Genomic DNA, 57,671 nt, shown 5'->3' on the forward strand with positions numbered 1-57,671 from the left:
ATGAGTGGTGAGAAGCGTGGGGGGCGCCGATCTGTTTTTGCTCTTCTGTGGGAGTGAGCCTGCTCGCTCCCGCAAGGAATCAATCTTTGACCCGATGGATCAATTCGCCACCCGAACCCCACCCAAACTCCCGCTCAGTTCATATGCCGCCAATTCCGCCTGATGCGCCGCCAGCAATTCCGGCAACGATCCGCGCAAATACTCGACCCAGGTCTTGATCTTCGCATCCAGGTACTGGCGCGACGGGTAGATCGCATACAGGTTCAGTTCCTGCGAGCGGTAGTTGGGCATCACGCGCACCAGTGTGCCGTTGCGCAGGCCTTCTATTGCGGCGTACAGCGGCAGGACGCCAACACCCATGCCGCTGATGATCGCGGATTTCATCGCGTCGGCGGAGTTCACCAGGAACGGTGAGCTGTTGATGGTGACCATTTCCTGGCCGTCAGGACCGTCGAAGGCCCATTTCTCCAGCGGAATCACCGGGCTGACCAGGCGCAGACAGGCGTGGTTGAGCAGGTCGCTGGGTTTTTGTGCGCAGCCGTTGGCTTTGACGTAGGCCGGAGAGGCGCAAACGATGCTGTAGGTGATGCCCAGGCGCTGGGAGACGAAACCCGAGTCCGGCAGTTCGCGGGCGAGCACGATGGACACGTCGTAGCCTTCGTCGAGCAGGTCCGGCACGCGGTTGGCCATGGTCAGGTCGAAGGTCACGTCCGGGTGGGTCTTGCGGTAGCGGGCGATGGCGTCGATCACGAAGTGCTGGCCGATGCCGGTCATGGTGTGCACTTTCAGTTGCCCGGCCGGGCGCGCGTGGGCGTCGCTGGCCTCGGCTTCGGCTTCTTCGACGTAGGCCAGGATCTGTTCGCAGCGCAACAGGTAACGCTTGCCGGCTTCGGTCAGGGCGATGCGGCGGGTCGTTCGGTTGAGCAGGCGGGTTTGCAGGTGGGCTTCCAGGTTGGAGACCGCGCGCGAGACGTTGGCCGTGGTGGTGTCCAGTTGCACGGCGGCGGCGGTGAAGCTGCCGGCTTCGGCCACGTAACTGAAGGCGCGCATGTTTTGCAAAGTGTCCATGGGGTGCTCTCTCGTCGAATGACAAATTGTGACACGAAGTTTCTGTTTATTTACAGGCGACTAAAGATCGACTTACGGATTATCTCGTTAACGGTAACAAAGATTCACAGGAATCCCAGCTTATCGCCATTCAGGCCGCCCCATAGAATTGCGCAACTCGCAAAACTCCCCACCTCAGGAAATCGCAGCAGTGCCGCGTCGCATCAGCAGAGCGCTTCAGCCGCTCAGTGTTTTGGCTTTAACCCTGGCAATCAGCGGCTGCATCGGAACCGGAGGTATTGCCCCACAAGGCAAGGCGCTGGAGACCAATTCACTGGCCACCGACGAAGCGATCCAGAGCGCCGCGCAGGATGCGCACTGGCCCACCGCGCAATGGTGGCAAGCCTATGGCGACCCGCAACTGAATCGCTGGATCGACCTCGCCCTGCAAGGCAGCCCGACCCTGGCCATGGCCGCCGCCCGGGTGCGTCAGGCCCGGTCCGTGGCCGGCGTGGCCGAAGCGGCCGAGTCGCTGCAGATCAATGGCGAGTCCACCCTCAAGCGTCACAACTGGCCTACCGACCAGTTCTATGGCCCCGGCGAGCTGGCCAACAGCATCACCTGGGACAATAACGCGGCGCTGGGTTTCAGCTATGCCCTCGACCTTTGGGGCCGCGAAAGCAATGCCACCGAGCGTGCCGTGGACATGGCGCACATGAGCGTCGCCGAAGCGCGTCAGGCTCAGCTCGAATTGCAGGACAACATCGTACGGGTCTACATCGAGCTGTCGTTGCATTACGCCCAGCGGGACATCGTCGAAGCGACCTTGAAGCAGCAACAGCAGATCCTCGAGCTGGCGCAAAAACGCCTGGATGGGGGTATCGGCACTCATTTCGAGGTCAGCCAGGCCAAGACGCCGCTGCCGGAAACCCATCGCCAGATCGACGCCCTCGACGAAGAAATCGCCTTGAGCCGCAATCAGTTCGCCGCTCTCGCCGGCAAAGGGCCGGGGGAGGGCGCCCAGTTGCAGCGGCCGACGCTGTCGCTGGGTGCACCACTGAAACTGCCATCGTCGCTGCCGGCGCAATTGCTCGGCCAACGCCCGGACGTGGTCGCCAGTCGCTGGCAAGTGGCGGCGCAGGCGCGGGGTATCGATGTCGCCCATGCCGGTTTCTACCCGAACGTCGATCTGGTCGGCAGCCTTGGCTACATGGCCACCGGCGGTGGGGCCCTGGAGTTCTTGACCGGCAAGAAACTCAACTACAGCGTGGGGCCGGCGATTTCGTTGCCGATCTTCGACGGCGGTCGTTTGCGTGCCGAGTTGGGTGAAGCCTCGGCCGGGTATGACATCGCCGTCGCGCATTACAACCAGACCCTGGTCAACGCGCTGAAAAATATCTCCGATCAGTTGATCCGTCGCGAGTCCATGGACAAGCAACAGGCTTTCGCCGCCGAGTCGGTGGCCACGGCGCAGAAGACCTACGACATCGCGATGATTGCCTACCAGCGCGGCCTGACCGACTACCTCAACGTGCTCAATGCCCAGACCTTGTTGTTCAAGCAGCAGCAAGTGCAGCAGCAGGTTCAGGCGGCGCGATTGAGTGCTCATGCCGAGTTGGTGACCGCGCTCGGTGGTGGCCTCGGTGCCGGCAACGACGTGCCGAAAGACAGCCAGACTCAGGCGCCGAAAATCCCGAGCCTTTTGCGTTGAACACAAAACCTGTGGGAGCGAGCTTGCTCGCGATGAGGGCGGCACATCCAGTATTGATGCCGGCTGATACTCCGCTATCGCGAGCAGGCTCACTCCTACAAGGTGCCGGTTTTTATCGAACTTCACTGAGCAGGATTTGATGACTCCCTTGCCCGCACCCTTGCGTTGGCTGTACTCCCTTGAATGGCGTCGGGGTTTCTTCGACTGGGCACGCAGCGACGGCGTGACCTGGGTCTACATCTTCAAGGTGCTGTTCGCGGCATTCCTGACGCTGTGGCTGGCCATGCGCCTGGAGCTGCCGCAACCGCGCACGGCGATGATCACTGTGTTCATCGTCATGCAGCCGCAAAGCGGCCAGGTGTTCGCCAAGAGTTTCTATCGTTTTCTCGGCACCCTGGCCGGGTCGGCGGTGATGGTTGCGCTGATCGCCCTGTTTGCGCAGAACACCGAGCTGTTCCTCGGTTCGTTGGCGATCTGGGTAGGTATCTGCACGGCCGGCGCCACCCGCTGCCGCAACTTCCGCGCCTACGGTTTCGTACTCGCCGGATACACCGCGGCGATGGTCGGCTTGCCCGCGCTGGCTCACCCGGACGGCGCGTTCATGGCGGCGGTCTGGCGGGTACTGGAAATCTCGTTGGGCATTCTCTGTTCGACGCTGATCAGTGCAGCCATCCTGCCGCAAACCGCCAGTGCCGCCATGCGCAACGCCCTGTATCAGCGCTTCGGCGTGTTTGCCCTGTTCGTCACCGACGGCTTGCGTGGCCGCAGTCAGCGCGAGGCGTTCGAGGCCGGCAACGTGCGTTTCATCGCTGAAGCCGTGGGCCTGGAAGGCTTGCGCAGCGTCACTGTGTTCGAAGACCCGCACATGCGTCGGCGCAATGGCCGGCTCAGCCGCCTGAACAGTGAGTTCATGGGCATCACCACGCGCTTCAATGCCCTGCATCAGTTGCTCGAACGCTTGCGCAGCAACAATACGGATCATGCCGTGGCGGCGATAAAACCGGGCTTGCAAGACCTCGCCGAATTACTCGACGGCTTCAGTGGCCGTGCGCTGACCAGCGCCGATGCGGCGCGTCTGGTTACGGCGCTGAGCACATACAAGGCAGGGTTGCCGGCGCGGGTGCGCAGCCTGCGGGCGATCTTTCAGGAGAGCGAACCGAGCGACGACGAATTGCTGGACTTCCACACCGCCTACGAACTGCTCTATCGCTTCGTCGACGACCTGCACAGTTATGCACAGACCCACGCCTCCCTGGCCGATCACAGTCACGAACGGGAGCGCTGGGACGAGCCGTTCACTCCGCAAACCAACTGGATGGCAGCGGCAGCATCGGGGATACGCGCAGCGTTCATCCTGGTGGTATTGGGCAGTTATTGGGTGGCAACCGCCTGGCCGAGCGGCGCGACCATGACCCTGATTGCGGCCGCGACCGTGGGCCTGTCCGCCGCCACCCCGAACCCGAAACGCATGGCCTTTCAGATGGCGTGCGGGACGTTGCTCGGGGCGCTGATCGGCTTCGTCGAGATGTTTTTCATTTTTCCGTGGATCGACGGATTTCCGTTGCTGTGCGTGATGCTCGCGCCGGTGATCGTACTCGGCTCGTTCCTGACTTCGCGGCCGCAATATGTCGGCGTCGGCCTGGGCTTGCTGATTTTCTTCAGCACCGGATCGGTGCCGGACAACCTCACGGTCTACAACCCCTACACCTTCATCAACGACTACATCGCCATGGTGCTGGGCATGCTGGTGTGCGCAGCGGCCGGGGCGATCATTCTGCCGCCCAACAGCCGCTGGCTGTGGCGTCGGCTGGAGCAGGATTTGCGCGGTCAGGTGGTGTACGCCATCAGCGGCAAGCTCAAGGGGTTGGCGTCGAGTTTCGAAAGCCGCACCCGCGATCTGGTGCATCAGGCCTACGGCTTCGCGGCGGGTCAACCGCAAGTGCAGCGGGACTTGCTGCGCTGGATGTTCGTGGTGCTGGAAGTCGGTCACTCGATCATCGAGTTGCGCAAGGAACAGGCGATTCTGCCGGTGCATCCGGCCTATGCCGAATCCCAGCCATGGCGCCAGGCGATCCGGGTGATGGGGCGGGCGCTGGTTCGGCTGTTCCTGCAACCGAACAGCAGCAACCTGGAACGCGCGCTGATCGCAGTCGATCACGCGATCAGCCGTGTGCAGTCCACCGACGAACCCTTCGCCCCGCACTTCGATACCTCAGCGTTGCGCCGGGTGAAGAGCTACCTGCACTTCATCCGCACCTCGCTGCTCGATCCGCAATCTCCGCTCGCCGCCTTCGCAAGCAGCCAGCCCCAAGGACTTGAACATGCCTCGTGAAATCGCCTTCCACGGCGTGTACATGCCGACCATGACCCTGATGTTTTTCATCGCGGCGGCGCTTGCCTGGGCGTTGGACCGGTTTCTGTCCGGGTTCGACCTGTACCGTTTTTTCTGGCATCCGGCGTTGCTGCGCCTGAGCCTGTTTACCTGTCTGTTCGGCGCGTTGGCGCTGACTGTCTACCGTTGACTCTCTATCACTGACTCTCTATCTCTGAAGAATGCCCCGATGAAAAAGTTTTTCAGCCTGCTCGCGACCTTGCTGGTGCTGGCCCTCGCGCTGTGGATCGGCCGCTCCTTGTGGGAGCACTACATGAACACGCCATGGACCCGCGACGGCCGCGTGCGCGCCGACATCATCAACGTCGCCGCCGACGTCACCGGCGAAGTGGTGGAGGTGCCGGTGCGCGACAACCAGCTGGTGAAGAAGGGCGATTTGCTGATGCAGATCGACCCCGAGCACTACCGTCTAGCGGTGAAACAGGCGCAAAGCCTGGTGGCATCGCGCAAGGCGACCTGGGAGATGCGCAAGGTCAACGCCCATCGTCGCGCCGATATGGACAACCTGGTGATTTCCCGGGAAAACCGCGATGACGCCAGTAACCTCGCCGACTCGGCCCTGGCCGATTACCAGCAGGCCCAGGCGCAACTGGAAGCCGCCGAACTCAACCTCAAGCGCACTGAAGTGCGCGCGGCGGTGGACGGCTACGTCACCAACCTCAACGTGCACCGCGGCGACTATGCGCGCATCGGCGAGGCGAAAATGGCCGTGGTCGACATGAACTCGTTCTGGGTCTACGGCTTCTTCGAAGAAACCAAGCTGCCCCATGTGCGCGTCGGTGATAAGGCCGACATGCAACTGATGAGCGGCGAAGTGCTCAAGGGCCATGTGGAAAGCATCTCGCGCGGCATCTACGACCGCGACAACCCGGAGAGCCGCGAACTGATTGCTGATGTGAACCCGACGTTCAACTGGGTGCGCCTGGCGCAGCGGGTGCCGGTGCGGATTCACATCGATGAAGTGCCGGAGGGTGTGCTGTTGGCGGCGGGGATTACTTGTACGGTGGTGGTCAAGCAAGGTGATGGTGCATGACTTGTAGACCGAGTCGCCCCCTTCGCGAGCAGGCTCGCTCCTACAGGGATTCAGTGTTCAGCCACTGACGGTGTGGACGCCCCCAATCCCTTGTGGGAGCGAGCCTGCTCGCGAAGGGGGCGACTCGGTCTCAGAGCTGCCCACGCAACCCGAACCGCTTCATCAACCCCGATTCCAGCAGCCCCTTGGGCAACAACCCGGCCAGCAGCGGCAACGCGCGGCTGCCATTACCCAGGCGCACCAGTCGCGGTGGCTTGTCCTGCTGCACAGCCTTGAGCAAACCGACGGCAAACTCATTGGCCGGGGTCGGGTTGTCCTGAGAGGCCTTCGCTCGGGCGCGTATGCCTTCGCGTAGCGGAAACCATGGCGACTGTTCGCTGATCAGTTGCTCGGCTTCGTGCCCGGCATTCCTTGCGAAGCTGGAAGCGATGGCCCCCGGCTGGACTTCCATGACCCGCACACCGAACGGCGCCAGTTCCATGCGCAAGGCATCGCTCAAGGCATGCACGGCGGCTTTCGAGGCGCAGTAGGCTCCGGCGAATGGCGTGACCAAAACACCCGAAACGCTGCCGATATTCACGACCAATCCTTTGCTCCGGCGCAGCACGGGAAACATCGCGCGAGTGACGCCAACGACAGCGAACACATTGGTTTCGAACTGGCGTTGCATGGCCGGTACGCCACCATCGAGCAGCGGCCCCATGGCGCCATAACCCGCGTTGTTGATCAGTACGTCGAGGCCGCCGGTCTGTTGGTTGATTCGCTCGCTCAAGGCTTCGAGTGCCGGGCCGTCGTTGACATCCAGTTGTACGGCCGTGAAACCCGCGGCGGTGAGTGCAGCGACATCTTCAGCCCTGCGCGCACTGGCCCAGACTTCATAGCCGGCGACCTTGAACGCATCGGCAAGGGCGCGGCCAATGCCGCTGGAGCAACCGGTAATCAACGCAACGGGCATGGCGCATTCCTTGTGCAAAAAATGGGGGAAGGATCAGTCGGAAAAACTACCCTGCAATCGCTCGGCGCGAAACTCCAGGGTTTCCGGACGGTAGCCGGGGCGCAGTGGCGGCAGCGGCAAACAGTCTTCCCAGTTGCCACCGGCCTGCAATTCGCCGGGGCCACGATAGCGCGGGGCGGTGTATTGATTGTCGGCCAGGTTCACCGTATCGCCCGGTGCATAGGCCGCAACCCGCCACCGCAACTCAGTCAGCGGCACGTCATTGCCGTTGTTCAGGGTCAATTGCAATGGGCGGTCGGCGGGACATTGTTGTGGCGCGTAACTGATGCGCAACTCCAGGCGTTGCAGTTGCTTGAGTTCGCGGTGGTCCATCCAGATGACCCAGGTGGCGACGATGCCCAGCCCCACGGCGGCTGCCAGGGATACGGGCAAGGCCTTGGCCGGATAGCGCAGCAACAGGATCAGCCAGGTGATGACCAGCAGGACGCCGATGAACATGACGTGAAATCTCGGGAGTAGAGAGAGTCATCCTACCTAAGCGCGGGTGGGGTTGGCGATGGGCGATTCGGTGGCGTGCTGACTGGCCCCATCGCGAGCAGGCTCGCTCCCACATTAGACCGAGCCGAGCACAAAATCTGTGATCAACCTAATACCCTGTAGGAGCGAGCCTGCTCGCGATGAGGCCAGGTAAAGCAATAAAAAACCCAGTGCAAAAAAAAACCCGCCCAGCCTGCTGCGGATAGGGAACGCAGCAGGCTGGACGAGGGCTTCTTGTTTTACTGAACGTTATTGCGCGATGGTTTTCACCGCCACGCCACGCTCAACCGGTGTCGAACGCCCGTAGATATCTTCAAACCGCTCGATATCGTCTTCGCCCAGGTAGCTACCCGATTGAACTTCGATGATCTCCAACGGGATCTTCCCCGGGTTACGCAGCCGATGCACCGAAGCGATCGGAATGTAGGTCGACTGGTTCTCGGTCAGCAGGAACACGTTTTCATCACAGGTCACCTCAGCGGTGCCGCTGACCACGATCCAGTGCTCGGCGCGGTGGTGGTGCATCTGCAGCGACAGGCACGCGCCCGGCTTGACCGAGATGTGCTTGACCTGGAAGCGGCCGCCCATGTCCACCGAGTCGTAGGAGCCCCACGGACGGTAGACCTCGCAGTGGTTCTGGGTTTCGCTGCGACCCTGTTCGTTGAGGGTGTTGACCATCTGCTTCACGCCTTGGACCTTGTCCTTGTGGGCGATCATCATGGCGTCCTTGGTTTCGACCACGACGATGTTTTCCAGGCCGATCACCGACACCAGTTTGCCGTTGCCGTGGATCATGCAGTTTTTGCTGTCCTGGATCACCACGTCGCCTTTGGTGACGTTGCCGTTGGCGTCTTTTGCATTGACCTCCCACAGCGACGACCAGCAGCCGACATCGCTCCAGCCTGCGGTCAGCGGCACGACGCAGGCGCGTTGGGTTTTTTCCATCACCGAGTAGTCGATGGAGTTGTCCGGGCAGCAGGCGAAGGTGGCTTCGTCGAAGGTGATGGTGTCGGCATCTTGCTTGCTGCGCTCCAGGGTCAGCAGGCAGGTGTCGTAGATGTCCGGATCGTGCTTCTTCAGCTCTTCGAGGAAGCGGCTGGCGCGGAACAGGAACATGCCGCTGTTCCAGAAGTAGCCACCGGACTGGACGAACTCGGTGGCGCGCTTCACGTCAGGTTTTTCGACGAAGTGCGAGACGCGGCTGACACCTTCAGGCAGCAGCGAGTCGTTGGTCGACTTGATGTAGCCATAACCGGTTTCCGGCTTGGTGGCCGGCACGCCGAACAGCACCATTTCACCGTTTTCAGCGGCGACAGTGGCCAGGGCCAGGGCGCGTTGCAGGGCTTTCTGGTCTTCCAGCACGTGGTCGGCCGGCAGTACCAGCATCAGTTCGTCGCGACCTTCATTGACCAGCATCATCGCGGTCAGGGCCACGGCCGGCGCGGTGTTGCGACCGAACGGCTCCATCAGGATGCGCTGGGACTCCAGCTTGCGCGCCGCCAATTGCTCGTTGACGATGAAGCGGTGGTCTTTGTTGCAGACCACGATTGGCGTGTCCATGCCTTCGAACACCAGGCGTTCCAGGGTTTGCTGGAACAGGGTGTGTTCGCCGGTCAGGGCCAGGAACTGCTTAGGGAATTGTTTACGGGAAAGCGGCCAAAGACGTGAGCCACTACCACCTGACAAGATCACCGGAATCATGTTGTTACTCCTTGAATATCGATTGGTTAGAGCTACTGCGTTCTGTCGTTTCACTCTTGTTTTTGTTCCGTGTCCGGGCTGACGCTGCGATTCAGTGTGGGAGCGGCGTCAGCCAGGCAAATCGTTTAGCGCGTCGACACCGGGCGTTTCACCCAGACCGGCGACAGGCTGCTGCCGCTGCCGGTGACGTACAGCACCGCGGCTTCACCGCGTTCCAGGGCGACCGGTTTCACGTCGCCGACTTTGGTGGTGCCGTCGTACAAGGCCAGGCTGACCTTCACCGGGTTGATTTCACGCTCGCCGCGACCCTTGGGTGCAACGTTCGGGACTACGTCGGTCTTGCCATCGGCGGTCTTCAGGGTCAGCGCCTTGTCGCTCAGGTTTTGCACGCGTACCAGGGACTTCTGCTTGTTCTTGAACGGCGGCTCTTCGATCAGTTGCGGTGCGCCGCTGGCGTTGTTGACCAGGGTGTAATAGTGGTCGCCGGCCAGTTTCACCGGCAGGCTCTGGCTACCGACCTTGGCGCTGTAGTCGCCGCCCGGCATGAAGCTGAAGTCACTGCTCGACAGTGGCGCGACATCGCTCAGGTTGGTGCTGCCGACGGTGGCGCTGACTTCGGAGTTGCTCGCGTTGTAGATACGCACGAAGGTCGAGCCTTTCGGTGCGGTCGGGCCGTACAGGGCGGCGTCGCCACCGGCGAAAGCCTGTACCGACAGCACGCTGAGGCCGGCAACCAGGGCAATGCGTTTGGCGAGACGACGAGGAGTTGTAGTGAAAGTCATGGTGTACCTCTCTTTCAGTTTTGCGCCCGGTCGGGCGTCTCGGATTTGTTGATGGCTACGTTTTGTTGGCGGGCGCCGGCTTGTTTAAGCTCTGCGACCCACTGCGGGTCGGCGTCGCCGATTTCGTTGTTCACAGGCAGATATCGTTCAGGGAACTCCCAGATCAGCACCTGTGGCGGGCTGTTCTTGAAGGCATCGCTCTTGAGGTAGCTGAGCATCGGCAGAATCGGGCCGTGGCCGTCTTCGGCGTAATTGACCACGTCGCTGTGCAGCGCTTGCTTGAGCGCACCGACGAAGTTCCAGTTGGGGTTGGCGCTGTAGCTGGTGCCGATCAGGGCCACCGGCACTTCGGTGTTGGCGAACAGGGCATCGTCACCGGCCGGCTGGTCATCCGCTGCCACGGTGTTGCGCTTTTGCAGTGGCTCTTGCGCCGGCATCAGGTTTTCGAACAGCGGGTCGAGCGGCAGGAACAACTGCAGGTCGCCCTTGTGCGTGATGGTCTCCGCAGGTTCGGTGACGAAGCGCTGCGGCTCGCCGCTCAGCGGGTACTGGTCGGCAATGGTTTTGGCCAGACGGTTGGCGGCGATCTCGGCGCCTTGCGGCGTCCAGTGGGTGTCGGTGCGCAGGAACACTTGCTGGCCATTCTGCTTGGCCTGTTGCAGCGGGCCGAGCAGGTCAGGGGCCGGAATCCGGTCGGCGGCCAGGCGCTGGTGGAAGTCCTTGTAGAGGTTGGCGTGGATGCTCGCCGGTTTCACTTCACCGAGGTGTTCCGGGTACAGGCGCACCTTGGCCGGCACTACCGCCATCACCAGTTGTACGCCTTTCTCTTTCAGGGTCTGGCGTACGCCTTCGACCAGCGCGTAGTTGCCTTGCAGGTTCAGCTCTTCGTTGACCACCGGGTGGAATTCTTCATCGCTGTACAACCACTGGTCGCGACCGAGCACCACACCCGGACGACCTTCGTTGAACAGTTTGAAATCCAGCGCGGCCCAGAGGTTGGTGCCCAGGCGCTTGATCGGGAACTCGTCGTCGTAGTGCGTTTCCACGGCCTTGGTCCAGCGACCGTTGAGCACCGTCGCATCGGCGTTGGTGCTGAAGCCGAAGAAGCTGCGCACCGACCACAGACCGAGCACCAGCAGGGTCACCAGGAACAGCGCGATGTAGAAGATGCGTAATGAGCGGGTCATGGTCAGATCCCTCAGAACTGGAAGTAAAGGAACGGCGAGAAGCTTTGCGCCGAGAGTTTGAGAATCGAGGCAATGAACAGCAGCAGCACCAGCGCACGCATCACGTAGCGCGACCAGTCAGCGGTCCAGTAGGCCGGTTGCACCTGGGCTTCGACGCCGACGGTGTAGCCAGGCTGGTGGATGCTCGCGGGGTTATCCCCAGGCACGGCCTTGATCGTTCCCGGTGTCGCAGCGGCCGGGCCGTCGGCGTCGACGTTCACCGCAGGCTTGGTCTTGGCCGGAGGCTGATTGGTGTAGAAATCCCGCAGGCCGAAGAACGCCAGGGTTACGTAAGCCACGATCAGGGTCGCCACTTGCAGACCGGTGAGGCTGGCCTGGTTGAGTTCCGACAGCGACCAGTCGCCGAAGCTGAACATCGCGCCGTACATGCGACCGGCGACGTGCAGGTTTTCTGCGCGGAAGATCACCCAGCCCATCACCACCAGCAGGAAGGTCAGTGCCCAGCGGATCGGGTTGAAGCTGCGTGGAGAAGTGTTCAGGCCGATGGCTTTCTCGATCGCCAGCCACATGCCGTGCCACGCACCCCAGACGATGTAGGTGATGTTCGCGCCGTGCCACAGACCACCGAGCAACATGGTCAGGAACAGGTTGCGATAGGTCATCAGCGTGCCTTTGCGGTTACCGCCGAGGGTGATGTACAGATAGTCACGCAGCCAGGTCGACAGGCTGATGTGCCAGCGCCGCCAGAACTCGGTGATCGACTGGCTGACATACGGCTGCTTGAAGTTTTCCATGAAGCGGAAACCCATCATCAGGCCCAGGCCGATGGCCATGTCGCTGTAACCGGAGAAGTCGAAATACAACTGCGCGGTGTACGCCAGCGCGCCGAGCCAGGCATCGCCCGTGGTCGGGTTTTGCAGGGCGAAGCAGTGGTCGGCCACCACCGCCAGAGTGTCGGCGATGAAGACTTTCTTGATGAAACCCTGCATGAACCGCGTGCAGCCCTCGGAGAACTTGTCGAGGGTGTGGGTGCGGTTGTTGAACTGGTCGGCCAGGTCGCGGAAACGCAACACGGGGCCGGCGATCAAGTGCGGGAAGATCGCCACGAACGCCGCGAAGTCGATCAGGTTGCGGGTCGCCGGGGTGTCGCCACGGTAGACGTCGATGATGTAGCTGATGGACTCGAAGACGTAGAACGAGATCCCGATCGGCAGCAGCACGTGGGTCAGGATGAATGGCGAAAGGCCCACCGACGTCATCATTGCGTTGATGCTGTCGACGCCGAAGTTGGCGTACTTGAAGTAGCCGAGGATGCACAGGTCGACGGCCACGCCGAGCAGCAGCCAGCGCTGCGCCGGTTTGGTCCTGACCCCGGCGGCACCGACTTTCAGGCCGATCCAGTAGTTCCACAGCGTGACGCCGGCGAACAGCGCGAGGAAGTCCACACGCCACCAGGCGTAGAACACGTAGCTGGCAATCAGCAGCAGCAAATTGCGATAGCGTTGCCCGCTCAGGTAGTACAAGCCGAGGAAGATCGGCAAGAACAAAAACAGGAACACGTTGGACGAAAAAACCATCCCGATCTCTCCTTGTTTGAACCAACAGTCAAGGGCCAACGGCCCCCCCAAACCCCCCAAGAAAAACCGGGGGGCATCACACAAAAACTCACACCTGACACTGAACCTGTGGCGAGGGGGCTTGCCCCCGTTCGGCTGCGAAGCAGTCGTAATACCTGTCCGCGCGCTCTGTCTGAATTACCGCGTTGTCAGGATTTGGGGGCGCTGCGCACCCCAACAGGGGCAAGCCCCCTCGCCACATTGGATCGTGTTAAACCTCAAGAACCCTTGTTGCCCTTTTCATTGGCCGGGTCGTAGACCTTGGTCAGGTCACCGCCGAGGCGGAAGGTCTTGAACGGTTGCATCTTGTGCTTCTTCGCCAGCACCTCGGGCGAGCAGGTGTAGAGCGAGCAGAACGGTTCGAGCCAGGCGAATTTCATGTCCTCTTTCAGGTCGGTCATGTCCTGTTCCTTGCCGTTCTTTTCCTCGAACTCATCCGGGTCTTTCACCCCGGACAACACCCGGTCACCCAGGCGTTTGAGTGCGCCATTGTTTTCCTGACGCAGATCCACACCGTTGACCTGGGCGAAACTGGCGATCATCGCCAGCGGCGGCAGGGCGTAGTTGTGGTAGGCCAAGGCCCGTTGCTGACGCTTGAGTTCGTTGGGCAGGTAGCCGTCGGCGTCGATCTGGTTGGCGCCGACCTTGTATTCCTTCACCGCCCAGTCGAACAGGTCGCGGCGGTTGGTGGCGACGGAGGTGGCCATCACCGACCAGGCGGCCCAGTACGAGTGGTTGTTGGTCATGTCGAGCGGCAGGTTGTCCCAGTCGCTGACCACCTGGTCGGCCATCTTGCTGAACCAGGCTTCGATCACTTGCGCTTCCTGTTGATGGGTGGCCAGCGGGTGAGAGTCGGAAAATTTCAGGCGGATGTACGCCGAAGCCATACTGCCCAGCGCCCATTTGCGCATCGACTTGCCGGTGTGGTTGAAGTCCTTGGACATCAGCGCGTCAGCCTGGGCCCAGGCCGTCAGCCAGCTCAACGTGCATTCCAGTTGTTCCGGGCGACCGTCACGCATGAACTGCATCACGCGCTTGCTGGTGCCGCGCTCGATCTTGGTGATGTCGGCGGTGCTCTCGCGAAAGGCTTTTTCCGATTGCACGTTCAGGGTCGCGCGGGCCTTGTCCGAACCTTCGTACTTGCTGCGAAATTGCAACGAGCCGGTGTACGGCGTCGGCATCGCATCGCAGCCTTCGCTGTTGTCGCCCGTCTTGAATTTATCCACAGGCGCAAAATAGCCCTGGGGTGGACGTAGTGGCGCAGCCGCTTGCGTGGCCCCGGTGAACATCGCCAGGCTCAAGAGCGTCGGTGCCAACAGTGTTGAAAATTTCGGATAGCGCATAGCAGACCTCATTGCCCGACCGAAGCAGTACGCTGTTCGGCGCCCGGGAATACGTTGCGTTTGCAAATTTTCGCTTCGACTTTCTGTGGTGCGGCACCGGCTTCGGGGCCCTGGACTTCAACGGCCAGCAGGTTCTGCGAGGCCCAGTCTTCATCCGTGCGCAACTCGAAAGCGAAACGCCCGTCAGTCTCGGAGGTTTCCGGTTTGTCGATCTTGATGTCCTCGTGGCGACCGTTCATGTACCAGAGGGTGGCTTGCAGGGTTTTCACCGAGGTGTCGGCGAAGCGGACGTCGACCTGATGACTACCGTTGCGCAGGTCCATGTTCTTGCTGTTGACCATCAACTCGTTTTTGCCCGGCTTGAGCGTGGCGCTGCCGGACATCTGTGCATCCTTGCCTTCGCAACCGTTGTCCAGCAACGCCATCATCTGGCGGTAGATGGTTTCCTGGTCGAGGCGGTACAGCGGCGAGAATTCCCAGATGAGAATCTTCGGCGGGTTCTTCTGGAACTCGTCGCTGCCCAGGTACTGCAGCATCGAACCTTCCAGGCCGCCGCCGGGGAACGCCACGTTGAGGATGTCGGCGCCGATGGCCTCTTCGAGGAAGCCGGCGAAGTTGTAGTTCTTGCCACTGTGGGAGGTACCCACGAGGGTGATTTGCGGGTTGCCGGAGTCGCCGAACAAATCGCCATCGCCCGCTTCGCCCTTCGGCTCGGTGGTGAACTGATCCATGTACTGGATCGCGTAGCTGGTGCCACAGAGTTGACCGGCCATGTTGTGCAAGGTTCCGGTCTTGCCCATGCGACCCGACTTTTTGGTCTCGAATTCGCGCTTGGGAATGTCGGCGAATTCAGGCAATTGCTTGACCTTCTCGGCGACGATTTTCGCCGTGCGCTGGGCGCCGTACGGGGTCCAGTGCTGGTCGCCACGGAAGTAGAAATCGTGGGCAGGCAGGGTGTCGGGCAACGACTCGTTGGTCAGCGGCGACAGGTCCGGAACCACGTAGCCCATCTGCGCGAAACGACCGAGCATGGACTGGTAGTTCTTCAGCGCCTTGTCGAAGTCGAAACTGGCTTTCTCCGCCGGGTTGAGCTTGTTGCGGTTCACCAGACCACGGGTCGGCTGGTACACGACAACCAGTTCCACGCCTTTGCTCTTGAACGCATCGTGCAGTTGTTTCATGCGTTTGTAGCCGGCGGGCGTGGTGTCGAATTCGGTGCGCAAGTCTTCTTGCGTACGGAACAGCCAGTCACCCTGGGCCTGCACCAGCGTGGTGAAGTTCTGCTGATAACGGGTGGTGTAGTTCTTCGGATCGTGAGCAGCCGGGCACAGGCTGCAGCACGGTTCTGCGGTGAAGCTCGGCGCTTTGATTTCGTCGGCGCGAACACCGCCGCTGGCCGCGAGAATGCCGGCGGTCAGGGCCGACAGGCTGAGTAATTTGATCAAGTGTGGGTGCATAAGATTATCCTCAGTCCCGCATTTCGGTCTGGCGTTCGACAGGGTCGATCAGCACGGCTTTCTGCTGGCGCACCAGCAGGTCGAGAATTTCATCCTGGCGCTCGCCGAGGATGCCGGTGAAGCTGATGCCGCTGGCCTTGGCTGGCGCGAGCATGGACACGCGATACAGCTCGACACTCAGCGGCGAGTCGATGGACAGCGGGCCGCTGCCGTTGGCCGCCAGCTCACCGCCGACCACGATCAGCGATACCTGGGCGTCGAACGGGTCGAGTTTGATGTCACGGTCGGTGTTGCTCAAGTCCTTGATGTGCCCGTAGACACCGGTCAGGCCGTTGGCCATGGCGACGTTTTCGTACAGGCGAATGTTCACGCTGTTACGAATGCGGATGCCGTGGCGCTTGTTGCTCAACACGCGGTTGCCCCACAGCAGGTTGTCGGCACTCTCGTAGAGGGTGATGCCGTCGGTGTGGTTCTGGTAGATCTCGTTGTGGGCAATCAGGTTGTTGACGCTGTTACGGTCGATCACCAGCCCCGAGAGGTGGTTGTCGTAGCTGCGGTTGTTGAAGATGAAGCTGTCGTTGACCTCACGGGAAATAATGATCCCGTGCTTCTTCTTCGTTCCGTAAACGGTGTTGTCGGCGATGATCAGGCCGTGGGACCGGTCATGCGGGTCGATGCCGTAGACGATGTTGTCTTTGTAGGTGTTGCCCTTGACCACGAAGTCGCGGGTTTCATAGCAGTAGAAGCCGTACCACATGTCCGAGAATTCGGAACCGACGATCCAGCCGGTCGGCTCAGGGCGCTTGAGCACCTTGGCCATGTTCGGCGTGTACTGGGAAATACTCACGCCGTAGGACTTACTGTTGGCGTAGCCGAAACTGGCGATCTTGCTGTTGGCGATGTAGGTCTCGGTGCCGCCCCAGGACAGCAGGAACGGACGGAATTCCTTGGGCGAGGTAAACGTCGCCGGGCCGTTGTCCTTCTCGCGCCAGCCAGTGATCTTGGTATCGCGCACGAACAGCTGGCCGTCGTTGACCAGGAACGCACCGGCCTCCTGGGACAGGCGCAGTTCCTGGGTCTGCTTGTCGATTTCCAGAATGCCGCGACGACCGACCACGATCGGCAACCGGGAGAGGAACACTCCCGGCGAGGTTTCGCTGAAGTACTGCTTGGGGACTTTTTTCGCCAGGTCCTTGAGGTTCATGTAGCCGTCGTCGACGAAGATTGCCTGGGGGATGCCGTGCTGACGCACCACCCATTCGGCCATCTTGTTGTCGCCACCGATGAAGTCCTTCAGGGCGTCTTCCTGCATCATCCGGCGCAGGCTGATCTTGCCCGGTTTGCTGCGCACGACCTTCGCGGCGATGGCCTCGGCGGTGTAGCCGGAAACGTCCGGCAGTTTCGGCGTGGCCAGTTCCAACGGCGCGGTCGGCGCGCTGCTGACGGTGTAGGTCTTGGCCTGTTGCAGTTCCTTGGCCGTGGTTACCGGCTTCGCCGGTTCCACATTGGCGAAGGCAGTCGCGCTGGCCAGCAGCATCGCGCCGGCCAACAGGCTGATCGAGCCTTTTCGGGCTGGATGATTCATCTGGGAGACTCCCTTCGCAATGTGCATCAGAAGCGCCAGATCACGTCGATGAACGCGCGGTGCATGTACGAATCGACTTCCTTGCCGTACGCATCGCCTGGCTTGAACACGCCACCACGGAAGCGCACCAGGGCCGAAGGCTCGTCGATCGACTGGCTCAATGCCGCCGGCAACAGGCCTTGCTTGAAGTACTTGGTGACTACCAGATCCATCTCCTGACCGAGGTCTTTCTCGCCATCGTTCAGCGGCAGGGACGTGGTGGAAAGAATTGCGCCGGTGGCATCGTCGGTGTTGTTTTCGACGGCGTTGATGCCATTGCTGCCGATCGGCTTGTTGCCGTCGACGCGCCAGAACTTGTGGTAGATCAGGCTGGCGTCGTATTCGTCGTTGAGCATCCACGAGCCGAACAAAGTCGCGGTCTGCATGTTTTGCATTTCGCCACGGAAGGCTTCGCCGAAACGGTGAACCCGCGAGCGCGTACCGGTGTAGTTCGAGCGGTTGCTTTCCAGACCGTTCTGTTCGTACTCGGCACTGGCGCGGGCATAGGCAGCACCGACTTGCCATTGCGGATCGAGGCGCAGGCGCACGCCGACATCGGTGGCCCAGCCGTTGAGGCTTTCACCGCGCTTGGCTTCAGCTGGCGACGTGCCATCGGCGTTCAGCGGGTTGACCTTGTCGATGTCGCCGCTCATGCCGGTGATGCTGCCCCAGTAATTGACCGTGTTGGTATTGCGCCAGTTATAGGCGTCGCTGTCGGCGGTCAGGCCGATCCAGCTGATGTCACCGTTCTGTTTCTTGTCCAGCGAATCGGCCGGCACGCCCGGTTCCGGGTAGTCGAGCTTGCCGTTGTCGTGGGTATGATGACCGCGAATACCGACCCAGTTGCCCGGTGTCCACTGATACGAAGCATCGGCGTAGGCGTGCAGGCGATCCTTGTCTTTCGGGGCGAGTTCCGTGAGGTCGGTGCGGTACTCGCTGAAACGTTCGGCGACCCCGACGTTGGCGCGCAAGAGGGTTGTGTCGAACGTCCAGTTCAGGGCTTCGATGTTGGTGTCGCGCCATTGGCCGTCGGCGTTGTGCAGACGTTGGCGACCGAGCTTCAACTGCTCGCCCGGATACGGCGTAAGTCCGCTGTAGCCGACCCAGAATTCGCGCATGGCCAGGTAGTTTTTCTTGGTCTTGCGATCACCGTTGTCGGTGGGCGTGGTGCCATCACTGGCGGTCCCTTGCAAGGTGTCCGTCTCGATGATGTCGGTGGCCGTCACGGCTTGCCCCATGGCATAGGCGCTCCACGCGCCGCTTTCGCCATAGATCCATGGACGCAAGTCGAGGCCGACGCCGTTGACGTCGCCACCGCTCTGGGTACCGAGGTCACTGTCGTCTTCGGATTGGCCGGTAACCTTCACTTCCAGGCCAAAGTTCTTGGTTTCTTCAGTCATCGCAGCAAGCGTCGGGCAAGACCAGATCAGCGCGAATGTCAGGCCAATGCCGGCCTTCATGAATGGATTCAACTTCATTGGGATTCCTCGCCATCTTCTTCTTGCAGGGCATGCAGTTCCGGCGTGTTCGGGCTCAGGGCACCGCGCACGGCCTGTTCTTGTTTCAACAGGCGTTGGGCTTCGGCCAACCGGTCGGGCGGCAATTGCGTTTGGATTGTTTGCGCAAGCTCGGTGGCTTGCGGAGTGTTCTGGGCCAGGGCCAGTTGGCTGAAGACGTAGGCGTTCAGCGGATCAGGCTTGGTGCCCTTGCCTTGGGAAAACAGTTGGGCAATGGCGAAGTCGGCGCTGTTCTGGCCGTTGCGCGCAGCAGTCAACAGATGGTCGAGGGCCTTCTGCGGATAGACCTTGCCCAGGTAGCCACGGCGATAGATCTGGCCGAGGTAGTAATCGGCAGCGACTTCGCGGCCGACGGCTTTCTGGAAATGCGCTTCGGCGACCTTGGCGTCGGCAGGCACCAGTTTGCCTTCGAAGTAGAGCTTGCCCAGCAACAACTCGGCGCGGGGCTGGTCGGCGGCGCGGCCGTTGTCCAGGTACTTCATCATCTGGTCGACGTCACCCAGTTCGGGGAAGTCGTAGAGCAGTTGTGCGAGGGTGACCCACGACGCCGGGTAGCCCGGTGCGATCGGTTCGAGCAGCGACTGCGCGGTTTTCTCGTCGGTCTTGCCCAGGGACGCATCGGCGAGCACACGGGCGACGCTGTCGACGCGCTGTGCCGAAACGGTGCCGCGGGCATGCGCGGCTTGCATCTGCTTGATCAGCTCGGCCTGTTGCTCTGGCTTGGCCTGTTTCTGATAGACCGTGGCCAGTTCGACGTAGCAGATATCGCTGGTGTTGAGCGCGGCCTTGCAGATCTTTTCCACGTCATCCAGGTGCTGGTCGTAGGTGCCCTGGGTGCGGTAGAGCAGCACTTGCGCCAGGCCGGCTTCCGGTTTGTTCTCGGCGCGCCATTGGCTGATCTGCTGCTGCGCATTCACGTTGGGGAAGCTGTGCGGGTATTGCAGGTACAGCATCGCCAGCGGAATCAGCGTATTGCCTTCGCCATTGGCTGCCGCTTTTTTCAGCAGGGTTTCGGCTTCGTGTTGCTCGGCTTCGGTGGAGCCGGGCTTGGCCACCAGCAAGCGTCCAAGGCGTGCCTGGGCGCGCGGCGAAACATCGGCCGCTGCGCGATAGGTCGCCTCGGCCTGTTTCATCTGCGCCGGGTCACGGCTGTCGACCTGGATATCGGCCAGGCCGACCTGCGCTTCGCTGTAGCCCAGGTCTGCCAGTTGCCGGTAATTCTGCGCGGCGGTGGCGGTATCGCCACGCTTGAGCGCTTCGTTGGCCAGGCGCTGGTCGGGCAGGCCGGCGCAACCGGCCAGGCTGATTGCCAAGGCCAGCGAGCACACCATCAATCCAGTGTGGGAGCGAGCCTGCTCGCGCAGCAGGCGACTCGGTGCATCAGACAGACCGCGTCGATCCCATCGCGAGCTGGCTCGCTCCCACAGGGTCGGCGGCGTGTTGAGGGTTGGAGTAGTCACAGGCATGTCCTCGACTTAAAGACCGACAGCCATGGCTTTGTCGATCAGCCAGTTCAGGTTCGGGCCACGGTCGCTGTTCACTTCCACCGGGCGGCCGGCGAGGGAGCTGTCCAGGGTTTCGTCCGGCTGGATCAGCACGCGGATGTCCGAAGACAGGTCGGCGCTTTTCAGGCTGGTGCTGCTGACGATCTTGCCGGTGCGGCTCTTGTCCTCGCCGGCGATCTGGAAGCGCACCGAAGTACCGGGGCGCACGTCGCCGAACTGGCGATAGGAGAAGCGCGCTTCAACATTGGCTTCGCTGTTGCGCGGCACCAGTTGGAAGATCACGTCGCCCTTGCTGGCGTACTGACCGTTGGCGACCATTTGCTGGGCCACGGTGCAGTCGCAAGGCGAGGTCAGGGTGCCGGTCATCTGCTTGCCGAACAGTTCTTCAACCTTGGCCGGTTGCAGTTGGTCTTCGTCCAGATGGCCCTTGAGCACGTCGAGCATGCTGGTGCTGAAGGTCGCCAGCGGTGCGCCCTTGGCGGCTACGCCGTCGGCTTTCACCAGGCTCTGCACGGTGCCGTCGCGGGGCATGGTGATGTTCACGCCCGGCACGCTGACCAGACCGGCCTGGGCGTGGCTGACGAAGTACATGCCGTACACCGATTTGAAAACAAAGCCGAATGCAGCCAGGCCAACAACGAAGATCCCCAGGCTGAAGGTCACGGCTTTCATGCGGCCGAACGCGGTCATGCCGTGACCGCCGTCCTTCATCTTGCGCGCCTTGGTGAAGTTGTCGCGCTGCAGGGTCGCCAGCATTTCACCCACGCTGACGATGTCGCCGGCCAGGTGCGAAGTGATCAGGTGGCGCAGGGTCGAGATGTCCCGTGGTTCCAGGTTCTGGAACTGGCAGCCGGTGCGTCCGGTCTCGCGATCGAAGGAGCGGACCTGCAACTCGACGTCCATGGCCAGGCCGAGGTTGTCGATGACGAATTGCAGGCGGGCCTTGTACACGTCACCGATCTTCAGCGGCAATTGACCGGCGTTGAACGCCAGGCCACCGGCGGACAGGTCGATCACCCGGGCTTCGACCGGCGTCCGGTCTGGGCCGAAGAAACGCAACTTGGCCGGGATTTTCACTCGGGCGTGTTGGCGCTGGGCTTCGGATTCGTGCACTACGTTGGCGTTGACGGCGGTATTCATAGGGGCGTTTTCCTAGTTAATTCAGGCGAGTTCGGTCAGACCATCAACAGCAGCACGGCGACAAAAATGCTGCCGGCAGAGAAGGTCATGGTCCGAGACGACCAGGTGTTGAACCAACGTTGAAAGCTGGCGAGATCACGGGTCAGAGAAGTGGGTTGGCGAGTCCAGGACTGTTTGTCGAGGCGGAAGAACACGTAGATCTTCACCAGCGCGCCGACGATCTGGTTGTAATAGAGAATCGCCGGGTAGGCCGGGCCGATCCGGTGTCCGGAGCACGACAGCAACAAGGTCAGGATGAACCGGGTGATGCCGATCCACAGCAGGTACACCAGGATGAACGCGGTGCCGTACTTGAAGCTGGCGATCAACGCCACGGTCAGGCCCAGCAGCGAGGTCCACATCGACACGCGCTGGTCGAACAGCACCACCGAAGTGAACACGCCGAGGCGTTTGATCCCCAGGCCCAGGGCACGGGAGTTCTGCCGCAGGTTGTTGCCGTACCAGCGGAACATCAGTTTGCGGCTGGCCTTGATGAAGCTCTTTTCCGGCGGGTGTTCAACGGTGTTGATCGCCGCGTCGGGCACGTAGAACGTGTCATAGCCAAGGCGCATCAAGCTGAACCAACTCGACTTGTCATCGCCGGTAAGGAACTTGAAGCGACCCAGGCGCCAGTGTTGCAGCGAGTCGCTTTCCACGTCGGCGATGAAGTCCGGGTTGGTGACCACGGTGGCGCGGAACACCGACATGCGGCCGGTCATGGTCAGCACGCGCTTGGACAAGGCCATCGAGCACATGTTGATGTGGCGCTGGGCGAAACGCAGTTTGTGCCATTCGCTCATGATGTAGCCGCCGCGCACTTCGCAGAATTCGTTGGTGGTCAGGCCACCGACGTTGCCGAACAGCTGGAACCACGGCACGGTCTTGAGCACCACGCCTTCGGCCAGCACGGTGTCGCCATCGATCACCGCGACCACGGCACGATCATCCGGCAGGTGCCGGGAGATGGCGCGGAAGCCATAGGCCAGGCCATCGCGCTTGCCAGTGCCGGGAATGCGCACGAAGTCGAGCTTGACCCGGGACGGTGGGTTCATCCGGTTCCACAGGCTTTTGACCAGCAGCTCATCGGACATTTCCACGATGGAGCAGACCACTGTGGTCGGCAGGCCGCAGTCGATGGCTTCGCGGATCACCGAGCTGTAGACCTGTGCGGTGGTCAGGGCATCGATGCGGAAACTGGTGACCATCAGGAACACGTGGGACGGGTCAGCCGCTTTGCCCAGCTTGCGCACTTTGCGCCGCAGGTACGGGTAGACGATGTACAGAAAAATCATGCCGCGCACAAAGTGAGTGGCACCCATCGAGTAGCGCCAGATACCTACGGCGCCAATCAGGAAAATGAAGTCCTTCGACTCGGAGTCGAACGTGGACACGGGCAACGCCATGGCGAGGCCCATCAGTAAACTCAGGTAGAACAGCCAACCGGCGGCCTGAAGTAGGCCGTGCTTTAGCCTGTGCATAATCGGAATCCTAAAGTCAGTTGCAAGCCCCAAGCTTCAAGCCCCAAGCGAGGAGCTTTGAACTTGCGGCTTGGAGCTTGAAGCTTGCGGCTGCTTTACCAGCAGATACCTTCGGCCCGGCTATTCGTGCTGGTGGCCTTGGACATGAAACCAACCAGGTCGATCACCTGCTTGCCGTGTGGAACGTCCTGCACCAGGGCGCGGAATTTCTCGTCACGGTTGCCGAGGATGATCACGTCGGAGTTGTTGATCACCGCGTCGAAGTCGGAGTTGAGCAAGGACGAGACGTGAGGGATCTTCGACTCGATGTAGTCCTTGTTCGCACCGTGAACGCGGGCGTACTCGACGTTGCTGTCGTAGATGCTCAGGTCATAGCCCTTGCCGATCAGCATTTCCGCCAGGTCGACCAGCGGGCTTTCGCGCAGGTCGTCGGTGCCGGCCTTGAAGCTCAAGCCCAGCAGGGCGACTTTGCGTTTGTCGTGGCTGGAAACGATGTCGAAAGCGTTCTGCACCTGGGATTCGTTGCTGCGCATCAGCGAGTTGAGCAACGGGGCTTCCACGTCCAGGGAACCGGCGCGGTAGGTCAGGGCACGCACGTCTTTTGGCAGGCACGAGCCACCGAAGGCGAAGCCTGGGCGCATATAGTACTGGGACAGGTTGAGGGTCTTGTCCTGGCAGACCACGTCCATCACTTCGCGACCGTCGACGCCGACCGCCTTGGCGATGTTGCCGATTTCGTTGGCGAAGGTGACCTTGGTGGCGTGCCACACGTTGCAGGTGTACTTGATCATCTCGGCAACCGCGATGTCCTTGCGGATGATCGGTGCGTCGAGCTCTTCGTACAGCGATTGCAGAACGTCGCCGGACGCCTTGTCGAATTCACCGATGACGGTCATTGGCGGCTGGTCATAGTCGGCGATGGCGGTGCTTTCGCGCAGGAACTCAGGGTTCACGGCCACGCCGAAATCAACACCGGCCTTCTTGCCAGAGCAGTCTTCGAGAATCGGGATGACCACGTTGGCCACAGTGCCCGGCAGTACGGTGCTGCGTACGACGATGGTGTGGCGGGTGGTCTTGTCACGCAGGACAAAACCGATTTCGCGGCACACTGCCTCGATGTAGTTCAGCTCCAGGTCGCCGTTCTTCTTGCTCGGCGTGCCCACGCAGATCATCGACAGGTCGGTGTCGCGAATCGCCTCGGCGAAGTTGGTGGTGCCACGCAGACGACCTGTCTGGATGCCCTGGGCCAGAAGTTCACCCAGGCCCGGTTCAACGATCGGCGATTTGCCGGCATTGATCATATCGATCTTGTCTTTGGCCACATCGACGCCAACGACGTCATGGCCCCGTGCAGACAGGCAACCGGCACATACTGCGCCGACGTAACCCAAACCAAAAATGCTGATGCGCATCGCAATTACCTCTCTGTTATCAAGCCTGTATACATCAAGCCATTAGATGGCCGGAGTTAATGGTGTTCAGCGTGTTTAGTGCACTCGCAAGTGTGCCTTGCAGGCACGACAATGCCCTGTGCTGGCATATAAGTTACGAGTGTCTAAATAAATGCACTCAAGGTGTGCGCAACTAGGCCTTGTTGTTATGATTTGCCCTGTTATGCAGCCGATCCTCCTTTCAGAAGGATGCAGGTGCAACGGCCTTGCACGCTTGATGTCGGGCCGAAAGCCCGTGGATCAAGCGGTTGGGTGCTCGGGTGAGCACGTTTATAGGGGCGCTGCCGTGGCCTTGTAGGGGATAGCCATACTGCGTTATCTCCTCTCCGATTGCCGTTGTCCAAATCAGTGATTAGTGAGGGCAAGTTAATATTACAACTTGGCTACATGAATCGCTTATCTGCGTAAGTTATCTCGTACACGCTCGGCGAGAATCGTTACCGGTGGTATGAACGGCGCGTTTGGACATAGTTCCAGTCCGCTCATCGTCAAATCTGAAATTTCTTGAAATATTGAGAAAGATGGCACTGCTCTCAAACTGATAGCACTTACCGTTTCGCCCTTTATATATAGGCGGATCATTGGGCAGGATATTTTTTTGCCACTACTGTTAAAAAAAGTCAGTGCCACTACGCAAAAAAATGATTGAAGTCGAGTGAAACTAAAGTTAGAAAACTGGTCGGTATTTTTCTGGCGCCATAAAAATGGCGAAAAGGCGGGGAAGGCTGAAGTGAGTCAAGGGTCGGCGCACCAGGGGGGTGAGGAGGTCGTGCGCCGACCGGATGCATCACTCTGGTGCGTGGTCTCGCAGAAACACCAGATTGTCCGGCTTGGACTGTTCGGCGCTGTAGCGATAGCCCTGAACGTCGAACTGCTTGAGGGTGGCCGGGTCGTTGATGCGTTCTTCGATGACGAAGCGGCTCATCAAGCCGCGGGCCTTTTTCGCGTAGAAGCTGATGATCTTGTACTGGCCGTTCTTCAGGTCCTTGAATTCGGTATTGATGATGCGCGCGTTCAAGGCGTTGCGTTTGACCGCCGAGAAGTACTCGTTGGACGCCAGGTTGAGCAGCACGTCATCGCCCTGGTCGACCAGGGCTTCGTTCAGCCATTCGCTGATGCGCGTGCCCCAGAAGGCATACAGATCCTTGCCCCGGGCGTTGGCCAGCCTGGTGCCCATTTCCAGGCGATAGGGTTGCATCAGGTCTAGCGGGCGCAGCAGGCCATAGAGGCCCGAGAGCATGCGCAGGTGTTTTTGGGCGTAGTCGAAATCGTCTTCGCTGAGGGTTTGCGCATTCATGCCGGTGTACACATCGCCCTTGAAGGCCAGCAGCGCCTGCTTGGCGTTTTCCGGGGTGAACGCAGGCGTCCAGCTGCCGAAACGCGCGGCGTTGAGCCCGCCGATCTTGTCGGAGACGTGCATCAACTCACTGATTTGCGCGGGCGTCAGCTCACGCAATTGCAGGATCAACTCCTGGGAGTGGTCGAGGTACTGCGGCTGGGTGAAGCGCTGGGTCGCCGGCGGTGTTTCATAGTCGAGGGTCTTGGCGGGTGAAATCACCATCAGCATGAAGTCGTCTCCTTTAATCGTGGCGGCGATTCTAGGGGGTTGTCCTCGTTGACTCCAGCTATGGCGTCCATAGGTGATGGCCGGTGGAGCACGGATTTTGTCTGGATGGGCTTCTGTGGCGAGGGAGCTTGCTCCCGCTCGAGCGCGAAGCGGTCGCAAAACCGGTAGTCGGGGTCTGGCTGAAGGAATGTGATGACAGGTTTAGGTCTGCTTCGCAGCCCAGCGGGAGCAAGCTCCCTCGCCACAGAAAGCATTCATGCCTCAGGAGGAGTGGGTGCCTTATCAGCTATAGTGCCGCGCGGGTTTTGTTATGGAGACATCCCATTGCGTATCGCTTTTCTCATCTCGATCTGGCTACTCAGCTTCGGCGCCATCGCGGCACCAAGCGATGTGGCGACGCTCGATCGCAGCACCTGGCCGGAAAAACTCGGCAACCCGACGCTGTTCGACGTGGCGTCGAGGGCCGAGATCCTCATGTTTTCCAGCGTCCTGTTGGCCAGCGAGGCACTGGATGAACCCGCCCTGGCCCAGCGCCTGGGCTTGCGCACGATCAATCTGGAATCGGTCAACCGGGTTCGCCAGCGTATGTGGCAACGGCTTCTGGCCAACTACAACTTCGCCCAACAGAGCTGCGACCAGGATGCCTCCTTCTGTTTTCTGGTCGAAGACATGCCCACCTTGCGCGAGCAGGCTGCCAAATTCCAGGTCGGCGCAGACAGCTACTACACCAAGTGGGCCGAGCCGAGCCGTGTGTTCCACACCCAGTACCTGGACGAACAGTTGCGCAAGGCGGCTTTGTTTCCACAAACCAGCAGCGAAGTCGATCATTTTGGCGACTATGAGCGCAGCGGCGACGGGATGCATGACCGGCTGTTTCTGCTGACCTTCGACAGCGCCGCCAACGCCGCGCCGGATAACACCGCCTGGGTCGCCGAGTACCTGCGCAAGTCGAACCTGAGCGGGACGTTCTTCGTCCTTGGCAAGGACATCCAGGCGCGTTTGGCCGAGCATTCGGTGAGTAACCTGCAAGCGACCTACTCGAGCCAGTGCATCGGCGTACAAGGCTGGGAGTTCCGTTCCCACAGCCACTGGCAGGACTGGCAGGATTCGGTGCACCGCAGCGCCGAACTGGTCAAAAGCAAGCTGCCGGAGAACTACGTGCCCCTGTTCCGTCCGCCCGACGGTCAGCGCCGTTCAGATGCCGAAGGCTTCTTCAAGACTCAGGGTCTGCAGGTAGCGTTGTGGGACATCGACGCCCAGGACGGCGCCGGCAAACTCAAGGGCAACCCGAGTGCGCAACGGGTGCTGACCCTGATGCTGCTGTGGCGGCACGGAGTGATCAATTTCAATGTGAAACAGGATGCAGTGAAAACGACGTTGCCGTGGCTGGTCACGCAAACGGCGCCTGTCGGAATCGGCTGGGAGGATTGCCAGGATGCGTTTCGCTGAAAATGACAAAACCCCGTAAACATTGGGTTTTTGGCAATTTTGGAAGGGGATTCGTTGCGGGTGGACTTCCGACTTTAAACGGGTGATGGCAGTCCGCCAAGTGCTATTGGTCAATCTGCAAAATAAACTTCAAAAAAGCGTCAAAGTACTTTTTTCTGTCACACGTTTTGGAGTATTACGAAGACAGACCGCCGAAACCTGCAACACAGGTGGCGTCTTCCAAGACCCCGCATGTATGCAGAACACTTGAGTCCCCGCAGGTGTATTCGGCAGTCACTTCGAGGCGCAGCACTGTCAAGGTATTGCGTCGAATGGCTCCCACAAAGGTGACCGAGTATGGATGATCACGGACGTAGCTCTTCTTCCAACCAGCCAATCCTTTATGTACTCGATACCAACGTATTGATTCACGATCCAAACGCGCTGCTTAACTTCGAAGAACACCACGTCGCGATCCCGATGACCGTGCTGGAAGAGCTCGACAAGCTCAAGAGCGGGCATCACAGCGTAGCCGCCGAATGCCGCCAGGCCATCCGCCTGATCGACAAGACCCTGGGCGATGCCTCACCCGAGGACGTCGAGCAGGGTGTGCCGATCCAGCGTGGCAAAAGCGGACCCAAGGGTTTGCTGTCAATTCTGATGAGCAGACATGCCGAGCCGAACCTGATTCTGCCCGAGCACCTGAACGACAACAAAATCATCAATCAACTGATCGACCTGCACGCTCGCGACCCTAAGAAGCCTGTGGTGCTGGTCACCAAAGACATCAACATGCGCCTCAAGGCGCGCGCCTGCGGGATCGCGGCCGAGGACTACAGCACCGACCAACTGGTCGATGACGTGTCCTTGCTACCCAACGGCTACCACAACATGAGCGGCTCTTTCTGGGACCGCGTGAGCAAGGTCGAAACCCGTCAGGACCACGGCCGCACCTGGCATCAGGTGCAATTGATCGACAACCTGCCGGCAGTGCACATCAACGAGTTCATCATTGATGAACAGGGCTTTGTCGGCTGGATCAAGGAGATTGAAGAGGACCGCTTGCTTATCCTCGACCTGCACCAGGAACCGCTGCTGCACCAGGAAGCCTGGGGCCTGAAGCCGCGTGATATCTATCAGAGCCTGGCGTTGTACGCCTTGCTCGATCCGGACATCCACCTGGTCAACCTGTCGGGTGCCGCGGGTTCGGGTAAAACCATCCTGGCGCTGGCCGCTGCGATCGAGCAGACCATGGTCAGCAAACGTTATCGCCGCATCATCGCCACCCGCAGCGTGCAGGGCCTGGACCAGGAAATCGGCTTCCTGCCCGGCACCGAGGCGGAAAAAATGGAGCCGTGGCTGGGCGCCATCACCGACAACCTCGAAGCCTTGCACATGGATGACGAAAGCACCCATGGCAGCGTCGACTACATCCTCAGCAAAGTGCCATTGCAGTTCAAATCCCTCAACTACATCCGGGGCCGCAGCTTCCAGCAGAGCCTGATTTTGATCGACGAATGCCAGAACCTCACACCGCACCAGATGAAAACCATCATCACCCGTGCCGGCGCCGGTTCCAAAGTGGTGTGCCTGGGCAACCTGGCACAGATCGATACCCCTTACCTGTCCGCGACCAGCTCCGGGCTGACCTACCTCACTGAACGCTTCAAGGACTTCCCGAACGGGGTGCACATCACCCTGCAAGGGGTACCACGCTCGATCCTGGCCGAATACGCCGAAACGCATTTGTAATCGCTTCATCGAAACCGGGCGGCCGCAAGGTCGCCCGGTTTTTTTGTACGCGGCGTAAAGGCCCGTGCCTCAGGCCAGACCCAATACCGATGAATGTGTTTCTGCAAAGCTTGGCGCGAAAGCAGTCTTATTTACAGAGATTGCGAAAAATAGCTATTGAGGGTTTCCGTAAGAATTGATTGAGCGTTCAATACCTCTTGGGTCGGCTCAGGCTGTGAGCTACTGAACTTTTTTCGCGTCCAGCTGAAAAAGAAGGGGCCATCAATAATACGTTCATTGTGTTCTGCCAAATATAACTTGGTCACGGAGGCATACCTGGGGAAAACATGAAAGTGCAGTTCATGATTGAGTTCGGAAATACGCATTATGTATATTTTTTCAGGAGAAAATAGAGTGTTTAAGGCTCGCTCCGTAAATGCCAAGCCTTTCATCAGTTCAGCACTTTCCGTCGAACTTAACTCTTCCAGTTTAAATATCTTCCGCTTGAGAGAAATAATCATGTAGCCCGGGATGTCACAGTCCCGGCAGTGAGAGATTACGATGTGTTTTCCTGAGTAAATTGTCCGCGCTGACATGACTAGCCTCCCGTGTGCCACCATGGTTGACGTGTAGGACCTGCCCCGTTGAGCTGCTGCCGGAGGTCAGTAGAAAAAACCTTATGCGATACCTCAGTACTGAAATTTTAGAATCGTTAGCTTTCTTGGTCAGTTTTTCTCGAATTAACAAATCGGTCTAACATTCAGTTGTAGGAAGTTTCATGGCGGGCCATTAGTGCGTACTTACGGAAAATTCTTACGTCAGAATTTGTTATAAAATAATCAGTAACTTATCGGCTGGTGCACCAATTAAAGCTGATCGCTGATGTCAGAAAAAGCGAATGTTCAGTAGACTTTTGTTACATTTCTTTCTGTTGTTTGGCATGACTTTAATTTGTGTTTTTTAAACTTAATAAGGAATCGCATCTGAAACTGTCCACCGAGTCCGGGCGTATGAGGAACCTGTGGGAGCGAGCTTGCTCGCGATGACGGTGTGTCAGTCGACATCTCGGGTTAATGACAGGCCGCTATCGCGAGCAAGCTCGCACACATTGGTTTGTGGTGGGCCGACAATCGTGCGTGCGGAAATCTGACCCGCAGGTTTACAATCGACGCTCCTGATCAGGAGTAATCCCGTGCTGACTCATCTCGATTCCCAAGGTCGCGCCAACATGGTCGACGTCACTGAAAAAGCCGTGACGTTCCGTGAGGCGACCGCTCAAGCGCTGGTGCGCATGCTGCCCGAAACCCTGCAGATGATCGTCAGTGGCGGCCACCCCAAGGGTGATGTGTTTGCCGTGGCGCGCATTGCCGGCATTCAGGCGGCGAAGAAGACCAGCGATCTGATTCCCCTGTGCCATCCGCTGATGCTGACCGGCGTCAAGGTCGAGCTCAGTGCCGAAGGCGACGATTCGGTGCGCATCGTGGCGCGCTGCAAGCTGTCCGGGCAGACCGGCGTCGAGATGGAAGCCTTGACCGCCGCCAGTGTCGCCGCGCTGACCATCTACGACATGTGCAAGGCCGTTGACCGCGGCATGACCATCGAAAGCGTGCGTCTGCTGGAGAAGGTCGGCGGCAAGAGCGGACATTTCCAGGCGGAGCAGCCATGAAGGTTACCGTGAAGTTTTTCGCTCGTTATCGTGAAGCGCTGGGGCTGGACTCGGTGAAAGTGGAGGGCAACTTCGCCACCGTCGACGACGTCCGCGCGCTGTTGGCCCAACGTGACGGTGCCGAGGTGTTGAGCGAGCAAAACCTGATGTGCGCCCGCAATGAAGACCTGTGCCAGCTCGACGAGCCGGTCAGCGAGGGCGATGAAGTGGCGTTCTTTCCGACTGTGACCGGAGGCTGAGCCATGGCGATTCGCGTGCAGTCCACGGCGTTCGACCCAGGTGCCGAAGTCAATGCCATGCACGATGCCAATGTCGGCGTGGGTGCGGTGGTGAGTTTTGTCGGCTATGTGCGCGACTTCAATGACGGCCTCGACGTCGCCGGGATGTTCCTCGAACACTATCCGGGCATGACTGAAAAAGCCCTCGGCAAGATCGCCATCGAGGCCGAGCAGCGCTGGCCGCTGCTCAAGCTGGAAGTGCTGCACCGCATCGGCGCCCTGGAACCGGGCGAGCCGATTGTCTTCGTCGGCGCGGCCAGCGCCCACCGTCAGGCGGCATTCGACGCCTGCGCCTTTGTCATGGATTACCTGAAAACCCGTGCACCGTTCTGGAAGAAAGAAATCACCAGTGACGGGCCGCGTTGGGTCGAGGGGCGTGACAGTGATCATGCGGCGGCGGATCGCTGGAAGCAGTAATTTCTGCGGCGTCTCTGATTAAGCCATCGCGAGCAGGCTCGCTCCTACAGTAGATATGTGTTCGCAGGACCACTGTGGGAGCGAGCCTGCTCGCGATGCACCACTAAAAATCTTGCTGATCCACCACCCGACCATCGGCCGGAACGGGCTGCATTTGCCTCATTGACGATTAATACATAAAAGTCCAGTATGGAATTATAAGTACAAAAAAGGTTTCCACCCGTTTCAGCTTTTTCTTCTGTCTTGCCAAACCAACAACAACCGCGAGAAAACGAACATGAAGAAGTTCCCCCTCATCACCGGTCTGGCCCTGAGCCTGTTGGCGTGCAGCGCTGTGTTCGCCGCCGAGAAAACCTTGCGCATCGGTATCGAAGCGGCGTATCCACCGTTCGCCTCGAAAACCGACAAAGGCGAAATCGTCGGTTTCGACTATGACATCGGCAACGCCCTGTGCGCGCAGATGAAGGCCAAGTGTGTGTGGGTCGAAGGCGAGTTCGACGGTCTGATTCCTTCCCTGAAAGTGAAGAAAATCGACATGGCGCTGTCGTCCATGACCATCAACGAAGACCGCAAGAAGTCGGTGGACTTCACCCACAAGTACTATTTCACTTCGTCGCGTCTGGTGATGAAGGATGGTGCGGTGGTGGATGATCAGTACGCCAGCCTCAAGGGCAAGACTGTCGGCGTGCAGCGCGCCACCACCACCGACCGTTACGCCACCGAGGTGTTCGAGCCCAAGGGCATCAACGTCAAGCGCTACAGCAACAACGAAGAAATCTACATGGACCTGGCAGCCGGCCGCCTCGACGCGATTTTTGCCGACACCATTCCACTGAATGACTTCCTGTCGATGCCGCGTGGCAAGGGTTACGCCTTTGCCGGGCCGGAGCTGAAAGATCCGAAGTATGTGGGCGAGGGTGCGGGGATTGCGGTGCGCAAGGGCAACACCGAACTGGTCAGCGAGCTGAACACGGCCATTGATGGCATTCGTGCCAGTGGGGAGTACCAGAAGATTTCGGACAAGTACTTCAAGTCCGATATCTACGGCGACTGATCAACCGCTTTCGCGAGCAGGCTCGCTCCTACAGGGTACGGTGTACACCGATCCATTGTAGGAGCGAGCCTGCTCGCGATGAGGTCAGATCAAACACTACAAAATCTCCGGGCCTAGCCCTTCAATTCCTTCAAATGCTTGTACACCGTCGCCCGGCCCATGTTCAGCACATTGGCCACGTAGTTCGAGGCGCTTTTGCCCTTGAACGCGCCTTCGGCGTGCAGCGCCAGCACCAGTTCCCGCTTGTGGTCGCGAGTCAGCAGATTCAGGCTCAACTGGCGCTCGCGCAGCCAGGCGTGGAGGAAGGTGTTGATCCGCTCCTGCCAGTCATCGCGAAACAGTGAATCCGGTTGCGGGATCAGCTTGGTCGGCGACAGGAACAGGTCCAGGGCGGCCTTGGCATTTTCGAACAACGAAATGTTCAGGTTGATGCACAGCACCGCCAGTGGACGACCTTCGCTGTCCCGTAGCACCGTGCTGAGGCTGCGAATCTTCTGACCATCCCAGTTGAGCTTTTCGTACGGCCCGATGTTTCGTTCGCTGACATCGTCGCTGAGCATGTCTTCCAGCGCCGAGTCGTCGCCGATTTCCCGCTTGGACAGGTTGTTGGCGATGTAGTCGACCTTTTGCGTGCGCAGGTCGTGCAGCACCACTTCGGCGTGGGGGAAAAACAACGTGGCGATGGCGTCGGCGATCGCGTGGAAGTTATCCAGGGACGTGTCGTCCAGGGCCGAGTCTTTTTCGGGGGCGTTCATTCAGTGGAACTCCAGGCAGCGTCAGCGCCCCATCAAAGGGGCGCTGAAAGTGTGCCGTAAACGTGTGGGCACGTCACCTGAGGATCAGGATCAGCCGAGGCGGGCAGGGGAGAGCATTTCGGCATTCAGACCGAAATGGCTGAGCGACTCGGGCAACGCGGCACCGCGCACCAGTGCCGCACTGGCCTGGCCCATGGCCGGCGAGGTCTGGATGCCATAACCGCCCTGTGCCGCGACCCAGAACAGCCCCGGTACCTTCGGATCGAAGCCGGACAGCAAGTCGCCGTCGCTGACGAAGCTGCGCAGGCCGGCCCAGGTGCGGGTCGGGCGGCGAATGGTCAGGGTCGTGGCTTCTTCGATCTGGTAGATGCCCATGGCGATGTCCAGTTCTTCGGGCTGCACATCGTGGGGTTCCACCGGGTCGGCGTTGGCCGGCGAACCGAGGAACATCCCGGCGTCGGGTTTCATGTAGAAGGATTCGTCGAGGCTGACCAGCATCGGCCAATGATGGATGTCCACGCCTTCGGGGCCGGCGAAGATGAAAGCGGCACGGCGTTTGGGTTGCAGGCCCAGGGGCTTGGCGCCAGCCAGTTCGCCGATCTTGTCGGCCCAGGCGCCGGCGGCGTTGATGATGATCGGCGCGCTGAAGGTCTGGCTGCCGGTCTGGACGTGCCATGTTCCTTGGTCGTCGCGGCTCAGGCTGACGACTTCGCTGTCGGTATGCACTTCGCCCTGGTTGCGGCGGATACCGCGCAAATAGCCCTGGTGCAGGGCATCGGTGTCGATGTCGCTGGCGGTCGGGTCGTAGATGGCGCCGTGGACCTTTTCCCGGCGCAGGACCGGCACCAACGCGCAAGCCTCGTCGACGCCGAGCAATTGCATCTCCGGCACCGTGGTTTTTGCGCTCTGGTATTGCCTGTTCAGTTCGTCCGGGTCACCGGTCAGGTCCACGGTCATTTCACCGCGCGGGGTCAGCAGCGGGTGCTCGCAGAAACCGCTGGGCGGGTTGTCGAAAAAGTCCCGGCTGGCCAGGGTCAACGCCCGCACTTGCGGGGTGCCGTAGGCGGCGGTGTATAGCGCCGCCGAACGGCCGGTGGAGTGATAGGCCGGATGGGATTCGCGTTCGAGCACGATCACGCGGCCGTGCTGCGACAGCCAGAAACCCGTGGAAGCACCGGCAATCCCGCCGCCGATGATGATGAAATCTGCCTGGCTCATGAACGTCTCCTGTAAAGCACAATGCCGGAATTATGGTGATCCCCTGTAGGGGCCGAGATGTCAGCGGGACAGGCGATAGATCGCATTGGCCAGCGCAATGTCTTCCAGGCCCAGGCCGATGGAGCGGAAAAACACATGGCGATCGTAATCAGGGCGCAGGACTTTTTCGCTGAGCAGGTCGGCCAGGTCGCCGACAATCGCGCCCTTGTCCCAGCCGTGCTGTTCGGCGGCGATCAGCATTTCACCGGCCGAGCCTGGGGTGGTCAGGCGATAGTCGCAGAACACCTGCATGTCGTTCAGGCACTGCGGCGGCACTTCGTGGGCGCGCGGTGCGTTGGTGCTGATGGAGGTGATCAGCGCCGGTTTGCGCAAGCTCGATGGATCGATCACCGGACCGGCGGACGAGGTGCAGAGCATGATCACGTCGGCGTCCTGAACGGCTGCTTCACGACTGTCGACGATGTTCAGGCGTGGCTCGATGTTTTTCAGCAGGCTCACGGTTTCGGCATCTTCGCTCAAGCTCGGCGAGTACAGGCTGATGCTCTGCCAGTCACGCAGGCCTTTCACGTAATGCAGGTGCGCCTGGGCCACTTTGCCGCTGCCGATGATGGCCAGGCGACTGGCTGTGAGTGGCGCGAGGGCATCGACCGCCACGGCGGTGGTGGCCGCAGTGCGCGCGGTGGTCAGTTCGCCGGCATCGCACAGCAACAGCGGCTGGCCGGTTTGCATCGACATCAGCAGCGTCCACGCCGTCACCAGCGGCCCCTGTTCACGGACGATGTATGGCGACGTCTTGATCCCGTACACGCCATCCTCGGCCAGCACGCCCAGGTAGTTGATGAAATCGCCGGCGCCCTGTGGAAACTCCACCAGTTGCTGCGCCGGTTGTACGGCTTGCCCGGCGGCCAGGTCGCGGAACAGTTTGCGCAGGATCTGCGGTACATCGACCTGCGCCAGTAGCTCGCGAGCCTGGGCTTGGGTGATCACTTGGGGCGTACTGGACATGGTCGGCTCCGGAGTTGAAAGTAAACTAATTTGTCCATTATGGACTTTTAGATATCTCAGGCAATATCCGGGCGAAAAAAAAGCGCAGTCCGTTGCCGGCTGCGCTTGTCTTTTCAGCGTCGCTTAATGAGGACGCTTGCGTTCAACGGCCCGCAACAGGTGGGTCGGCGGCGTTTCACAGCTGATCTTGCGTCCCAGCTTTTCCTCGATGGACGGTAGCTGGTAGGAGTCGTCTTCACCGGCAAAGCTGATGGACACACCGTCGGCGCCAGCACGACCGGTACGACCGATGCGGTGCACGTAGTCGTCCGGCACTTCCGGCAGGGTAAAGTTGATCACGTGACTGATGCCGTCGATATGGATGCCGCGACCGGCCACATCGGTGGCGACCAGTACGCGGATCTTGCCTTCGCGGAAGCCTTCGAGGGTCTTGATGCGCTTGTGCTGCGGCACGTCGCCGGACAGTTGCGCGGCGTTGATGCCGTCACGCACCAGGCGTTCTTCGATGCGCCGTACTTCATCCTTGCGGTTGGCGAAGACGATCACCCGCTCCCAACCGTTGTCGTTGACCAGGTTGTAGAGCAGTTTGTACTTGTCGGCACCGGCCACCGCGTAGATGTGCTGCTCGACGTTTTCGTTGGCCACGTTCTGCGACTCGATCTCGACGATCGACGGGTCGGTGGTCCATTGCTTGGCCAGGTTCATCACGTCTTCGGTGAAGGTCGCGGAGAACAGCAGCGTCTGGCGCTCGGACTTCGGCGGCGTCTGGCGAATGATCTGGCGCACTTGCGGGATGAAGCCCATGTCGAGCATGCGGTCGGCTTCGTCGAGCACCATCACTTCGACCATGTCCAGGTGCACGTCGCCGCGCTGGTTGAAGTCCAGCAAGCGGCCCGGCGTGGCCACGAGGATGTCGCAGTGACGGGCTTCGAGGTGCTTGAGCTGTTTGTCGAAGTCCATGCCACCGACGAACGTCATGACGTTGAGGCCGGTGTACTTGGTCAGGTCGGCGGCGTCCTTGGCGATCTGCACCACCAGTTCGCGGGTCGGCGCGATGATCAGTGCCCGTGGCTCACCCATGTAGCGCTCTTTTGGCGGCGGGGTTTGCAGCAACTGGGTGATGATCGAGACCAGGAACGCAGCGGTCTTGCCCGTACCGGTCTGGGCGCGGCCGATGGCGTCTTTGCCCGCGAGGGTGAAACCCAGCACCTGGGCCTGGATCGGCGTGCAATACGGGAAGCCCAGGTCCTGGATGGCGTGCATCAGTTCCGGGGCGAGTTTGAAATCGTGGAAGCGGGTCTTGCCTTCCTGGGGCTCGACGACGAAGTCTTCGAGTTTCCATGGGATGACCGGTGCCTTGGGCTTGGGTTCGCGGCGAGGTTTGGCGGGTTTCGGCGTTTCGCTGAGCGGCTGCTCCGGGGCTGTTATCGCCGCAGGCTGGTCAGCTGTTTCGGTCTTCGGCTCATGCTTGGGTGCCGCCGTGGCGGTGGCTCGTTCAGACTGAATACCGTCGGTGCGGTGGCCGGGAGCGTGAGACGCAGGGCTGGGAACTGGCGCGAGTTGCTCAGTCTCGCTTTTACCGAACATTTTCTTGAGTGCTTTGAGCACGGTCATCTCATCAATTGATTAAGGAATGTACGCCGGCCAGTGTAATGCAAGAATCGGGCGCGGCGTAGTGGGATGGATCAAAGGGCGCTTTTAAACAGAAATGCTTAACGCAAGCGCTCGGCGAGCCAGACGCCGATGTCGCGAATTTCTTCGGGTAACACTTCGTGACCCATTGGGTATTCCTGCCATGTCACGGTGACACCACGCAGCTTCAAATGCTCGTAGGCGCTGCGCCCCATCGAGTTTTGCACCACATCGTCGTACTGGCCGTGCATCGACAGCACCGGAATCCGCTGCTGGCTGGCGGACAGTTGCAGTTCGTCGCTGAAGGTCGGTGCATAAGTAGAAAGGGCAACGACGCCACCCAACGGGCCCTGCCATTTCAGAAACGCGGCGTGGAAAACCACGGCCCCGCCCTGGGAAAAACCGGCCAGGAAAATCCGCGAAGCGTCTATTCCGCTGGCTCGCTGCACTTCGATCAATTCAATGACGCGGTCTGCCGACACTTCCAGTTGCTCACGGTTGATCGCGCGCGCCGGGCTCATGGCCAGGATGTCGTACCAGCTCGGCATCTCGTAGCCGCCGTTGATAGTGACAGGGCGATGCGGTGCCTGCGGGAGAACGAAGCGGGTACTCAGCAAGGTTTCCTGCAGCGCTTCGGCCACCGGCAGGAAGTCGTAGCGATCGGCGCCCAGGCCGTGCAGCCATATAACGCAGGCGTCTGCGGTCTTTACGGGCTGAAGAATCAAGGGCTCGGTCATGTCTGCTCCAATGTTGTGCGTGCGCTCTCATTGAGTGCGAGGTCTGAGTGCGCGTCTGGTTGATCAGTTACGAAGATGTCGCAAGGTTACAAGTTTTGCTATTGACCTGTCCCGGAACCGCTTTGGCAAGCAGTGTGGTACGGGCTTTGCTATGGGGAAACGGTGCAACCCATCTCGCGCCCGGCGGTAACACTATCAGTGTAATGCCGACTGCGGGATAGCAATGAATCCGGTGATGGATGTTCGCCAATGGCCGCTACGGGGCTTCGCGAACGTGAAAGGGCTACAGCCCGTTCGGCCGACTGGTGAGAGCGAGTTTTCCATGACGTGGATTTTCTCCTACTAGACTCATAGCTAACGTCTTACGTCGGTTGACCCCAAAACAAGCCAACACGGGTCGACTACGCCTCAAAAGGGTGCGACAGGACTCACGCTCCGACACAACAAGAGCAAAACTGGAGGTTTGAATGAAGATGTTGAAATCCACCCTGGCTATCGTGACTGCAGCCGCAGTACTCGGTGTCAGCGGGTTTGCCCAGGCGGGCGCAACCCTGGATGCAGTGATGAAGAAAGGTTTCGTGCAGTGTGGCGTCAGCGATGGCTTGCCAGGCTTCTCGGTTCCGGATTCCACCGGCAAGATCGTGGGTATCGATGCTGACTACTGCCGTGCAGTAGCAGCGGCTGTCTTCGGCGACGCGACCAAGGTCAAGTTCAGCCAGTTGAACGCCAAGGAGCGCTTCACCGCGCTGCAATCCGGCGAAATCGACATTCTGTCGCGCAACACCACCATGACCAGCTCCCGTGACGCGGGCATGGGCCTGAAGTTTCCAGGCTTCATTACCTACTACGACGGCATCGGCTTCCTGGTAAACAACAAGCTGGGCGTCAAGAGCGCCAAGGAACTGGACGGTGCGACCATCTGCATCCAGGCCGGTACCACCACCGAGCTCAACGTTTCCGACTACTTCCGCGGCAATGGCCTGAAGTACACCCCGATCACCTTCGACACCTCCGACGAAAGCGCCAAGTCGCTGGAATCCGGTCGTTGCGACGTACTGACCTCCGACAAATCCCAGCTGTTCGCCCAGCGCAGCAAGCTGGCTTCGCCGAAGGACTACGTGGTTCTGCCGGAAACCATTTCCAAGGAGCCTCTGGGCCCGGTCGTGCGTAATGGCGACGACGAGTGGCTGGCCATCGTGCGCTGGACTGGCTACGCCATGCTCAACGCTGAAGAAGCCGGCATCACTTCGAAGAACGTCGAAGCCGAAGCCAAGGGCACCAAGAACCCTGACGTTGCCCGTCTGCTGGGTACCGATGGCGAGTACGGCAAAGACCTGAAAGTGAAGAAAGACTGGGTCGTGCAGATCATCAAGCAAGTCGGCAACTACGGCGAAGTGTTTGAGAAAAACCTCGGCAAGGGCACTCCGCTGGAAATCGACCGCGGGCTGAACGCCCTGTGGAACGCTGGCGGCATTCAATACGCACCACCAGTGCGCTGATGGTTCTATCACCCGGTGGGCCAACCACCGGGTGATGTTCTGTTCCATTATTTCCGGGGCACTTCATGCAAAATTCAATCGGCGCACCAAAGCAGAGGCTCAGCCTCAGCGATCCACGTGTGCGTGCTTGGCTATTCCAGATCATCACCATTGTCGCGGTGGTCTCGATGGGCTGGTATCTGTTCGATAACACGCAGACCAACCTTCAGCACCGGGGCATTACCTCGGGCTTCAGTTTTCTGGAGCGCAGTGCCGGTTTCGGCATCGCTCAACACCTGATCGACTACACCGAATCGGACACTTACGCCCGGGTGTTTGTCATCGGCCTGCTCAACACCTTGCTGGTGACTTTCATCGGCGTGATCCTGGCGACGATCCTGGGTTTCATCGTCGGTGTGGCGCGGCTGTCGAAGAACTGGATCATCGCCAAGCTGGCGACGGTGTACGTGGAAGTCTTCCGCAACATTCCGCCACTGCTGCAGATCCTGTTCTGGTACTTCGCGGTGTTCCTGACCATGCCGGGGCCGCGCAACAGCCATAACTTCGGCGACACCTTCTTTGTCAGCAGCCGTGGCCTGAACATGCCCGCCGCTCTGATGGCGGATGGTTTCTGGCCGTTTGTGGTCAGCGTCGTAGTCGCCATCGTCGCCATCGTGCTGATGAGTCGCTGGGCCACCAAGCGTTTCGAAGCCACCGGTGTGCCGTTCCACAAGTTCTGGGTCGGGCTGGCGTTGTTCGTGGTGATCCCGACACTGGGCGCACTGATCTTCGGCGCACCGCTGCACTGGGAAATGCCGAAGCTGCAAGGCTTCAACTTCGTCGGTGGCTGGGTGCTGATCCCGGAACTGCTGGCGCTGACCCTGGCCCTCACCGTGTACACCGCGGCATTCATCGCCGAAATCGTGCGCTCGGGCATCAAGTCGGTCAGCCATGGCCAGACCGAGGCGGCGCATTCCCTCGGCCTGCGCAACGGTCCGACTCTGCGCAAGGTGATCATTCCGCAAGCCCTGCGCGTGATCATTCCACCGCTGACCAGCCAATACCTGAACCTGGCGAAGAACTCCTCGCTGGCGGCCGGTATTGGTTATCCGGAAATGGTCTCGCTGTTTGCCGGTACGGTGCTGAACCAGACCGGCCAGGCGATCGAGGTGATTGCCATCACCATGAGCGTGTACCTGGCGATCAGTATCAGCATTTCCCTGCTGATGAACTGGTACAACAAGCGCATTGCGCTGATCGAGCGGTAAGGAAAAGCGCATGAGTACTCATACTTTCAAACCTGACATGCCTCCACCGGGCCGCAGCATCGGCGTGGTGGCGTGGATGCGCGCGAACATGTTCTCCAGCTGGCTCAACACCCTGCTGACCCTGTTTGCGTTCTACCTGATCTACCTGGTGGTGCCGCCGATCCTGCACTGGGCGATCCTCGACGCCAACTGGGTGGGCACCACCCGCGCCGACTGCACGAAGGAGGGCGCCTGCTGGGTGTTCATCCAGCAGCGCTTCGGTCAGTTCATGTATGGCTACTACCCGCCGGAATTGCGCTGGCGCGTGGACCTGACGGTGTGGCTGGCGATCGTCGGCGTGGCGCCGTTGTTCATCTCGCGCTTTCACCATAAAGCGGTGTACGGGCTGAGCTTCCTGGTGCTGTACCCGATCTTTGCCTACTTCCTGTTGCACGGCGGCATCTTCGGCCTGACCAACGTGGCGACCAGCCAATGGGGCGGCTTGATGCTGACCCTGGTGATCGCCACTGTCGGCATCGCCGGCGCGCTGCCACTGGGGATCGTCCTGGCCCTGGGCCGTCGTTCGAACATGCCGGCGATTCGCGTGGTCTGCGTGACCTTCATCGAGTTCTGGCGCGGCGTGCCGTTGATCACGGTGCTGTTCATGTCCTCGGTGATGCTGCCGTTGTTCCTGCCCGAAGGCATGAACTTCGACAAACTGCTGCGGGCCCTGATCGGCGTGATCCTGTTCCAGTCGGCGTACGTGGCCGAGGTGGTGCGCGGCGGTCTGCAAGCGATTCCCAAGGGTCAGTACGAAGCGGCTGCGGCGATGGGCCTGGGCTACTGGCGCAGCATGGGTCTGGTGATTCTGCCGCAAGCCCTGAAGCTTGTGATCCCCGGCATCGTCAACACCTTCATCGCACTGTTCAAGGACACTAGCCTGGTGATCATCATCGGCCTGTTCGACCTGCTCAACAGCGTCAAGCAAGCCGCCGCCGATCCGAAATGGCTGGGCATGGCCACCGAAGGCTATGTGTTCGCCGCCCTGGTGTTCTGGATTTTCTGTTTTGGTATGTCGCGCTATTCCATGCATCTGGAACGCAAGCTCGACACTGGCCACAAGCGCTGAAGCGCCGTACCTAATTTAGGAAGTTCTCTTATGAGCGAAGCAATCAAACAGCCTGTGAGCCCTGAAGGCATTATTCAGATGCAGGGCGTGAACAAGTGGTACGGCCAGTTCCACGTGTTGAAAGATATCAACCTCAACGTCAAGCAAGGCGAGCGTATCGTCCTGTGCGGGCCGTCGGGTTCCGGCAAGTCCACCACTATCCGCTGCCTCAACCGCCTGGAAGAACACCAGCAGGGCCGCATCGTGGTCGATGGCGTGGAACTGACCAACGACCTCAAGCAGATCGAGGCGATCCGCCGTGAAGTCGGCATGGTGTTCCAGCACTTCAACCTGTTCCCGCACCTGACCATTTTGCAGAACTGCACGCTGGCGCCGATGTGGGTGCGCAAGATGCCCAAGCGCAAGGCCGAGGAAATTGCCATGCACTACCTGGAACGCGTACGCATTCCGGAGCAGGCGCATAAATTCCCGGGGCAACTGTCCGGCGGTCAGCAACAGCGTGTGGCGATCGCCCGCGCGCTGTGCATGAAGCCGAAAATCATGCTGTTCGACGAGCCAACCTCGGCACTCGACCCGGAGATGGTGAAAGAGGTACTGGACACCATGATCGGCCTGGCTGAAGACGGCATGACCATGCTCTGCGTAACCCACGAAATGGGCTTCGCCCGCACAGTGGCCAACCGCGTGATCTTCATGGACAAGGGCGAAATCGTCGAACAGGCTGCGCCGAACGACTTCTTCGACCATCCGCAGAACGAACGCACCAAGCTGTTCCTGAGCCAGATCCTGCATTGATCGAACCCAGGCACTGAAATAAACCCGGACCGAGTTCCGGGTTTATTTTTGCCTGAAATTCAAGCTTTTCTGTGGCGAGGGAGCTTGCTCCCGTTGGGCTGCATAGCGGCCCTAAAGTCTTCAAAATCATGGACGATTGTGAGTGCTGCGCACTCAAGCTGGAGCAAACTCCCTCGCCACAATTGCCTGCTTCATTGCATCTTTGTGGTTGCCCGGCGGGAAAATGCTGACTAACATGTCAGAAAATTCATCCTATGATTGGATGAAAGGGCGAATTCCATGTCAGAAATTTCTCCATTGGTGAAACGATCCCTGGTCGATCAGGCTCTGGATCAGTTGCGCCTGCGCATCAACCAGGGCACTTGGGTCGTGGGCCAGCGTTTGCCCACCGAGCCTGAGTTGTCCGCCGAGCTGGGCATCAGCCGCAACACCGTGCGTGAAGCCATGCGGGTGTTGGCGTTTTCCGGGTTGATCGAGATCCGTCAGGGCGACGGCAGCTACCTGCGGGCGGTGGTCGATCCGCTCGATACCTTGAAGGCGCTGTCCCGTTGTTCACTTGAACAGGCCAGGGAAACCCGGCACATCCTCGAAGTCGAGGCCATTGGCCTGGCGGCAATGCGCCGTACCGACGAAGACCTGGTGGCATTGCGCGAGGCCCTGGGCGTCAGCGGCAGCCACTATCACGGCGATCTCGACACCTACATCGCCTGCGACCTGGTGTTCCACCGCCGTCTGGTGGACGCCGCGCATAACCCGACCCTCAGCGAGTTGTATCGCTATTTCTCCAGCATCGTCGGCGCGCAATTGCGCCAGACCCTGAGCATCGTCCCGCGCCGTCAGGAAGTGTTCGACCTGCACATCGAGCTGCTCGATGCCGTCGAACAACGCGACCCGGAACGGGCCAAAGCCCTGTCGAGGCAGTTGATCAATGAACCTTGAAACCGAGAAGTCCATGCACCGCAGTGAGTTATCCACAGCCTCCAAACGTTCGACCGAACTGGAAGAGCTGCTGATCGATGCCGAGGCCGATGACGAACAGGTCCAGCAAACCCACCCGATTCTGCGCCGCCCCTGGCTGTTGCTGCTGGGCCTGATTCTGGTGGCGCTGAACCTGCGCCCGGCGCTGTCGAGCATGGCGCCGATGCTCAGCGAGGTCTCGAAGTCCCTTGGCTTGTCGGCGTCCGCGGCGGGATTGCTGACCACGTTGCCGGTGCTTTGCCTTGGCCTGTTTGCACCGTTGGCACCCGTGCTGGCGCGGCGATTTGGTGCGGAGCGGGTGGTGCTGGGCATTCTCCTGACCCTGGCGGGCGGGATCATCCTGCGCAGCTCGTTCGGTGAGATCGGCCTGTTTGCCGGCAGTGTGCTGGCCGGTGCCAGCATCGGCGTTATCGGCGTGTTGCTGCCGGGCATCGTCAAGCGCGATTTCCCGAAACAGGCCGGGACCATGACCGGCGTCTACACCATGGCCCTGTGTCTGGGTGCGGCGATGGCGGCGGGTGCGACCGTGCCGTTGAGTGAACACTTCGACAAGAACTGGGCGATGGGCCTAGGTTTCTGGGTCATTCCGGCATTGGCGGCTGCGCTGTTCTGGTTGCCGCAAGTCGGCCAGAAACACGGCGCGCACAACGTGGCCTACCGCGTTCGGGGATTGCTGCGCGATCCGCTGGCCTGGCAGGTGACCCTGTACATGGGCTTGCAATCGTCCCTGGCCTACATCGTGTTCGGCTGGTTGCCGTCGATCCTGATCGGGCGCGGCCTGACCCCGACCCAGGCCGGACTGGTGCTGTCGGGTTCGGTGATCGTGCAACTGGTCAGCTCCCTCGCCGCACCATGGCTGGCGACGCGCGGCAAAGATCAGCGCCTGGCGATTGTGATCGTGATGGCCCTGACCCTCGGCGGTCTGTTCGGCTGCCTTTACGCCCCGATTGAAGGTCTGTGGGGCTGGGCGATCGTGCTGGGGTTGGGGCAGGGCGCCACGTTCAGCCTGGCATTGACCCTGATCGTGCTGCGCTCGCGGGACTCCCATGTCGCGGCGAACCTGTCGAGCATGGCCCAGGGCTTCGGTTACACCCTGGCGTCCATGGGGCCGTTCGCGGTCGGCATCGTGCATGACTGGACCGGCGGCTGGACGGCCGTGGGCTGGATCTTCGGTGTCATCGGCCTTGGTGCGATCCTTGCCGGTCTGGGGGCCGGACGTGCGTTGTACGTGCAGGTCGAAAGCGAAAAGGTCTGATCCCCACACTCTGTCGGTATTCGTCTTGCGAATGCCGATAGTGTTCGACCCATTTGCAGACTATCGTGCAGGCAATCTTTCGATACCCATTGCACAACAGGGAGTCTGCCCATGAGTGAAGTCCACAGCGCTTTGATCACCCGCTTCTACCAGGCCTTCCAGCGTCTCGATGGCGAAGCGATGGCTGCCTGCTACACCGATGACGTGGTGTTCAGTGACCCGGCGTTCGGCGAGCTTCGTGGTCGTGATGCTGGCGATATGTGGTGCATGCTCACCACTCGCGCCAAGGATTTCTCCCTGACCTTCGATCATGTCCGTGCCGATGATCGTACCGGTAGCGCCCATTGGGTCGCGACCTATCTGTTCAGCCAGACCGGCAATACTGTGGTCAATGACATCCAGGCACGCTTTGTCTTTCGCGATGGCAAGATCTGCGAGCATCACGACAGTTTCGACCTGTGGGCATGGTCGCGTCAGGCGTTGGGTTTCAAAGGCCTGCTGCTGGGTTGGACGCCACTTGTACGCAACGCCGTTCGCTCACAGGCCCTGAAGGGGCTGAAGGCATTCCAGGCCAGTCGCTGATAAGATCGCGGCTTGTTTCCTTTCAAGCCCTGATCGTTACGTGACCACCCTCAGCGAAAGCCCCGTCGACGCCGATACCCCCGCGAGAAAAACCTGGTTCGTCTACCTCGTTCGAGCGGCCAACGGTTCGCTCTATTGTGGGATCAGTGATGATCCCGTGCGTCGCTTCGCCAAGCATCAAAGCGGCAAGGGCGCGCGATTCTTTCTTTCCAGCCCCGCCATGGCCCTGGTCTACACCGAACGCTGCCGTGACAAAAGCGATGCGTTGCGTCAGGAACGGCTGATCAAGAAACTCAAGAAGAGCGCCAAGGAATGCCTGGTGGCGAGCGCAGCCCCTGGCTTATCAATTTGACTGATCGGTTCCCATCAGGCAGATCTGTAGGCTGCCAGGTGATTGCGCGCTAAGCTGCGGACTCCTGATTCTTGCGGCGGAGCCGAGCATGTCCGAGTTGATTCTGCATCATTACCCGACGTCCCCCTTTGCCGAGAAGGCCCGCTTGCTGCTGGGCTTCAAGGGCTTGTCCTGGCGTTCGGTGAAGATCTCGCCAGTGATGCCCAAACCGGATCTCACGGCGTTGACCGGTGGCTACCGCAAGACCCCGGTGTTGCAGGTCGGTGCCGATATCTATTGCGACACGGCATTGATTGCCCGGCGACTCGATCAGGAAAAGGCCTTGCCGGCGTTCTTCCCGGAAGGTCAGGAAATGATCACTGCGTCGTTTGCCGCCTGGGCTGATTCGGTGGTGTTCCAGCATGCGGTCAGCCTGGTGTTCCAGCCGGAATCGATAGCGGTGCGCTTTGGCAATTTATCGCCGGAAGCGATCAAGGCGTTTCTGGCCGACCGTGCCGGTTTGTTCAGTGGTGGCAGCGCGACAAAATTGTCTACCGAACAGGCGAAGCATCAGTGGCCAACGATCATGTCGCGACTGGAGCAACAGCTGCAGCGCGAGGAGGGTGACTACCTGTTTGGCGAGCCATCGATTGCCGACTTCGCTCTGGCCCATTGCCTCTGGTTCCTCAAGGCCACGCCGGTGACGGCTCCGCTGGTCGAAGCTTATCCGGCAGTCAATGCATGGCATGCGCGGGTGTTGGGCTTCGGTCATGGTGCGTCCAGCGAGATGACGTCCGAGGAGGCACTGGAGGTTGCGCGCACGTCCACGCCAGCGGCATTGCCGGATGAGCAATTCGTCGATCCCAATGGATTCAAGGCAGGGCCGCGGGTAGTGATCGCAGCCACGGACTACGGTGTGGATCCGGTGGCCGGGGAGTTGTTGTTTGCCGGCCGCGAAGAGCTGATTGTGCGACGAGAGGACGAGCGTGGCGGTGTGGTGCACGTGCACTTCCCGCGGTTTGGTTTCCGGATTGAAGTGCAGTAACCGTCGTAACAGATATGGGTTTTGACTCGAACCTGTGGCGAGGGGGCTTGCCCCCGTTGGGCAGCGAAGCGGCCCCAGTATTTCAATGGGCCAAATCGCATTTGTAGGATTGCGACTGCTGCGCAGCCGAACGGGAGCAAGCCCCCTCGCCACAGGGTTGGGTGAATCTGATGGGTTACTTCAACGCCGCCAGAATCGCATCCGGGTCATACCCGCGAATCAGTGTCCCGTTCACATCGATGATCGGAATGCCGCCACCGCCCAGCGCCTGATAGTCCCCGCGCGCGACGGCATCCTTCTCGATATCGAATTCCTTGTACGCAATGCCTTTCTGATCGAGGAAGCGCCGGGTCAGCTTGCAGTAACCACACCATTCGGTGGCGTAGAGCACGACATTGGCCTTGGCCTGGGTCTGCTCCGGCACCACTTGCGATGGGTTGAACACCCGCTCGATCTTGCCCCAGTTCTGATAGGCCACGACCACCAGCAGGATCAGCAGGAATTTCTTCAGTACGCCGCCGAGCATCAGTTGCGACGCTTCAGCTGATCGGTGAGCGAAGTGGGCAGGCCCTTGATGATCAACGTGCCGGCTTCTTCGTCGTACTCGATCTTCGAGCCCAGCAGGTGCGCTTCGAAACTGATCGACAGGCCTTCGGCGCGGCCGGTGAATCGGCGGAACTGGTTCAAGGTGCGTTTATCGGCCGGGATTTCCGGCGAGAGGCCGTAATCCTTGTTGCGGATGTGGTCGTAGAAGGCCTTCGGGCGTTCTTCGTCGATCAGCCCCGACAACTCCTCCAGGCCCATTGGCTCACCGAGCTTGGCCTGGCTGCTGGCGTAATCCACCAGGGTCTTGGTCTTCTCGCGAGCGTCGTCTTCCGGCAGGTCTTCGCTTTCAACGAAATCGCTGAAGGCCTTGAGCAGGGTGCGGGTTTCACCCGGACCGTCGACGCCTTCCTGGCAGCCAATGAAGTCGCGGAAATACTCAGAAACCTTTTTGCCGTTCTTGCCTTTGATGAACGAAATGTACTGCTTGGATTGTTTGTTGTTCTGCCACTCGGAAACGTTGATCCGCGCTGCGAGGTGCAACTGGCCAAGGTCGAGGTGGCGGGACGGGGTCACGTCCAGTTCGTCGGTCACGGCCACGCCTTCGCTGTGGTGCAGCAGGGCGATAGCCAGGTAGTCGGTCATGCCTTGCTGATAGTGTGCGAACAGCACGTGGCCGCCGACCGACAGGTTCGATTCTTCCATCAGCTTTTGCAGATGCTCGACCGCCACGCGGCTGAACGCAGTGAAATCCTGGCCGCCCTCGAGGTACTCCTTCAGCCAGCCGCTGAACGGGAACGCGCCGGATTCCGGATGGAACAGGCCCCAGGCTTTACCCTGTTTGGCGTTATAGCTTTCGTTGAGGTCGGCGAGCATGTTCTCGATGGCCGCGGACTCAGCCAGTTCAGAGTCACGGGCGTGGAGAACTGCGGGTGTGCCGTCGGGTTTTTTGTCGATCAGGTGGACGATGCAATGACGGATCGGCATGGGCTTCTCGGCTGAATGAGGAGAGGAGGGCGTGCTCCCCCGAAAAAGCGCCCAGTGTACCGCAACCACTGGTTTTGGCGCGGTGCGAAGGGCAATTGAAGGGCGACCGACGGCGCTTATGCAGTTTTTTCCTGTTTTAGCGCAATAAAGCTGACCAAATGGGTAGCTAGAGGCGGATATTTCCACGCCTGTGTGCTAGCTTTGCCCGGTCTTGCGCGAAGTCACTGCGTTAAGCGTGCAGTCAGCATTTGTCAGGTCGAACCAAACCCTGATTTCGGTATCTATAACCCCGATCCCGAGGTTATTTGGCCGAGGGTGCCAGATCCAAAAGATCGGGCTCGATGGCTGACATTGCACTCTGCAATCCATATGAATTTGATAGGGAAGGAACACTAAATGGCTCTTACTAAAGACCAACTGATCGCCGACATCGCTGAAGCTATCGACGCGCCGAAAACCACCGCGCGTAACGCTCTGGACCAACTGGGCCAAATCGTTGCCGATCAGCTGGAAAACGGCGGCGAAATCACTCTGCCAGGTATCGGCAAACTGAAAGTGACTGAGCGTCCTGCCCGTACTGGCCGCAACCCTTCGACTGGCGCCGCCATCGAAATCGCTGCCAAGAAAGTGATCAAGCTGGTTGTGGCCAAAGGCCTGACCGACGCTGTTAACAAGTAAGACTTGTTAAGAAAAAACCGTGCACCGGAGCGATCCGGGCACGGTTTTTTTGTGGGCGCGATAAAGCGCTCACTACGCTGAAGCGTTGCTCCATCGTGCCTGGCGCCAGGCCTCTTGCTGCGCTTTGGTCTGGAAGGTCCAGGCGACGAAGCGGCTCTGCTTCTGCCCTTGGGACATTTCCACTACCTGGCTTTCCAGGGCACCGGCCTTTTTCAGGGCGGTCTGGATCGCCGGCAGGTTGGACGCCTTTGACACCAATGTACTGAACCACAGCACTTGCTGAGCGACCTGCACGCTTTCGCTGACCAGTTGGGTCACGAAGCGTACTTCACCGCCTTCACACCACAACTCGGCCGACTGGCCGCCAAAGTTCAACACCGGCAGCTTGCGTTTCGGATCGGCTTTGCCCAGGGCGCGCCATTTGCGCGTGCTGCCCCGCGTGGCCTCGTCCAGCGAGGCGTGGAATGGCGGGTTGCACATGGTCAGGTCAAAGCGCTCTGCGCTCTCCAGCAGGCCTGTGAGGATCTGCTTGGGATTGCTCTGCTGGCGTACCTGGATCGCTTTGTTCAGGCCATTGGATTGAACGATGGCCTTCGCCGCGGCGATGGCGGTCGCATCGATATCGGAGCCGAGGAACTGCCAGCGATAGTCGCTGTAACCGATCAGCGGATACACGCAGTTGGCGCCCATGCCGATGTCCAGCACCTTCACGGCGGCGCCACGGGGGATCACGCCGTCATTGCCACTGGCCAGCAGGTCGGCGAGGAAGTGCACGTAATCGGCGCGGCCTGGCACCGGCGGGCACAGGTAGTCGGCCGGGATGTCCCAGTGAGCGATGCCATAGAACGACTTGAGCAGCGCCCGGTTGAACACCCGCACGGCTTCCGGGCTGGCGAAGTCGATGCTTTCCTTGCCGTAAGGATTGATGATCACGAACTTCTTCAGTTCCGGCGCGCTTTTGATCAGCGTCGGAAAGTCGTAGCGACCCTGATGGCGATTGCGCGGGTGCAGGCTGGCCTTTTCCTTCGGGGCGACGGCCGTGGCCGGGGTCTTGGGGGCAGGCTTTTTGCGCGCAGGCTTGGGGGAGCGGGGGGCGGTCATGGCGGTGGTCGATTCGGGTATGGCTAAAAGTGGCGGGCATTGTCCCACATCTGTGGGGCAACACTGATCAAATGTGGGATCTGCATTGGATGCAGGAAAGTGACAGGCATAAAAAAGGGAGGCCGCATGGGCCTCCCTCATTTATTGCGATTTACCGTTACAGGCTGGCAATCCGCGCATGCTGCTCGGCCAGCTTGCCCAGGGCCTGTTCGGCCTCGGCCAGTTTGGCGCGTTCTTTCTCGATGACTTCGGCTGGGGCCTTGTCAACGAAGCCGGCGTTGGACAGCTTGCCGCCGACACGTTGCACTTCACCTTGCAGACGCTGGATTTCCTTGTCCAGACGCGCCAGTTCCGCACCTTTGTCGATCAGGCCGGCCATTGGTACCAGTACTTCCATCTCGCCGACCAGTGCGGTAGCGGACAGCGGTGCTTCTTCGCCAGCAACCAGCACGGTGATCGATTCGAGGCGCGCCAGCTTCTTCAGCAGGGCTTCGTTCTCGGTCAGGCGACGCTGATCCTCGGCGCTGGCGTTCTTCAGGAACAGCGGCAGCGGTTTGCCCGGGCCGATGTTCATTTCGCCACGGATGTTGCGAGTGCCGAGCATCAGGCCCTTGAGCCATTCGATGTCATCTTCGGCGGCCTGATCGATGCGTGTTTCGTTGGCCACTGGCCAAGGTTGCAGCATGATCGTCTTGCCATCGATGCCGGCCAGCGGCGCGATGCGCTGCCAGATTTCTTCGGTGATGAACGGCATGAACGGATGCGCCAGGCGCAGGGCGACTTCCAGCACGCGCACCAGGGTGCGACGGGTGCCGCGCTGGCGTTCGACCGGTGCGTTTTCGTCCCACAGCACAGGCTTGGACAGTTCCAGGTACCAGTCGCAATACTGGTTCCAGATGAACTCGTACAAGGCTTGTGCGGCCAGGTCGAAACGGAACTGGTCGAGTTGGCGGGTCACTTCGGCTTCGGTGCGTTGCAGCTGCGAAATGATCCAGCGATCGGCCAGGGACAGTTCATAGGCTTCGCCGTTCTGGCCGCAGTCTTCGCCCTTGTCCAGCACGTAGCGCGCCGCGTTCCAGATCTTGTTGCAGAAGTTGCGATAGCCTTCGACGCGGCCCATGTCGAACTTGATGTCGCGACCGGTGGACGCCAGCGAGCAGAAGGTGAAGCGCAGGGCGTCAGTGCCGTAGCTGGCGATGCCTTCGGCGAACTCGTCGCGGGTCTGCTTCTCGATCTTCTTCGCCAGTTTCGGCTGCATCATGCCGGAGGTGCGTTTCTGCACCAGGGCTTCGAGTTCGATGCCGTCGATGATGTCCAGCGGGTCCAGGACGTTGCCCTTGGACTTGGACATCTTCTGGCCCTGGCCGTCACGCACCAGGCCGTGCACGTACACGGTCTTGAACGGAACCTGCGGCGTGCCGTCTTCGTTTTTCACCAAATGCATGGTGAGCATGATCATCCGGGCAACCCAGAAGAAAATGATGTCGAAGCCAGTCACCAGGACGTCGGTGGAGTGGAATTTCTTCAGGAACTCGGTTTTTTCCGGCCAGCCGAGGGTGGAGAAGGTCCATAGGCCCGAGCTGAACCAGGTGTCGAGAACGTCGTTGTCCTGTTGCAGCGCAACGTCCGGGCCGAGGTTGTGCTTGGCCCGCACTTCGGCTTCGTCGCGACCGACGTAGACCTTGCCCGACTCGTCGTACCAGGCCGGAATCCGGTGGCCCCACCACAGCTGACGGCTGATGCACCAGTCCTGGATGTCGCGCATCCACGAGAAGTACATGTTTTCGTACTGTTTCGGCACGAACTGGATACGGCCGTCTTCAACGGCGGCAATCGCAGGTTCGGCCAAAGGCTTGGTGGACACGTACCACTGGTCGGTCAGCCAAGGCTCGATGACGGTGCCGGAGCGGTCGCCTTTCGGCACTTTCAGGGCGTGATCGTCAACGCTGACCAGCAGGCCGGCAGCGTCGAACGCGGCTACGATCTGCTTGCGCGCTTCGAAGCGGTCGAGACCGGCGTATTCGGCCGGGATCTTGCCGTCGATGGTTTCGTTCAGTGTGCCGTCGAGGTTGAACACCTGGCACGCTGGAAGAACGGCAGCGTTCTTGTCGAAGATGTTCAGCAGCGGCAGGTTGTGACGCTTGCCGACTTCATAGTCGTTGAAGTCGTGGGCCGGGGTGATTTTCACGCAACCGGTGCCGAATTCTGGGTCGCAGTAATCGTCGGCGATGATCGGGATGCGGCGGCCAACCAGTGGCAGCTCGACAAATTTGCCGATCAGGGCTTTGTAGCGTTCATCGTTCGGGTTAACGGCCACGGCGGAGTCGCCGAGCATGGTTTCCGGGCGAGTGGTCGCGACGATCAGGAAATCGTTGCCTTCAGCAGTCTTGGCGCCGTCGGCCAGCGGGTATTTCAGGTTCCACAGGAAACCTTTCTCGTCGTGGTTCTCCACTTCGAGGTCGGAAATCGCCGTGTGCAGCTTGGTGTCCCAGTTGACCAGGCGCTTGCCGCGATAGATCAGGCCGTCTTCGTGCAAACGGACGAACGCTTCCTTTACGGCTTCCGAGAGGCCGTCGTCCATGGTGAAGCGCTCGCGGCTCCAATCTACGGATGAACCGAGGCGACGGATCTGACGGCTGATGTTGCCACCGGACTCATCCTTCCACTCCCAGACTTTCTCGAGGAATTTCTCGCGGCCCAGGTCATGGCGGCTCTGGCCCTTGGCTTCGAGCTGACGCTCTACCAGCATCTGCGTGGCGATACCAGCGTGGTCGGTACCCGGCTGCCACAGGGTGTTGCGACCCTGCATGCGGCGGAAACGGATCAGGGCGTCCATGATCGCGTTGTTGAAGCCGTGACCCATGTGCAGGCTGCCGGTGACGTTCGGCGGCGGGATCATGATGGTGTAGGACTCGCCCGCGCCTTGCGGGGCGAAGTAATTCTCTGACTCCCAGGTGTTGTACCAGGAAGTTTCAATGGCGTGCGGCTGGTAGGTCTTATCCATGCGCGGCGGGACCCTATTGGCATTTATTCAGGAAAAGCCGGGAAGTATAGCGGGGATGAGCCGATGCGCGTAGAGCGAGGTGACAATGGGTGGGGGAAAGTTGTGGTTTTTCAGGGGGGGGTGTTTTGTCTGCAATGACGCCATTGCGGGCAAGCCACGCTCCCACAGGATCAATGTCGATCACAAAATAGTGGTTCGACAAAAGACCTGTGGGAGCGAGCCTGCTCGCGATGACTATCTGTCAGACAACCTGATTCAGGTCGTTATGCCGCGTTTCCTTCAGGCACAGCACCGCAATCAAACTCAGCACCGCCGCTCCGGACACGTAACCGCCGACATAGCTCAACCCGCCCATCGCCACCAGTTTCTGGGCGAAGAACGGCGCCGCGGAAGCACCCACGATACCGCCCAGGTTGTAGGCCGCCGAGGCGCCGGTGTAGCGCACGTGGGTGGGGAACAGCTCCGGCAGCAGCGCACCCATCGGCGCAAACGTCACGCCCATCAGAAACAGTTCGATGCACAGGAACAACGCCACACCCCAGGTCGAGCCTTGGGTCAACAGCGGCTCCATGAGGAAGCCGGACAGGATCGCCAGTACACCGCCGATGATCAGCACCGGTTTGCGTCCGTAACGGTCGCTGGCCCAGGCCGACAGCGGGGTGGCGGCAGCCATGAACAGCACCGCGAAGCACAGCAGGGCGAGGAAGGTTTCGCGGCTGTAGCCGAGTGTTGCCACACCGTAACTCAGGGAAAACACGGTGGAGATGTAAAACAGCGCGTAGCACACGACCATCGCCCCGGCGCCCAGCAATACGGGCGCCCAGTATTGGCCAAACAGCTCGAACAGGGGGATCTTCACTCGTTCCTGACGCGCCATGGCGTTGGCGAATACCGGGGTCTCATGCAGCTTGAGGCGCACGTAAAGGCCGACCATCACCAGTGCGGCGCTGAGCAGAAACGGAATACGCCAGCCCCATGAGCGGAACTGTTCATCGTCCAGCACCACGGCCAGGGTCAGGAACAGGCCGTTGGCCGCCAGAAAGCCGATGGATGGACCCAGCTGCGGGAACATGCCGAACCACGCGCGTTTGCCTTTCGGCGCGTTCTCCGTGGCCAGCAATGCCGCGCCACCCCATTCACCGCCCAAACCAAGGCCTTGGCCGAAGCGCAGGACGCAAAGCAGGATCGGTGCCCAGGCGCCAATGCTGTCGTATCCCGGCAGCACGCCGATCAGCGTGGTGCACACACCCATCAGCAGCAGCGAGGCGACCAGGGTCGACTTGCGGCCGATACGGTCGCCGAAGTGACCGAAAAGGGCCGAACCCAAGGGGCGCGCAAGGAAGGCGATGCCGAACGTGAGAAACGCCGAAAGCATCTGGGCGGTACCGGATGTCTGCGGAAAGAACACCGGGCCGATCACCAGCGCGGCGGCGGTGGCATAGACGTAGAAGTCGTAGAACTCGATGGCGGTCCCGATGAAGCTCGCGGTGGCCACGCGGGTGGCGGAGTTCGTTGGTTGCGTGGGTGTGGAGTCGCTGTAAGTCGTGCTGGTCGTCATGCGGTTATCCCTGACAGTCATGTGCTCCAGTGGAGCGAATTATTATGGTCGAGAACCCAGGGATGTGGGTGGAGGAACGGTCGCTGTTCAAGGTAGGAACAGTCGTCGGTTTGTTGCGGACTTTGCTGGTGGACAGGCCGGAAGCTGCGAAGTGCGGGGTAAGCACGGGGCCGGCAAGGCTTGGGTAAGCGCTTCGATTATAGGAAGGTGGCTAACGATCGAGCAAGAGTGCTTGCGAGGACATTGTGGCGAGGGGGCTTGCCCCCGTTCGGCTGCGAAGCAGTCGTAAAGTCGGCAGCCACGGTGTACCAGATGAAAAGTAGTTGTATGGTTTAGCACTGCTTCGCAGCGCAACGGGGGCAAGCCCCCTCGCCACAGGGATTTGCGCCAGGCGTTAGATAACCACAGGCATCGAGCTGGTCTGCCAGATCAGCACCCGCGTGACACGGTTGTCCTCGGTCTCGAGAATTTCCAGGCGATACCGGCCGATCTTCAGGCACACCGCGCTTTCAGGAATGGTTTCCAGCGCCTCGGTGACCAGGCCGTTCAGGGTTTTCGGGCCATCGCTGGGCAGGTGCCAGCCGAGGCTCTTGTTCAGCTCGCGAATGGACGCGGCACCGTCGATCACCAGGCGCCCGTCGGCTTGCGGATGAATGTGCGGATTGTCCAGGCTCTGCTGGCTTTCGAACTCGCCGACGATTTCTTCGAGAATGTCTTCCAGGGTGACGATGCCCAGCACTTCACCGTATTCGTCGACCACCATGCCCAGGCGCCGCTGCTGCTTGTGGAAGTTGAGCAGTTGCAGCTGCAACGGCGTACTTTCCGGCACGAAGTACGGCTCGTGGCTGGCCGCCAGCAAGGCTTCCCTGGTCAGGCTCGCATCGGGCAGCAAGTGAAGGATGTGCCGGGTGTTGAGGACAGCTTCGACCTGGTTGATATCACTGTGGAACACCGGCAGGCGAGTACGTCTGTTGTGGCGCAATTGTTCGATGATTTCTTCGATGGAGTCATCGAGATTGATGCCATCCACGTCGCTGCGCGGTACCAGGATGTCATTGACGGTGATGTTGTCCAGCGCATGGATGCCTGGCAGCGGGTGAGGGCGGCTTACGGTTTCGGAGGGCGCATGCCGCTCCGTCAGCGTTTCGTCCTCACTCTGTTGCACCACTTTGGCTTTACGGGCGAATGGCCGCGTCAGCAACTGACTGATGCTGCTGAGCAGCCATGCCGCGGGATAGATGATTTTCAGCGGCACCCGCAGCAGGTTGTTGCCCTGGGCCAGGATCGCATCCGGATAGCGAGCGGCGAGGGTGCGTGGCAAATAGTCGGAAAACACCAGCAAAATGGCGCCCGCCCCGAGGCAGGCGACCCACGGGCCGTTCTCGGCCCAGGTGAACATGGCCAGCAAGGTGCTGATGACCACCACCAGTGCACGGCACAGGGTGTTGCAAAAAATCAGGCTGGCCAGGGGAAAGCTGAGTTTCGCCACCGGTTTGTCGCTGGAACGCGTTGCGGTGCGCTGGGCCAGCAAATGCTGGTGCGCCGCTTCGATGGCGGTAAACAGCCCCGACCATAAAACCAGCAGGGTCACTACCGCGAGCATCGGCCCTATGGGCAAGTCGTCCATTAATGCCGCCCGTCAGATATGCAGGATGTATTCACGAACCAGCTTGCTGCCGAAATACGCCAGCATCAACAGGCAAAAACCGGCCAGGGTCCAGCGAATGGCTTTGTGCCCGCGCCAGCCGAGGCGATTGCGTCCCCACAGCAGCACGCTGAAAACGACCCAGGCCAGGCAGGCCAGCAGGGTTTTGTGCACCAGATGCTGGGCGAACAGGTTCTCGACGAACAGCCAGCCGGAAATCAGCGATAGCGACAACAGCGTCCAGCCGGCCCAGAGGAAACCGAACAGCAGGCTTTCCATGGTTTGCAGCGGCGGGAAGTTCTTGATCAGCCCGGACGGGTGCTTGTGCTTGAGCTGGTGGTCTTGAATCAGCAGCAGCAAGGACTGGAACACCGCGATGGTGAACATGCCGTAGGCCAGAATCGAAAGCAGGATGTGGGCGAGGATGCCCGGCTCCTCATCGATGACCTGTACCGTGCCGGCGGGGGCAAAGTGCGCCAGCAACACGGTCAGGGCCCCAAGCGGGAAAAGCAGGACCAGCAGGTTCTCCACCGGAATCCGCGAGCAGGCCAGCAGGGTCAGCGCGATGACCGCCACGGCAATCAGGCTGGCGGCACTGAAGAAGTCCAGGGCCAGGCCGGTCGGGGTCAGCAGGTGGGTGAGCAGGCTGACGCTGTGGGCCAATACGGCGAGCACGCCGAGCATGACCAGCAGGCGTTTGTTGACCTTGGCGCCGGACGCCAGGCGAGTGCCCTGGTAAATGGTCGCAGCGGCATACAAGCAGGCGGCGGCGAGGGTAGTTAGCAAGCTGGGTGACAAGGGGAGCATAAATCCTGTTAGGCAAGCCCGAAAGTCGCTGAGTTTGGCATAGAACCCCCGCCACACGAAAGACCGCGCAACCTGACAGCGAGGTGTCCGCCGGCCACAGTCTTCGCTATAATCCGCGACCTGCCCACGCCGCAGGCTCGCCGAGCACACGTTTAGTCCGGTCCGGGCCGCCATTATCCCGGTCTACACAGGGCCTGAAAGGATCGCGCAATGTTTGAAAACTTAACCGACCGTCTCTCGCAGACGCTGCGCCATGTCACCGGCAAGGCAAAGCTGACTGAAGACAACATCAAAGACACCCTGCGTGAAGTGCGTATGGCGTTGCTTGAAGCCGACGTCGCCCTGCCGGTGGTCAAGGACTTCGTCAATTCGGTCAAGGAACGCGCCGTAGGCACCGAGGTGTCGCGCAGCCTGACGCCGGGCCAGGCCTTCGTGAAAATCGTCCAGGCCGAACTCGAAAGCCTGATGGGCGCGGCCAACGAAGATTTGAACCTGAGCGCCGTGC

50 protein-coding genes (1 of these 50 running past the window's edge) are annotated in these 57,671 nt (G+C 60.3%); 21 read left to right on the plus strand and 29 right to left on the minus strand.

Translation table 11 applies throughout. The features are described 5' to 3' along the window. Window positions 1–99 precede the first annotated feature (99 nt). A complete protein-coding gene (locus VC35_RS18980; protein ID WP_046041939.1) occupies window positions 100–1,068 on the minus strand; it encodes a LysR family transcriptional regulator in 969 nt (322 codons plus the stop codon). A gap of 190 nt (window positions 1,069–1,258) precedes the next feature. Here VC35_RS18980 and VC35_RS18985 point away from each other — a divergent pair, with 190 nt between their 5' ends. From VC35_RS18985 to VC35_RS19000, 4 genes are all read left to right on the plus strand, one after another. Beyond that, a complete protein-coding gene (locus VC35_RS18985; RefSeq protein ID WP_046041940.1) occupies window positions 1,259–2,758 on the plus strand; it encodes an efflux transporter outer membrane subunit in 1,500 nt (499 codons plus the stop codon). 139 nt (window positions 2,759–2,897) lie between these two features. Further along, the gene (locus VC35_RS18990) at window positions 2,898–5,090 is read left to right on the plus strand and encodes an FUSC family protein (protein ID WP_046041941.1); all 2,193 of its coding nucleotides are present in this window, start codon (window positions 2,898–2,900) and stop codon (window positions 5,088–5,090) included. Continuing rightward, entirely contained in the window at window positions 5,080–5,280 is a 201-nt protein-coding gene (locus VC35_RS18995) for a DUF1656 domain-containing protein (RefSeq protein ID WP_007896379.1), read from the plus strand. The genes VC35_RS18990 and VC35_RS18995 overlap by 11 nt, the downstream gene beginning before the upstream one ends. A 39-nt stretch (window positions 5,281–5,319) precedes the next feature. Beyond that, window positions 5,320–6,183: an efflux RND transporter periplasmic adaptor subunit gene (locus VC35_RS19000; RefSeq protein ID WP_046041943.1), complete on the plus strand. Its 864-nt coding sequence runs from the start codon at window positions 5,320–5,322 to the stop codon at window positions 6,181–6,183. Window positions 6,184–6,313: 130 nt separating this feature from the next. Here the strand turns inward: VC35_RS19000 and VC35_RS19005 are convergent, their stop codons facing one another. The 15 genes from VC35_RS19005 to yaaA all read right to left on the minus strand — a co-directional run bounded on the left by VC35_RS19005 (window position 6,314) and on the right by yaaA (window position 26,082). Beyond that, window positions 6,314–7,138 carry an SDR family oxidoreductase gene (locus tag VC35_RS19005; RefSeq protein WP_046041944.1) on the minus strand — a complete coding sequence of 275 codons (825 nt, stop codon included), beginning with the start codon at window positions 7,136–7,138 and terminating at the stop codon, window positions 6,314–6,316. A 33-nt stretch (window positions 7,139–7,171) separates the two neighbouring features. Further along, a complete protein-coding gene (locus VC35_RS19010) occupies window positions 7,172–7,636 on the minus strand; it encodes a hypothetical protein (RefSeq protein ID WP_046041945.1) in 465 nt (154 codons plus the stop codon). A gap of 288 nt (window positions 7,637–7,924) precedes the next feature. Beyond that, the gene (locus VC35_RS19015) at window positions 7,925–9,376 is read right to left on the minus strand and encodes a mannose-1-phosphate guanylyltransferase/mannose-6-phosphate isomerase (protein WP_046041946.1); all 1,452 of its coding nucleotides are present in this window, start codon (window positions 9,374–9,376) and stop codon (window positions 7,925–7,927) included. A gap of 125 nt (window positions 9,377–9,501) precedes the next feature. Further along, window positions 9,502–10,158, minus strand: coding sequence for an alginate O-acetyltransferase AlgF (locus VC35_RS19020; protein WP_046041947.1), 657 nt, complete (start codon window positions 10,156–10,158; stop codon window positions 9,502–9,504). A gap of 14 nt (window positions 10,159–10,172) precedes the next feature. Then, window positions 10,173–11,345: an alginate O-acetyltransferase gene (locus VC35_RS19025; protein ID WP_046041948.1), complete on the minus strand. Its 1,173-nt coding sequence runs from the start codon at window positions 11,343–11,345 to the stop codon at window positions 10,173–10,175. An 11-nt stretch (window positions 11,346–11,356) separates the two neighbouring features. After that, window positions 11,357–12,922 (minus strand): MBOAT family O-acyltransferase, encoded by a 1,566-nt coding sequence (locus tag VC35_RS19030; RefSeq protein WP_046041949.1) that lies wholly within the window; start codon window positions 12,920–12,922, stop codon window positions 11,357–11,359. Window positions 12,923–13,179: 257 nt separating this feature from the next. After that, a complete protein-coding gene (locus VC35_RS19035) occupies window positions 13,180–14,304 on the minus strand; it encodes a mannuronate-specific alginate lyase (protein ID WP_046041950.1) in 1,125 nt (374 codons plus the stop codon). 8 nt (window positions 14,305–14,312) lie between these two features. Next, the gene (locus VC35_RS19040) at window positions 14,313–15,761 is read right to left on the minus strand and encodes an alginate O-acetyltransferase (protein ID WP_046041951.1); all 1,449 of its coding nucleotides are present in this window, start codon (window positions 15,759–15,761) and stop codon (window positions 14,313–14,315) included. A gap of 10 nt (window positions 15,762–15,771) precedes the next feature. Continuing rightward, window positions 15,772–17,346 (minus strand): mannuronan 5-epimerase AlgG, encoded by a 1,575-nt coding sequence (gene algG, locus VC35_RS19045; RefSeq protein ID WP_046041952.1) that lies wholly within the window; start codon window positions 17,344–17,346, stop codon window positions 15,772–15,774. Window positions 17,347–17,372: 26 nt separating this feature from the next. Beyond that, window positions 17,373–18,863, minus strand: a complete 1,491-nt coding sequence (locus VC35_RS19050) for an alginate export family protein (protein ID WP_046041954.1) — start codon at window positions 18,861–18,863, stop codon at window positions 17,373–17,375. Next, window positions 18,860–20,362, minus strand: coding sequence for an alginate biosynthesis TPR repeat lipoprotein AlgK (gene algK, locus VC35_RS19055; protein WP_080925337.1), 1,503 nt, complete (start codon window positions 20,360–20,362; stop codon window positions 18,860–18,862). The genes VC35_RS19050 and algK overlap by 4 nt, the downstream gene beginning before the upstream one ends. A gap of 15 nt (window positions 20,363–20,377) precedes the next feature. Beyond that, window positions 20,378–21,547 carry an alginate biosynthesis protein Alg44 gene (locus VC35_RS19060; protein WP_046041956.1) on the minus strand — a complete coding sequence of 390 codons (1,170 nt, stop codon included), beginning with the start codon at window positions 21,545–21,547 and terminating at the stop codon, window positions 20,378–20,380. A 35-nt stretch (window positions 21,548–21,582) separates the two neighbouring features. Continuing rightward, on the minus strand, window positions 21,583–23,064 hold the full coding sequence (alg8, locus tag VC35_RS19065) for a mannuronan synthase (protein WP_046041957.1): 1,482 nt from the start codon (window positions 23,062–23,064) through the stop codon (window positions 21,583–21,585). Between the two features lie 95 nt (window positions 23,065–23,159). Beyond that, window positions 23,160–24,476 carry a nucleotide sugar dehydrogenase gene (locus tag VC35_RS19070; RefSeq protein ID WP_046041959.1) on the minus strand — a complete coding sequence of 439 codons (1,317 nt, stop codon included), beginning with the start codon at window positions 24,474–24,476 and terminating at the stop codon, window positions 23,160–23,162. An 826-nt stretch (window positions 24,477–25,302) separates the two neighbouring features. Next, window positions 25,303–26,082 carry a peroxide stress protein YaaA gene (yaaA, locus tag VC35_RS19075; RefSeq protein WP_046041961.1) on the minus strand — a complete coding sequence of 260 codons (780 nt, stop codon included), beginning with the start codon at window positions 26,080–26,082 and terminating at the stop codon, window positions 25,303–25,305. Window positions 26,083–26,406: 324 nt separating this feature from the next. Between yaaA and VC35_RS19080 the strand changes: the two genes are divergently transcribed. Together VC35_RS19080 and VC35_RS19085 are read left to right on the plus strand one after the other, a co-directional pair. After that, on the plus strand, window positions 26,407–27,531 hold the full coding sequence (locus VC35_RS19080; RefSeq protein WP_046041962.1) for a polysaccharide deacetylase family protein: 1,125 nt from the start codon (window positions 26,407–26,409) through the stop codon (window positions 27,529–27,531). A 336-nt stretch (window positions 27,532–27,867) separates the two neighbouring features. Continuing rightward, entirely contained in the window at window positions 27,868–29,262 is a 1,395-nt protein-coding gene (locus VC35_RS19085; protein WP_046041965.1) for a PhoH family protein, read from the plus strand. Between the two features lie 131 nt (window positions 29,263–29,393). On the opposite strand, the gene VC35_RS19090 is transcribed toward VC35_RS19085, so the two are convergent. Further along, window positions 29,394–29,837: an HIT family protein gene (locus tag VC35_RS19090; RefSeq protein WP_046041966.1), complete on the minus strand. Its 444-nt coding sequence runs from the start codon at window positions 29,835–29,837 to the stop codon at window positions 29,394–29,396. 596 nt (window positions 29,838–30,433) lie between these two features. On the opposite strand from VC35_RS19090, the gene moaC reads away from it, so the two are divergent. The 4 genes from moaC to VC35_RS19110 all read left to right on the plus strand — a co-directional run bounded on the left by moaC (window position 30,434) and on the right by VC35_RS19110 (window position 32,656). Continuing rightward, a complete protein-coding gene (gene moaC, locus VC35_RS19095; protein WP_007972660.1) occupies window positions 30,434–30,907 on the plus strand; it encodes a cyclic pyranopterin monophosphate synthase MoaC in 474 nt (157 codons plus the stop codon). Next, window positions 30,904–31,146, plus strand: a complete 243-nt coding sequence (gene moaD, locus VC35_RS19100) for a molybdopterin converting factor subunit 1 (protein WP_046041967.1) — start codon at window positions 30,904–30,906, stop codon at window positions 31,144–31,146. Before moaC ends, moaD begins: the two co-directional genes overlap by 4 nt. 3 nt (window positions 31,147–31,149) lie before the next feature. Continuing rightward, the gene (gene moaE / locus VC35_RS19105) at window positions 31,150–31,602 is read left to right on the plus strand and encodes a molybdopterin synthase catalytic subunit MoaE (protein WP_046041968.1); all 453 of its coding nucleotides are present in this window, start codon (window positions 31,150–31,152) and stop codon (window positions 31,600–31,602) included. A 277-nt stretch (window positions 31,603–31,879) separates the two neighbouring features. Next, entirely contained in the window at window positions 31,880–32,656 is a 777-nt protein-coding gene (locus VC35_RS19110) for an ABC transporter substrate-binding protein (RefSeq protein ID WP_046041969.1), read from the plus strand. Window positions 32,657–32,769: 113 nt separating this feature from the next. On the opposite strand, the gene VC35_RS19115 is transcribed toward VC35_RS19110, so the two are convergent. The 5 genes from VC35_RS19115 to VC35_RS19135 all read right to left on the minus strand — a co-directional run bounded on the left by VC35_RS19115 (window position 32,770) and on the right by VC35_RS19135 (window position 38,003). After that, window positions 32,770–33,411, minus strand: coding sequence for a helix-turn-helix transcriptional regulator (locus tag VC35_RS19115; protein ID WP_046041970.1), 642 nt, complete (start codon window positions 33,409–33,411; stop codon window positions 32,770–32,772). 90 nt (window positions 33,412–33,501) lie between these two features. Then, window positions 33,502–34,629, minus strand: a complete 1,128-nt coding sequence (locus VC35_RS19120; protein ID WP_046041971.1) for an NAD(P)/FAD-dependent oxidoreductase — start codon at window positions 34,627–34,629, stop codon at window positions 33,502–33,504. 60 nt (window positions 34,630–34,689) lie between these two features. Beyond that, a complete protein-coding gene (locus VC35_RS19125; RefSeq protein WP_046041972.1) occupies window positions 34,690–35,634 on the minus strand; it encodes an ornithine cyclodeaminase family protein in 945 nt (314 codons plus the stop codon). Between the two features lie 123 nt (window positions 35,635–35,757). Then, window positions 35,758–37,248, minus strand: a complete 1,491-nt coding sequence (rhlB, locus tag VC35_RS19130) for an ATP-dependent RNA helicase RhlB (protein ID WP_046041973.1) — start codon at window positions 37,246–37,248, stop codon at window positions 35,758–35,760. Between the two features lie 98 nt (window positions 37,249–37,346). After that, a complete protein-coding gene (locus VC35_RS19135; protein ID WP_046041974.1) occupies window positions 37,347–38,003 on the minus strand; it encodes an alpha/beta hydrolase in 657 nt (218 codons plus the stop codon). 467 nt (window positions 38,004–38,470) lie between these two features. Between VC35_RS19135 and VC35_RS19140 the strand changes: the two genes are divergently transcribed. The 9 genes from VC35_RS19140 (at window position 38,471) to VC35_RS19180 (ending at window position 46,843) form a co-directional block, all read left to right on the plus strand. After that, the gene (locus VC35_RS19140; RefSeq protein WP_046041975.1) at window positions 38,471–39,502 is read left to right on the plus strand and encodes an amino acid ABC transporter substrate-binding protein; all 1,032 of its coding nucleotides are present in this window, start codon (window positions 38,471–38,473) and stop codon (window positions 39,500–39,502) included. 65 nt (window positions 39,503–39,567) lie between these two features. Next, window positions 39,568–40,749 (plus strand): amino acid ABC transporter permease, encoded by a 1,182-nt coding sequence (locus VC35_RS19145; RefSeq protein WP_046041976.1) that lies wholly within the window; start codon window positions 39,568–39,570, stop codon window positions 40,747–40,749. Window positions 40,750–40,759: 10 nt separating this feature from the next. Continuing rightward, window positions 40,760–41,857, plus strand: a complete 1,098-nt coding sequence (locus VC35_RS19150) for an amino acid ABC transporter permease (RefSeq protein ID WP_046041977.1) — start codon at window positions 40,760–40,762, stop codon at window positions 41,855–41,857. A 30-nt stretch (window positions 41,858–41,887) separates the two neighbouring features. Then, a complete protein-coding gene (locus VC35_RS19155; protein ID WP_046041978.1) occupies window positions 41,888–42,652 on the plus strand; it encodes an amino acid ABC transporter ATP-binding protein in 765 nt (254 codons plus the stop codon). A 279-nt stretch (window positions 42,653–42,931) separates the two neighbouring features. Then, window positions 42,932–43,591, plus strand: coding sequence for a FadR/GntR family transcriptional regulator (locus tag VC35_RS19160; RefSeq protein WP_046041979.1), 660 nt, complete (start codon window positions 42,932–42,934; stop codon window positions 43,589–43,591). Then, on the plus strand, window positions 43,581–44,885 hold the full coding sequence (locus tag VC35_RS19165) for a CynX/NimT family MFS transporter (RefSeq protein WP_046041980.1): 1,305 nt from the start codon (window positions 43,581–43,583) through the stop codon (window positions 44,883–44,885). Before VC35_RS19160 ends, VC35_RS19165 begins: the two co-directional genes overlap by 11 nt. A 111-nt stretch (window positions 44,886–44,996) precedes the next feature. Then, the gene (locus VC35_RS19170) at window positions 44,997–45,467 is read left to right on the plus strand and encodes a nuclear transport factor 2 family protein (protein WP_046041981.1); all 471 of its coding nucleotides are present in this window, start codon (window positions 44,997–44,999) and stop codon (window positions 45,465–45,467) included. 40 nt (window positions 45,468–45,507) lie between these two features. Next, entirely contained in the window at window positions 45,508–45,819 is a 312-nt protein-coding gene (locus VC35_RS19175; protein WP_046041982.1) for a GIY-YIG nuclease family protein, read from the plus strand. Window positions 45,820–45,907: 88 nt separating this feature from the next. Next, the gene (locus VC35_RS19180; RefSeq protein ID WP_046041983.1) at window positions 45,908–46,843 is read left to right on the plus strand and encodes a glutathione S-transferase family protein; all 936 of its coding nucleotides are present in this window, start codon (window positions 45,908–45,910) and stop codon (window positions 46,841–46,843) included. A 175-nt stretch (window positions 46,844–47,018) separates the two neighbouring features. Here the strand turns inward: VC35_RS19180 and VC35_RS19185 are convergent, their stop codons facing one another. Beyond that, complete coding sequence (locus VC35_RS19185) at window positions 47,019–47,369, minus strand: glutaredoxin family protein (RefSeq protein ID WP_046041984.1); 351 nt, start codon at window positions 47,367–47,369, stop codon at window positions 47,019–47,021. Continuing rightward, window positions 47,369–48,373, minus strand: a complete 1,005-nt coding sequence (gene yejK, locus VC35_RS19190; RefSeq protein WP_008018580.1) for a nucleoid-associated protein YejK — start codon at window positions 48,371–48,373, stop codon at window positions 47,369–47,371. Before yejK ends, VC35_RS19185 begins: the two co-directional genes overlap by 1 nt. 396 nt (window positions 48,374–48,769) lie before the next feature. Between yejK and VC35_RS19195 the strand changes: the two genes are divergently transcribed. Continuing rightward, window positions 48,770–49,051, plus strand: coding sequence for an HU family DNA-binding protein (locus VC35_RS19195; protein WP_007905514.1), 282 nt, complete (start codon window positions 48,770–48,772; stop codon window positions 49,049–49,051). A 72-nt stretch (window positions 49,052–49,123) separates the two neighbouring features. Here VC35_RS19195 and rlmF read toward each other — a convergent pair whose 3' ends face one another. The 5 genes from rlmF to VC35_RS19220 all read right to left on the minus strand — a co-directional run bounded on the left by rlmF (window position 49,124) and on the right by VC35_RS19220 (window position 57,166). Beyond that, the gene (gene rlmF, locus VC35_RS19200) at window positions 49,124–50,152 is read right to left on the minus strand and encodes a 23S rRNA (adenine(1618)-N(6))-methyltransferase RlmF (RefSeq protein ID WP_046041985.1); all 1,029 of its coding nucleotides are present in this window, start codon (window positions 50,150–50,152) and stop codon (window positions 49,124–49,126) included. Window positions 50,153–50,309: 157 nt separating this feature from the next. Next, window positions 50,310–53,156 carry a valine--tRNA ligase gene (locus tag VC35_RS19205; protein WP_046041986.1) on the minus strand — a complete coding sequence of 949 codons (2,847 nt, stop codon included), beginning with the start codon at window positions 53,154–53,156 and terminating at the stop codon, window positions 50,310–50,312. Window positions 53,157–53,397: 241 nt separating this feature from the next. Continuing rightward, window positions 53,398–54,714, minus strand: coding sequence for an MFS transporter (locus VC35_RS19210; protein ID WP_046041987.1), 1,317 nt, complete (start codon window positions 54,712–54,714; stop codon window positions 53,398–53,400). A 394-nt stretch (window positions 54,715–55,108) separates the two neighbouring features. Then, the gene (locus tag VC35_RS19215) at window positions 55,109–56,341 is read right to left on the minus strand and encodes a transporter associated domain-containing protein (RefSeq protein WP_046041988.1); all 1,233 of its coding nucleotides are present in this window, start codon (window positions 56,339–56,341) and stop codon (window positions 55,109–55,111) included. Window positions 56,342–56,353: 12 nt separating this feature from the next. Next, complete coding sequence (locus VC35_RS19220) at window positions 56,354–57,166, minus strand: cytochrome C assembly family protein (protein WP_046041989.1); 813 nt, start codon at window positions 57,164–57,166, stop codon at window positions 56,354–56,356. 210 nt (window positions 57,167–57,376) lie between these two features. Here VC35_RS19220 and ffh point away from each other — a divergent pair, with 210 nt between their 5' ends. Next, a protein-coding gene (ffh, locus tag VC35_RS19225) for a signal recognition particle protein (protein ID WP_046041990.1) crosses the window boundary here: on the plus strand, window positions 57,377–57,671 show its beginning. The gene runs 1,082 nt beyond the window's last position; the window shows 295 of its 1,377 coding nt (coding positions 1–295); the start codon lies at window positions 57,377–57,379; its stop codon lies off the right edge, out of view.

Origin of the sequence: Pseudomonas fluorescens (assembly GCF_000967965.1) — a bacterium.
Taxonomy (GTDB): domain Bacteria; phylum Pseudomonadota; class Gammaproteobacteria; order Pseudomonadales; family Pseudomonadaceae; genus Aquipseudomonas; species Aquipseudomonas grandcourensis.

Coding starts and splice junctions, on each gene's coding strand:
- VC35_RS19120 (WP_046041971.1), bottom strand. CDS start 34,629: ATGAGCCAGGCAGATTTCATCATCATCGGCGGCGGGATTGCCGGTGCT.
- VC35_RS19090 (WP_046041966.1), bottom strand. CDS start 29,837: ATGTCAGCGCGGACAATTTACTCAGGAAAACACATCGTAATCTCTCAC.
- VC35_RS19015 (WP_046041946.1), bottom strand. CDS start 9,376: ATGATTCCGGTGATCTTGTCAGGTGGTAGTGGCTCACGTCTTTGGCCG.
- VC35_RS19150 (WP_046041977.1), top strand. CDS start 40,760: ATGAGTACTCATACTTTCAAACCTGACATGCCTCCACCGGGCCGCAGC.
- VC35_RS19110 (WP_046041969.1), top strand. CDS start 31,880: ATGAAGAAGTTCCCCCTCATCACCGGTCTGGCCCTGAGCCTGTTGGCG.
- VC35_RS19180 (WP_046041983.1), top strand. CDS start 45,908: ATGTCCGAGTTGATTCTGCATCATTACCCGACGTCCCCCTTTGCCGAG.
- rlmF (WP_046041985.1), bottom strand. CDS start 50,152: ATGACCGCCCCCCGCTCCCCCAAGCCTGCGCGCAAAAAGCCTGCCCCC.
- moaE (WP_046041968.1), top strand. CDS start 31,150: ATGGCGATTCGCGTGCAGTCCACGGCGTTCGACCCAGGTGCCGAAGTC.
- VC35_RS19165 (WP_046041980.1), top strand. CDS start 43,581: ATGAACCTTGAAACCGAGAAGTCCATGCACCGCAGTGAGTTATCCACA.
- VC35_RS19050 (WP_046041954.1), bottom strand. CDS start 18,863: ATGAAGTTGAATCCATTCATGAAGGCCGGCATTGGCCTGACATTCGCG.
- algG (WP_046041952.1), bottom strand. CDS start 17,346: ATGAATCATCCAGCCCGAAAAGGCTCGATCAGCCTGTTGGCCGGCGCG.
- VC35_RS19010 (WP_046041945.1), bottom strand. CDS start 7,636: ATGTTCATCGGCGTCCTGCTGGTCATCACCTGGCTGATCCTGTTGCTG.
- VC35_RS18980 (WP_046041939.1), bottom strand. CDS start 1,068: ATGGACACTTTGCAAAACATGCGCGCCTTCAGTTACGTGGCCGAAGCC.
- VC35_RS19000 (WP_046041943.1), top strand. CDS start 5,320: ATGAAAAAGTTTTTCAGCCTGCTCGCGACCTTGCTGGTGCTGGCCCTC.
- moaD (WP_046041967.1), top strand. CDS start 30,904: ATGAAGGTTACCGTGAAGTTTTTCGCTCGTTATCGTGAAGCGCTGGGG.
- VC35_RS19160 (WP_046041979.1), top strand. CDS start 42,932: ATGTCAGAAATTTCTCCATTGGTGAAACGATCCCTGGTCGATCAGGCT.
- VC35_RS19215 (WP_046041988.1), bottom strand. CDS start 56,341: ATGGACGACTTGCCCATAGGGCCGATGCTCGCGGTAGTGACCCTGCTG.
- VC35_RS19070 (WP_046041959.1), bottom strand. CDS start 24,476: ATGCGCATCAGCATTTTTGGTTTGGGTTACGTCGGCGCAGTATGTGCC.
- yejK (WP_008018580.1), bottom strand. CDS start 48,373: ATGCCGATCCGTCATTGCATCGTCCACCTGATCGACAAAAAACCCGAC.
- VC35_RS19195 (WP_007905514.1), top strand. CDS start 48,770: ATGGCTCTTACTAAAGACCAACTGATCGCCGACATCGCTGAAGCTATC.
- VC35_RS19035 (WP_046041950.1), bottom strand. CDS start 14,304: ATGCGCTATCCGAAATTTTCAACACTGTTGGCACCGACGCTCTTGAGC.
- VC35_RS19040 (WP_046041951.1), bottom strand. CDS start 15,761: ATGCACCCACACTTGATCAAATTACTCAGCCTGTCGGCCCTGACCGCC.
- VC35_RS19060 (WP_046041956.1), bottom strand. CDS start 21,547: ATGAATACCGCCGTCAACGCCAACGTAGTGCACGAATCCGAAGCCCAG.
- VC35_RS18990 (WP_046041941.1), top strand. CDS start 2,898: ATGACTCCCTTGCCCGCACCCTTGCGTTGGCTGTACTCCCTTGAATGG.
- alg8 (WP_046041957.1), bottom strand. CDS start 23,064: ATGCACAGGCTAAAGCACGGCCTACTTCAGGCCGCCGGTTGGCTGTTC.
- VC35_RS19025 (WP_046041948.1), bottom strand. CDS start 11,345: ATGACCCGCTCATTACGCATCTTCTACATCGCGCTGTTCCTGGTGACC.
- rhlB (WP_046041973.1), bottom strand. CDS start 37,248: ATGACCGTGCTCAAAGCACTCAAGAAAATGTTCGGTAAAAGCGAGACT.
- yaaA (WP_046041961.1), bottom strand. CDS start 26,082: ATGCTGATGGTGATTTCACCCGCCAAGACCCTCGACTATGAAACACCG.
- VC35_RS19125 (WP_046041972.1), bottom strand. CDS start 35,634: ATGTCCAGTACGCCCCAAGTGATCACCCAAGCCCAGGCTCGCGAGCTA.
- VC35_RS19030 (WP_046041949.1), bottom strand. CDS start 12,922: ATGGTTTTTTCGTCCAACGTGTTCCTGTTTTTGTTCTTGCCGATCTTC.
- VC35_RS19005 (WP_046041944.1), bottom strand. CDS start 7,138: ATGCCCGTTGCGTTGATTACCGGTTGCTCCAGCGGCATTGGCCGCGCC.
- VC35_RS19170 (WP_046041981.1), top strand. CDS start 44,997: ATGAGTGAAGTCCACAGCGCTTTGATCACCCGCTTCTACCAGGCCTTC.
- VC35_RS19185 (WP_046041984.1), bottom strand. CDS start 47,369: ATGCTCGGCGGCGTACTGAAGAAATTCCTGCTGATCCTGCTGGTGGTC.
- VC35_RS19155 (WP_046041978.1), top strand. CDS start 41,888: ATGAGCGAAGCAATCAAACAGCCTGTGAGCCCTGAAGGCATTATTCAG.
- VC35_RS19145 (WP_046041976.1), top strand. CDS start 39,568: ATGCAAAATTCAATCGGCGCACCAAAGCAGAGGCTCAGCCTCAGCGAT.
- VC35_RS19085 (WP_046041965.1), top strand. CDS start 27,868: ATGGATGATCACGGACGTAGCTCTTCTTCCAACCAGCCAATCCTTTAT.
- VC35_RS19020 (WP_046041947.1), bottom strand. CDS start 10,158: ATGACTTTCACTACAACTCCTCGTCGTCTCGCCAAACGCATTGCCCTG.
- VC35_RS19210 (WP_046041987.1), bottom strand. CDS start 54,714: ATGACGACCAGCACGACTTACAGCGACTCCACACCCACGCAACCAACG.
- VC35_RS19220 (WP_046041989.1), bottom strand. CDS start 57,166: ATGCTCCCCTTGTCACCCAGCTTGCTAACTACCCTCGCCGCCGCCTGC.
- VC35_RS19115 (WP_046041970.1), bottom strand. CDS start 33,411: ATGAACGCCCCCGAAAAAGACTCGGCCCTGGACGACACGTCCCTGGAT.
- VC35_RS19135 (WP_046041974.1), bottom strand. CDS start 38,003: ATGACCGAGCCCTTGATTCTTCAGCCCGTAAAGACCGCAGACGCCTGC.
- VC35_RS19140 (WP_046041975.1), top strand. CDS start 38,471: ATGAAGATGTTGAAATCCACCCTGGCTATCGTGACTGCAGCCGCAGTA.
- VC35_RS18995 (WP_007896379.1), top strand. CDS start 5,080: ATGCCTCGTGAAATCGCCTTCCACGGCGTGTACATGCCGACCATGACC.
- VC35_RS19205 (WP_046041986.1), bottom strand. CDS start 53,156: ATGGATAAGACCTACCAGCCGCACGCCATTGAAACTTCCTGGTACAAC.